The sequence below is a fragment of the Pseudomonas sp. TMP9 genome (assembly GCF_037943105.1).
Taxonomy (GTDB): domain Bacteria; phylum Pseudomonadota; class Gammaproteobacteria; order Pseudomonadales; family Pseudomonadaceae; genus Aquipseudomonas.
In genome coordinates this window covers 2070471-2128141 of sequence record NZ_CP149803.1, presented here as the reverse complement: position 1 = coordinate 2128141, position 57671 = coordinate 2070471, and the positions used below count along the sequence as shown (strand labels likewise).

The window sequence follows — 57671 nt, the reverse complement described above, 5'->3', positions numbered from 1 at the left end:
GCTGGCGACGAGCGTCGCCAGCCGGGCGCTGCTTTTTAATCAGTTACTGTGCGGCAGGGCTCTGCTGGTTTTGGCTCAGGCTCAACACATACGCAGCCAACAGGTGCACTTTGTCGTTGCCGAGGAAGGCTTCTTGGGCAGGCATCATCCCGTTGCGGCCATAACGGAGAGTTTGCTGCACTTGAGCAAAGCTGGAGCCGAAGAGCCACACTTTATCGGTCAAGTTGGGCGCGCCCATGGCCTGTTGGCCCTTACCTTCAGCGCCATGACAGACGGCACAGTTTGTCGCGTAGATGTTTTGACCTGCTTCTAGGTCCACCTTGGCAGTGTCCGGATTATTCAAACCGGAGAAGGTGCGAATGTAGCCAGCAACGTTGCGAATGCCTTCTTCACCAATGCTGTCTTTCCATGCCGGCATAACTGCTTGACGACCATAGAGGAGGGATGTCTTGATGGTTTGTGGGTCGCCACCATAGAGCCAGTCATTGTCTGTCAGGTTAGGGAAGCCATAGCCCCCCTTGGCATCAGAGCCGTGGCAGACCGAACAGTTGGAGGCAAAGATACGGCCGCCCATCTTAAGTGCTTGCTCATCCTGAGCCACTTGCTCAATTGGCATCGCGGCATATTTGGCGAAGATGGGCCCGTACAGCTCATCGGCCTTATCGACTTCGTGTTGCCATTGCTTAACTTGGGTCCAGCCACCTTCATAGCCAGGCAGTATGCCTTTCCAGTTGCCTAGGCCTGGATACAGCACAAGGTAGGCAACCGAAAAGACAATGGTGCCGATGAACAACATAAACCACCATTTTGGCAGTGGATTGTCATATTCCTCGATGCCATCGAAGGCATGCCCCATGGTCTGATCGGTTTCGCTCTTGTGTACTTCGCTTTTGCGTGTAGCGAAAATCAGCCAGAACAGGGCGAGCAGGGTGCCGACAGTCAGCAGCGTGATGTACCAGCTCCAGAACGTGCTCATGGGGTCTTGCTCCTTGGTGCAGCGAGGTTGATTTCATCGGCAAAGGGCAGGTTGGCTGCCTGGTCAAAGGCCACGCGGCGTTTGCCGCTGTAGGCCCACAGGGTGACGCAGACGAAGGACAGCAAAACCATGGCTGTACCGACGCCGCGTAGCGTTCCTGTATCAATAAGTTCAAATGACATGGGCCTACCTCTTGTTCTTCACGGCAGTGCCGAGCACTTGCAGGTAGGCAACCATGGCGTCCATCTCGCTCTTACCCTTGACGGCAGTTGAGGCGCCCGCGATGTCTTCCTCGCTATATGGCACGCCGAGAAAGCGCAAGGCCTTCATCTTGGCAGCGGTGTCCTGACCATCAAGCGTGGTTTCCACCAGCCATGGGTAAGCGGGCATTTTCGACTCAGGCACTACGTTGCGCGGGTTATACAGGTGCGCACGGTGCCATTCGTCCGAGTAACGGCCGCCAACGCGGGCTAAGTCCGGACCGGTGCGCTTTGAGCCCCAAAGGAAGGGGTGGTCGTAAACGCTTTCCCCGGCCACTGAATAGTGGCCATAACGTTCAGTTTCGGCACGGAACGGACGAATCATCTGCGAGTGACAGCCCACGCAGCCTTCGCGGATATAAATGTCGCGACCTTCCAGTTGCAGCGCGGTGTAAGGCTTAAGGCCTGCCACAGGCTCATTAGTAACGTCTTGGAAGAACAGCGGAACGATCTGCGTTAGGCCGCCGATGCTGACGGCTAGGACCATCATCAGCGCCATTAGGCCAATGTTCTTTTCGAGTATTTCGTGTCTCATCAGTGGGCTCCCTGAACCGAAAACTGGGCGGCGGCTTCCATCTCTTCAGTTTTGGTATGACGCACGGTTTGCCAGACGTTCCAGACCATCACCAACATGCCGGCGAAGAAGATCCCGCCGCCAATTACCCGAACAACAAAGCCGGGGTGGCTGGCTTCCAGCGCCTCGACAAAGGAGTACGTGAGGGTGCCGTCTTCATTGACTGCACGCCACATGAGGCCCTGGGCAATGCCGTTAACCCACATCGACGCGATGTACAGCACGGTGCCGATGGTGGCGAACCAGAAGTGCACGTTAATCAGGCCAATAATGTGCATTTCTTCGCGGCCGAAGACCTTAGGCAGCATGTGGTAGAGCGAACCAATGGACACCATTGCAACCCAGCCGAGCGCGCCAGCGTGAACGTGGCCGATGGTCCAGTCGGTGTAGTGGGACAAGGCGTTGACGGTCTTAATGGCCATCATCGGACCTTCAAAGGTCGACATGCCGTAGAACGCCAAGGACACCACGAGGAAGCGCAGGATTGGGTCGGTACGCAACTTATGCCACGCGCCTGAGAGGGTCATCATGCCGTTGATCATGCCGCCCCAGCTAGGCGCGAGCAGGATCAGTGACATCACCATGCCGAGCGACTGCGCCCAATCGGGCAGCGCGGTGTAGTGCAGGTGGTGCGGGCCAGCCCAGATGTAGACGGTGATCAGTGCCCAGAAGTGCACAATCGACAGCCGATAGGAGTAAACCGGCCGTCCGGCCTGTTTAGGCACGAAGTAATACATCATGCCGAGAAAGCCCGCAGTGAGGAAAAAGCCCACGGCGTTGTGGCCATACCACCACTGAATCATCGCGTCTGTCGCGCCGGCATAAGCCGAATAGGACTTGGTCAGGGTGACCGGTACTTCTAGGTTATTCACCAGGTGCAAAATAGCCACGGTGAGAATAAAGCCGCCAAAGAACCAGTTGCCGACATAAATATGGCTGACGTTGCGCTTCATAATCGTGCCGAAGAACACAACCGCATAGCTGACCCAAACAATGGTAATCAGAATATCGATCGGCCATTCCAGCTCGGCGTATTCCTTAGAGCTGGTCCAGCCCATTGGCAGGCTGATGGCCGCCAAGAGGATCACCAGTTGCCAGCCCCAAAAGGTAAAGGCGGCGAGTTTGGGCGCGAACAGTGTGGCTTGCGAGGTTCGCTGTACCGCGTAATAACTGGTGGCGAACAAGGCGCAACCGCCAAAGGCGAAAATTACCGCGTTGGTGTGCAGCGGGCGCAGGCGCCCGAAGCTGGTCCATGGCAGGTTGAAGTTAAGCTCGGGCCAAGCCAGTTGCGCAGCGATAAACACGCCTAGACCCATGCCGACAATGCCCCACACCACCGTCATGATGGTGAATTGGCGCACCACCTTGTAGTTGTAGGCGCTGGTGCTGGTTGTGTTCCTGGTTGTGTTCATTTTATGGGGGCTTCCGTCCACGGTTATTGGCAGATCATCGAAAATCAGCCGCTGCAGCCTTTTACGGTCAACGCTGCAGTCCAACTGATTCTTTAAGCGAGGCAAGCATGAACAAAGCACACGAGGCGGGTATTGACGGGGATCAATACGTGCAGGAACAGAGCCTTGAGGGCTGGTTATGCAATCGGCCAACAGGCGAGTCGCGCGCGACGTTGATCCTGGCGCATGGCGCAGGTGCGCCAATGGACAGCGAATTTATGCAATACATGGCGCAACACCTCGCGGCCCGTGGCATTACCGTGGTGCGCTTTGAGTTTGCTTATATGGCGACGCGTCGGTTGGACGGCAAAAAGCGCCCGCCCAACCCGCAGGCGCAGCTGCTGGAGCAATGGCGTGAACTTTATCGTCAGGTGCGCCAACAGGTTTCAGGCCCGCTGGCGATTGGCGGTAAATCGATGGGCGGCCGGATGGCCAGCTTGTTGGCTGATGAATTAAATGCGGCTGCATTGGTTTGTTTGGGTTATCCGTTTTATCCCGCTGGTAAACCGGAAAAGCCGCGTGTCGCGCACTTGGCGCAGTTGCGCACGCCGGCCTTGATCATTCAGGGCGAGCGTGATGCCTTGGGTAATCGTCAGGCGGTGGCGGGCTATACGCTGTCTGACTCGATCAAATTGCGCTGGCTCACGGCGGGTGATCATGACCTCAAGCCCCTAAAAAGCTCAGGCTTGAGCCACCAACAGCATTTACTCAGCGCCGCCGATGCGATTGCAGCGTTTCTCTGCGGATAACCCGCGCCGTAGAGGATCAATGCTGCTGGATGTTATTCCTACTAAAACACTAGGACTTTCCCGGCGCAGGTGAGTGGCGTACAATGCCGCCATGTTTGCGAGGAGTTGCCATGAGCACCATTATCATTACCGACGCTGCCCACGATTACCTGGCTGACTTGCTGGGCAAGCAGAACACCCCCGGCATCGGCATCCGGGTGTTTATTACCCAGCCGGGCACCCAATACGCAGAAACCTGTATTGCTTATTGCAAGCCGGGCGAGCAAAAGGCCGAAGACACCGCCCTAGGGTTGGCCACCTTTACTGCGTGGATCGATGCGGTCAGCGAGCCATTCCTTGACGACGCCGTGGTCGACTATGCCACTGATCGAATGGGCGGCCAGCTGACCATCAAAGCGCCCAACGCCAAAGTGCCGATGGTCAATGCGGACAGCCCGGTCAACGAGCGCATCAGCTACTACCTGCAAACTGAGATCAACCCCGGTTTAGCCAGCCATGGCGGCGAAGTAAGCCTGATTGATGTGGTCGAAGATGGCATTGCGGTGCTGAAGTTTGGCGGGGGTTGCCAAGGCTGCGGTCAAGTCGATTTGACCCTGAAAGAAGGTATTGAGAAGACTTTGCTGGAGCGTATTCCTGAGCTAAAAGGGGTGCGTGATGTAACGGACCACAGCATTAAGGAAAATGCTTACTACTAAGCATCCTGCACCTTAAGCAGTGGATATAAAAATACCCGTATCGCCAGATGCGGGTATTTTTGTTTCTACACAAGGGTAAATCCATACGCTCGCCCGTATGAGCTGCGCGGCGGTTGCGCATCTAAACCAGATCGATATCAGTTGCGCAGGTGGCCTGCCTATAATCGGCGCAGGCCAACAAGGAGTTCCCATGCCATTTAGTGACTTATACCTGCCGCACTTGCTTGCCGTTATATGGTTTGTAGTCTGCTGGGGCGGCTACACCCGGTTTGCCCAAGCGAAGGGCCGCACCACGCCATGCTTAGCCAGCGTGCTGCACCTGTACCGTGAAGACTGGATGCGGCGCATGCTGCTTCGCGATAACCGTATCGCCGACGCCAGTGTGATCGGTAACTTGGAGCGCAATGCCTCCTTTTTTGCCTCCAGTACGCTGATTATTCTCGCCGGTATTCTCACGGTGCTGGGCGCATCGGATCGCGCGGTTTCGCTGTTGGCGGATCTGCCGTTTGTTCAGGCCGCCAGTCGCGAGCTGTCCGAGGTTAAGCTGTTGTGCTTAGGCATCGTCTTTGTCTATGCCTTTTTCACCTTCAGCTGGTGCATGCGCCAGTACAATTTTGCTGCTGTGCTGTTGGGCTCTGCACCCATGGTGGGTGAGCGCCATGTGACCGAGCAGGAGCGTAAAGCCTTTGCTGAGCGCACTGCGCGAGTGATCTCGATGGCGGCCAACCAGTTTAACCAAGGTCTGCGCGCTTATTATTTCGGCATGGCGACGCTGTCCTGGTTTATCAATCCATGGTTTTTTATGCTGGTCAGTGCAGGTGTGGTGTTGGTGCTGTACCGCCGCGAATTTCATTCCGATGTACTGGAAGTGATGGTCTACACCCAGACCCCGGCGTTTGAGTCGTCTAAGGAGAAAAGCGAATGAGCATCCCGTTTTGGTGCATTTTTATCAGCGCAATATTGATTTTCATCGCCAAGGCCCCAGTGGCCAGGGCCATGGCAAAGGAGGCCGACGGTCATTACGATAACCATCACCCACGCGCTCAGCAGGGGCGTTTAAGTGGTTTTGGCGCACGTGCGCTGGCTGCACACATGAACAGCTTTGAGGCGTTTCCATTATTTGCGGTAGGTGTGCTGATGGCCCATGTCACCAACAACCACGGCGTTTTAGTGGATGTGCTGGCCATCACTTTTGTGGTGGCGCGGATGCTGTATCTGTTCTTCTACTGGGCCGATCTGCACTGGCAACGCAGCATGGTCTGGGTGATCGGGCTGTTCTGTAGCCTACTGCTGATGCTTACCCCCGTGCTTTGATTACGCCATAAATAAACAGGCCCGCAATGTGCGGGCCTGTTTGCATCAGCTGAAAGGCTTATTGGCCTTCAACAGCATCCTTCATTTCATCGCCTGCATCTTCCATTGCGTCAGCAGCGTCGTCGGCAGCATCTTCAACTTTCTCGCCAGTGGTTGGCTCGGTGCCCATCACTTCATCGGCTTTCTGCTCGATGGCGTCGCCAGTCTCTTCAACAGCGTCACCCATGGATTCCATGGCTTCAGAGGCAGATTCCTTGGCTGACTCCATTTTGTCTTCTGGGGTTTTATCGCAAGCGGCCAGGCCGAGCATGGCGGCGAGAAGCAGGGCATAGGTGAATGGCTTTTGCACGGTTAGAGCTCCTTGTTATGTAGTAACCAATACTTGGTTGCCCAAGTCTTGCCATTAAACAGTATTTATTTGCCGAAGTTCCTTATTACACGCCCCATTGCATTTGTCTGACCGTTCTCAGCAACAGGTTGGCGTCATGATGCCGCGGTTTCTGTCAGCGGTTATCATGCGGGCCCTTTGTGTGCGTGGTCTGGGTCTAGACGTTATGAGTGGTTTTCCTATTGCTGAGCGGGCGCAGCGTTTTTTATCGGTATTGCGCCACTGTCAGGTGCTTGGCATGAGCGTGTACAGCGCTGAGCCACATGGCTTGATCCTGCGCTTACCCTACAGTGAGCAAATCGTCGGCAACCCCGAAACCGGGGTGATCCACGGCGGTGCCATCACCACCTTGATGGACACCACCTGTGGTATTTCCACCGTATGCGTGCTCCCCGAGTTTGAGATTTGCCCGACGTTGGATCTGCGCATTGATTACATGCGGCCCGCTGAGCCGAACAAGGATGTCTTTGGTTTTGCCGAGTGCTACAGGGTGACTGAGAACATCATCTTTACCCGTGGTTATGCTTATCAGGACAACCCCGAAGAGCCGATTGCACATGTGGTGGGTGCCTTTATGCGCATGGGCAAACCAACTGACCTGCAAGCTGCTGCGAAAGGGGCTGGCCAATGAGTACGTTCGACCTCAATCAACTGGTGCGTGACGCTCATGAGCAGAACAACTACGACCCGCTGATCAGCCTGATTCCCTATGCCAAATTGCTTGGCATCGAGTGCCTGCGTTTGGGCGATGACATGGTGTTCCGCCTGCCCGCCAATAAAGACTGTATCGGCAACCCGATGTTGCCCGCTTTGCATGGCGGAGTGATCGCTGGCTTTATGGAACACTCGGCCATGTTGCACTTGCTCATGTTCATGGGTATTCCACATTTGCCGAAAATCATCGACTTCTCGATAGATTACCTACGCGCCGGTCATTATCGTGACACCTTCGTGCAGTGCCAGGTGTGGCGTCAGGGGAGGCGAGTGGCCAACGTGGCGATTACCGCCTGGCAGACCACTCAGACGGAGCCGATTGCCACCGCGCGTGCGCACTTCAAGGTCGATGAGCCTTGAGCATCTTGTGCTGACAGCCCCTCGTATAACCATCGCTAAGGACGTTTGAATGGATGCGCTGCTGATTTTAGGTGGTTTGCTGCTGATACTCGCCGGGTTGGTGTGGCTGGTAATGCGGGCCTTCACCACCAGCCTGCTCTGGGGCTGGGCCAGTTTTGTGCCGCCACTCACCTTGCTGTATCTGCTACGCCACTGGCGTTCGGCGCGCCCGGCCGTGGCATTGTCGGCGTTAGGCATCATTCCATTGGTGGTTGGGTTGACGTTGCTGGCCAGCAATGATGCACAACGTTTGGAGGCCATTCTCAGCCTTAAATGGCTCAAGCCCGGTGTGGAGACGCCCGCTGAGCTGGCCATCGACTTGCGAGGTGAGCTCAATGGCAAACCTTTTACGCCACAACAGGCTGAGCTGATGGACGGCGTATTGAGCCTGCGCGAGGGCCAGGATTTCTTTGCCCAGAGCGAACTGGTGATTCGTTTACCCAAAGTCGACACAGGCCCCGTGCGAGTCGATGTGTTGCCTGCGGACCTGGGCATATTGCCGGAGGTGGAAATCAGCTGGTTGTTGCCCGAGCAAGAGTTGCCTGAAGCCCGGCGTTTGAGCCGTGGCTATACCCTGCACCTAGACCTGCAGCCGGTTGCGCCGAACAAGTTGGTGGGCGATTTCCACCTGGTTTTACCGCCGCAATTCAAAACCACCCTGAGCGGAAAACTTGAGCTATTTCGCAACGGTCTGCGTTATCAGGGCGACAAAGTGGATCGTCAGTTCGATTCAATCGATACGGTCAGCTATGTCATTCAAAACTATTTAGAGCGCCGTTTTGCGACCCGTCAGGTGCAGTTACAGCCAATTGGCAACCTGAACTTTCCACTGCAAAGCATTGATCTCAACGTACAGGCGCGCATTAACGGTGAGGTGCAGCAGTTGCCGATTATCCTGCAGAAGCTGGACGGCCGTGGTTGGCAGGTTGCCGCTGATAACTTTGCACCCCTGCCGCGCGTAACTGCTGTGCCCAGTGTGCAAAAGCCCGCAACGATTACGGCTGAGGTGGTGGAGCGCGTTAGCCGTCCAATTGACCGCCGTGTACGGTTCAGCTTGGACAGCTTGCTGCGCAGCCCTGACCGGTTTCAAAACCTCAGCATGCGAGCGGCCACTGAACGCGGCAACAGTGCTGAAGGCCGATTCCAGGGTGTCGACCAAGATGGTCGGATCGTTTTGCGCCAGCGTATGAACGGCCAAGGCGAGGTCAGCTTCAAGCTGCTCCCGGAGGAGATTACTCGCATCGAACTTCTCGAACCCTAAAGCTAGCTGCAGCCAAGCACTTGAAATCTCACAACATGGCCCCACTTTGTATGACATCGCCGCATTGCGGCTTCGTCAATAATGTGGAGTAAGAGACCATGAGTGTGGAAACTCAAAAAGAAACCCTGGGCTTCCAGACCGAGGTGAAGCAACTGCTTCACCTGATGATCCATTCGCTGTATTCGAATAAAGAAATCTTCCTACGTGAACTGATTTCCAACGCCTCGGATGCCACCGACAAACTGCGCTTCGAAGCGTTGGCCAAGCCGGAACTGCTCGAAGGCGGCGCTGAGCTGAAAATCCGCGTTAGCTTCGACAAAGACGCCAAGACTGTCACCCTCGAAGACAACGGCATCGGCATGAGCCGTGAAGATGCCATTACTCATCTGGGCACCATCGCCAAGTCCGGCACCGCTGACTTTATGCAGCACCTGACCGGCGACCAGAAGAAAGATTCGCACCTGATTGGCCAATTCGGCGTGGGCTTTTACTCGGCGTTTATCGTCGCTGATAAAGTTGACGTGTTTAGCCGCCGCGCCGGCAGCCCGGTCAGCGAAGGCGTGCACTGGTCGAGCCAAGGCGAGGGTGATTTTGAAGTTGCCACCGTTGAGAAAGCCGAGCGTGGCACGCGCATCGTTCTGCACCTGAAAAGTACTGAAGACGAATTCGCCGATGGCTGGCGCTTGCGCAACATCATCAAGAAATACTCCGACCATATCGCCTTGCCTATCGAGCTGCCGAAAGAGCAACCCGCTGTCGAAGGTGAAGCTGCGCCAGCTGAGCTTGAGTGGGAAACCGTCAACCGCGCCAGCGCCCTATGGACCCGCCCGCGTACCGAGGTTAAGGACGAGGAATATCAGGAGTTCTACAAACACATCGGCCATGATTTCGAAAACCCGCTGAGCTGGAGCCACAACAAGGTTGAAGGCAAGCTGGAATACACCTCGCTGCTGTACACCCCGGCGCGTGCGCCGTTCGACCTGTACCAGCGTGAAGCGCCGCGCGGCCTGAAGCTTTACGTGCAGCGCGTGTTTGTCATGGATCAGGCTGAGTCGTTCCTGCCGCTGTACCTGCGCTTTATTAAGGGTGTGGTTGATTCCAATGACTTGTCGCTGAACGTTTCCCGCGAAATTTTGCAGAAAGATCCGATCATCGATTCGATGAAGTCAGCGCTGACCAAGCGCGTGCTGGACATGCTGGAAAAGCTGGCCAAGAACGAGCCTGAGCACTACAAAAGCTTCTGGAAGAACTTCGGCCAAGTCCTCAAGGAAGGTCCCGCAGAAGACTTTGCCAACAAAGAAAAGATCGCCGGTTTGCTGCGTTTTGCCTCAACCCGTAGCGAAAACGGCGAGCAAAGTGTCGGCCTAGGTGAGTACATCGCACGTATGACCGAAGGACAGGACAAGGTCTACTACTTAACCGGCGAATCCTACGCGCAGGTGAAGAACAGCCCGCATTTGGAAGTTTTCCGCAAGAAAGGCCTCGAGGTCCTGCTGCTCACCGACCGTATTGATGAATGGCTGATGAGCTACCTCACCGAGTTTGACGGTAAGCATTTTGTCGACGTTGCTCGCGGTGACCTGGACCTTGGCAAGCTGGACTCAGAAGAAGACAAGAAAGCTCAAGAAGAAGTCGCTAAAACTAAAGAAGGACTGGTTGAGCGGTTGAAAGCAGCGCTGGGCGAGCAAGTTGCTGAGGTACGAGTCTCCCACCGCCTGACTGATTCGCCGGCAATTTTGGCGATTGGTGAGCAAGACCTCGGAATGCAAATGCGCCAGATTCTAGAAGCCAGCGGGCAGAAGGTGCCGGAGTCTAAGCCGATTTTTGAGTTCAACCCGGCTCACCCGCTGATCGAGAAGCTTGATAACGAGGTGGACGAGGAGCGCTTTGCTGATCTGAGCCACATTCTGTTCGACCAAGCCGCACTGGCTGCTGGCGATAACCTTAAAGATCCAGCAGCTTACGTGCAGCGCTTAAATAAGCTGTTGGTTGAGTTATCCGCCTAATTGGTGTGAGCATTTGAAGCCCATGCGCTCACGTGACAATTAAGTCGCTGCAGCGTCACCCTGAAAATCCGCGACCAGCCTTTCTGGTCGCGGATTTTTTATGGTGCGTTTCCCCCTAATAAATACTGCACAGTTTGGGCTGTTAATGGCTGAACTTCAGCCCAAGCAGGCCGCAGACGATTAAGGCCACGCTTGCTAAGCGCAGCAGCGTCATGGCTTCACCGAAAAGAACAATACCGGCGATTACCGTGCCCACAGCGCCCACGCCGGTCCAGATCGCATAGGCGGTGCCCAATGGCAATTCCTTCATGGCCAAGCCCAGCAGCGTCAGGCTGATGATCATGGCCGTAACGGTTAGCAGGGTAGGGATAGGGCGAGAAAAGCCGTCGGTGTATTTCAGGCCGACAGCCCAGCCGACTTCAAACAGGCCGGCTAGCAAGAGGATGATCCAGGACATACGCACCTCCGTAACATAAAGAAGGGTCGTCCCATGCTGGTCACTCGCAGAGTGGTGAGGTCGTCCTCACGCATGCAGTGTGATGCACGCAAGCTGCAGAGGGTTCGTGCTTTAACCCTCTGCGCGTGTGCTGTTGCTATTAAATGCCCTGAGGCATTTCTTCACCGCCTAGCGCTTCGAATAGCGCCGGCAGGAACTCAACCAAGGTCAGCATCATTAAGGTGAAACTGGCATCCTGCTGGCCGAGAGCATCATCACCACCGTCTTGTTCGGCCTGATCTTGCAGCAGGTCTTCAAAGCGCAGTCGTTTCACCACCAGTTTGTCATCGAGCATGAAAGATAGTTTGTCTTGCCAGGCCAATGACAGTTGGGTGACCTGCTTGCCGGCGGTCATGTGCAGCTGTATCTCGTCGCTGGTCAGGTCTTGGCGCTTGCAGCGCACCACGCCGCCATCTTCATGGGTGTCACGCAGCTCGCATTCATCCAATACAAAGAAGTCATCAGCGGCTTTCTGGGTCTTGACCCAATCAGTAAGCGTGGCACCCGGTGCAATTTTTACCGCGAGGGGGCGTATCGGCAGCGAGCCGATGGCTTCTCGAAGGGTGGACAGCAGATCTTCGGCGCGCTTAGCGCTGGCCGAATCAACCAGAATCAGGCCCTGTTTGGGTGCGATAGCAGCGAACGTGGCGGATTTTCGAATGAACGCGCGCGGCAGAAAGGCCTGTACGATTTCATCTTTGAGCTGTTCGCGCTCTTTCTTGTAGACCTTGCGCATCTGTTCAGCTTCGATTTCGTCGACCTTATCCTTCAATGCATCGCGTACCACGCTGCCCGGCAGGATGCGCTCTTCTTTGCGCGCTGCGATCAGCAGGAAATCACCGCTGACGTGAACCAGCGGCGCATCACCGCCCTTGCCGAAGGGGGCAATAAAACCGTAGGTACTCAGTTCTTGGCTGGCGCAGGAGCGCGCCGGTTTGGCGGCTAAAGCCGTTTCCAGAGCCTCGGCATCAAAAGGGATATCTTGGGTGAGGCGATAAATCAGTAAGTTACGAAACCACATAAGAGGGTGAATCTCCATTAACTGAGCTGCCGACAGTGGCAGGTGTCACACGATGTCAGGTGCGGGCGCGGATCTGTTTCAGGCCATATGACGGGTCAGGGAACCGATGCGTTGCATTCGAGGCGCATTATTCCCCCGAGTGGTGCCGCAGGCCAAGTCCGCGCTAAGCCTTTGCTGCATCAATAAAAATTTTCAAAACAGTGCTTGCCAAGGGTTAAGCGGCTGACTAGAATGCGCCCCACTTCGAGAGTGAAGGGTGATTAGCTCAGCTGGGAGAGCAGCTGCCTTACAAGCAGCGGGTCGGCGGTTCGATCCCGTCATCACCCACCAACTCGTTTTTGAAGTTACGCGCAGCGGTAGTTCAGTCGGTTAGAATACCGGCCTGTCACGCCGGGGGTCGCGGGTTCGAGTCCCGTCCGCTGCGCCATTTTTATCCTCGCTCCATCCCCTCTGTGGCACATGCTAAATCTCCGCAACAGCCTTCTCCGCTAATTCGCTAAACATCTGAACTTATACACATTTTCTGCCTCCTAACACGGTAGCCAGTGATTGCAGCGGCCTGCTAAGCTCGCGTCTTCACACCAAAGCCCTAGGGCTAACCGGACAAGGAACAAGCATGAAACAGCATCGTTTAGCAGCGGCGGTTGCCCTGGTAGGTTTGGTTCTCGCAGGTTGCGATTCGCAAACCAGCGACATCACCTTAGAAACTCCAGCACAGAAAGCCTCTTACGGCATTGGCCTGAATATGGGCAAAAGCCTGGCTCAAGAAGGCATGGATGACTTGGACTCCGGCGCCGTTGCTCAGGGTATCGAAGACGCTATTGGTAAGAAAGATCAGCGCCTCAAAGATGAAGAGCTTGTTGAAGCCTTTGCCTTCCTGCAGAAGCGCGCTGAAGAGCGCATGGTAACGCTGAACGAAGAGTCGGCCAAAGCTGGCAAGAAGTTCCTTGAAGACAACGCTAAACGCGACGGCGTAACCACTACCGCTTCCGGCTTACAGTATGAAGTGGTGAAAAAAGCTGACGGCGTGCAGCCGAAAGCAACTGACGTGGTGACTGTTCATTACGAAGGCAAGCTAACCGATGGCAGCGTGTTCGACAGCTCGGTTGAGCGTGGTAGCCCGATTGATCTGCCAGTTAATGGCGTTATCCCAGGCTGGGTTGAAGGCTTGCAACTGATGCACGTTGGCGAGAAGTACAAGCTCTACATCCCGAGCGAGTTGGCCTACGGCGATCAGAGCCCGACTCCGGCCATCCCAGCCAATTCCGTGCTGGTGTTTGACTTGGAGCTGATTGCCATTAAAGACGCTGCCGCTCAAGAGTAATTTTCATTGTTTTACCCGGCGCCCCGTCTCGACGGGGCGTTGTTGTTTTTGTGAGTCATATCCTGCACCTTTTGCTTGACTAGGGGGTCTTAAAGGATGCTTGCAGTGGCTGAGGTGTTACGGTTATGCACATTTCCCATAGTGGCTGTGACAGGTTAATGTAACGCTCTTGAAAAAAACTCTTTGTAATTTATAACTTGTTGATTTTTAAGTCTTTTTACTCTGTGAGCAAAAAATGTCCGATCTGTGATGAGGCCCCGTGGGCTGGGCGTTTGCTAGGCTTATAGAGAAACTATTCACAAGGTTATCCACAGCTTCGGTGGATAACCACAGCCGGCCCAGCAGATATGCGGGCTTGCCCGGAGAAGGCGATGAAAGCACCGAAAAATTTCGCGCGTTACCAGTTTTTAGCCAAGCGTTTCCTCAAGGCTGGACGGCTACCGGCGTTGCTGTCGTCGGCCGCCCGTAAGCGTGAAAAGTTGGGCAGTGGCTTTGCCGAATTGGCCGACCAACTAAAGCTTATGCAAGCGCTTTGCTTGGCGTGGTGGCGCGGGGAATACCGCAAAATAGACTCTCGGGCATTACTCGCGGTAGTAGCGGCCTTGTTGTATTTCGTCACGCCGCTGGATGCACTGCCTGATTGGTTGTTTGGATTTGGCTTTATCGACGATTTAGCGGTTCTGGCTTGGGTGATGCGCACTTGGCAGGTAGAGCTGGGGGCGTTTCAACAATGGCGAACGGCTCAAACGCCAGAGGTGCTGCGGGTCGTCGAGCGGTTGCCAGAAGTAGACGAGTCGATCACGGTGACAAATGGGTCACTGCAGTAAGGGCTGTATCTGGCTCAACTGTCGTTGAGCAGCTTCTTAATCAAGCCCTGATCACGCAGCTGCAGCAATGTATTGTCGAGGCGCTCAGCGCTAACCGGCAGCAGTGGTCTGTAGGTACAGTGCATGTCATAACGGTTAATCACCCAAGTATTTATCCGCAGCGGCGCTTCTTTGTGTAGGTTCATCTGAAAGCGCAGGGTTCGGTGCATGTTGATGATTGCATCTAGGCGCTGTTTGCGCAGCAGGTTGAGCCCGGCGTCTTGGTCGCGCAGGTTCTGGCGATTGATTTTCTTTGTGGCGAAAGCGTCCATTAAGGCACTGTCATAGACGTAACCCAACTGGGTGCCAAGACTCTTGCCATACAAGTCCTGCAGGCTATTGATTGGAGCGTGCTGACTGTGCGTGAGCACTACATCCTCTTCACTGTATAGAGGGGCTGACCAGCGATAGCGCTCTGGGTTGCCCATCCACTGCGGGTTGCTATTACAGATTACGTGGATGCGGCCGCGTTGCATAAATTCATCGATGCGCTTGTTCGGCGTTTCAACAAACGCTGCCTGATAGCCCAGCTGTTGGCTGACCTGTCGGCCTAATTCATAGATGAAGCCACCGCGTAGTTGCTGCGCGTGCACATCTACATATGGCATACCGTCCGCGCTGGCAAAGCCCCAGCGCAACTCATCCGCGCATGCCCAGCCACCGCAGCCAATCAACAGCAATACTATGAATGAACGCAACGCTTGCCCCTGAGTGGTGCTTGATGTTGTACGGCAGTATAGATCACGCTCTTTGCTCTGGCGGACTGTTAACATGAACGCCGGTTTTGGAGTTGCTGAGAGCGGTGCGCATGCTCTGCATGGAGAGTAAAAGATGAATGTACAAGTGATTGAGCGTGATGGCGCACCAGAGTATGCGGTGCTGCCGTGGGCGCAGTATCAAGCATTGTTGCAGGCGGCTGGGCGTGCGCCTGAGGCCCCAGCTGTGGTGGCTGCAGCCGTGAAGTCCCAGCCCAAGTCCAGCCTAAATCAGCTGACGGCGTTACGAGAAGTTAAAGGCATGAGTGCCGAGCAATTGGCCCGTAATGTCGGTATCAGCCCGCATTATCTAAGCATGATCGAAAGCGGCGAGCGCCAGCCTGATGCGGCCATCCAGCGCGCGCTGGCTTGGCATCTGGGCGTTGACGGATGGGAGCTGCAGCCGTGAGTGTCAGCATCAGTCGGCAACATTGGCAAGCGCTGCTGGGTGAGCTCGAAAGTGCCCAGCGCCAGCGTCATGTCGTGACCTACCGGGCCCTGATCGAACGTTTGGCTCTGCCCACACCAGCCATGCAGACCTTAGCGGCCGCGTTAGAGCACTTAGCTGCTCTGGATGCACGTGCTGAGCGTCCACTGCGCAGTGCATTGGTCATCAGCCAAGGTGCAAGCCGTTTACCGCGTACGGGTTTCTTTGAATGCGTCAGCCGCCTGGGGCGTTTTACGGGCGCATCCGACGGTATCGCTGCCGCTTCTTGGCACGCTGCTGAAGTCGCCCGCGTATTTGAGTTCAGCTATCCAGGAGAGGTCTGATGTTCGGTCCACTGCGTGCACGCATCGGCTATTTAGTGGCGCGTCGCCTGTTTCATTGGGCGTGGTTAGTCAAACAGCCGCGCGGCTGGCGTTGGTTAGAAGGGCAGTTTTCCCGCATGGCCGCGCTTGGCGATACCCAAGCGCAAAGTTTCTACGGGCATATCCTGCTGTTTCGCGGTCAAGGCCTTGGCGCACGCAGTGAAGGCCGGCGTTTACTCGGGTTGGCCGCCAACGCGGGCGATGCCAAGGCGGCTTATCAGCTTGGCGCACTGAGTTTGGCGGGAGACCCCCAGCACAGCGCTGACGCACCGCAGGCTATCGGCTGGTGGACAATAGCTGCACAGGCAAAACACCCAGCCGCCGCTTACCGATTAGCAGAGTTGTACCGCACTGGCGCGGCGGGTGTTACCGCCGATGCGGAAAAAGCTGAACATTTCAGCCAATTGTCGAGGCAACTAAGCGGGCTCTGATTGCGCGAGTAAGTGTGCTCGCTTAAGCCGCCGTGTCAGCTTGGGTATCAATGATGTGCAGGCTGTAGCCCGGTACAGCCTTGGCATGGCGTTTGGCCTCAGAGGCGAGAGCGGCCAGTTGGTTAGCGTCAAGCTTTGCGCATTGCTCGGGATGCACGTGTACCACCCCCAATGACAAAGACAGCAAGGCGTATTCCTGACGTTTGCCGTTGCGGTCGTGGGCCACAAAGCAGCCCGCATGCAGGTCTTCTTCACGATAAAAACGGCGGCATTGGCTCTGGAAATCTTCCAGCAGGCGATTCAATCGTGCGCGCCAGTCCTGAGAGCTGAGTACCAGCAGAAAGTCATCTCCGCCAATGTGGCCGACAAAGTCCCGCGTTGGGTCAACGCGGTCATTTAGGCACTGCGCCAAACTTAGCAGCACCTCATCGCCTTTGGCGTAGCCATAGATGTCGTTGAACGGCTTGAAATTATCGATATCGACATAACACACCACGGCTTCACGGCCCTGCAGCAGCAAGCGCGTTAAGCATTGCTGGATTGGCACATTGCCCGGCAGCAGAGTCAGTGGGTTAGCGTAGCGGGCCTGCTGGATCTTTAGTTCGGTGATCAGCTTGAGCACATCGATCACCCGGCCGAGCCCGATATAGCAGCTGTCCTCCATGATAATGAAGTCTTCTTCGATACGCTGTCGTGCGCGGCTGGTGAGCAGGCGGCTCACCTGCTGCAGTGACTGGCTGCATTCAACAGCTAGGTAGTCATCACTCATCAGGCGGCTGATCGGCTTTCTGGCGAATAGTTCGTTGGCAAATGGCTTCAGTAAGGCCTCGGCCAGTGAATGACGATGCACGATGCCGACAGGCTGCTGGGCCTCATTAAGTACAGCCAAGGAGTTCAGATTGGCCTGAGCACGGAACATTTCCAGTACCGCGCTGATAGGCGTGCCCAAGGCCACTGCTTGTTGAAATTTGAGCAGGCCACGCAGGTCACTGACATCCTCGCTCAGCGGGTTAGCGCCTATTGGGCTGGGCAGCAAGTTGGCGGTGTCACACGGTGGCACTTCCTGCGGGCGGCAAAGTAGATAGCCTTGCAGCAGGTCGACACCCATTTCGGCCAGTACGCTCAACTCTTCAGGCAGTTCGATACCCTCGGCAATCACTTGGGCGCGGGAGGCTTTAGCCATTTTCAGGATTGAACCGACGAATTCACGTTTAACCGCGTCCTGATGGATGCCATCAATAAAGTGACGGTCAATTTTCACATAATCAGGGCGCAACTCAGACCATAGCCGCAGGCTTGAATAGCCCGCACCAAGGTCATCCAACGCAATGGAAAACCCCATAGCGCGATAGTGGTGCAGGGCCTTGTCGAGCAGAGCGAAGTCATCAGTGGGCGATTGCTCTGTTAACTCGATGACCACCCTGCTGGGTGGAATGCCTAGGCTTTGTAAAAGTTGCAGCGTGCGGCCGGGTTGATGCTTGGGCTCCATCAGCGAGTCCGGTGAGACGTTGAGGAACAATTTGCCTTCAAGTTTCAGTTGGCTGAAACGCTGACAGGCATTTTTCCGGCAAAGCAACTCCAATTCACTCAGGCGCCCAGCACTTCGCGCCACGGCGAACAAGTTGATGGGGGAGTGCAGAACGCTGTTGGACGGGCCGCGGCTAAGGGCTTCGTAGCCAAGAATGCGCCGTTCTGAGAGCGAGAAAATGGGTTGAAACAGGCTGTGCAGGTCGCCATTGGCGAGGATGTTGTCCAGCGCGCTGAACTGCTCGGTGACGATCATGACGGCTCTCTGTGCATAAAAAACGGGGATTGGCATTACTACCAATCCCCGCATTTCACGACAGGTTGATGAACCTTTGATGACGCTCGTTGTTTACTGTTTCGCCAAGCGGGTATTTAAACCCAAATAATCGAGCAGGATGCGCCCGCTTTCGGCGAGGTAGGCATCATCTTCAGGTTGAATTTTTTTATCTTCAACCGGCAGAGCATCTTCGTCTTCTTCTTTGAGTTTGCTCAGCAGCGTTTCGCCTTTTGCCTGACGACGGCTGTTTTCGATGGCCAGTTGTTGACCTTCAATATCAGTCTGCTGGGTTCGACGCTTGGTTTCATTGAGGCTGACCGTCGTTTCAAGCATCAGTTTTTGCGCCAATTGCAGACGTTCACGGGCGAAAGTGAAGTCTGGGTTCTGTGCGGTACGACTCTCAAAGCGGCGTTGCAGTTCGGCCAAGAATGGCTTGATCGGGTCTAGCTCTGGTTTCATCGCCGGTTTGATGCTGTCCCATGGCAGTGCCTCAGGCAGCGCGCTCTCGCCAATTTCCTTGGTGTCCATTACGTCCGGGTATTGAATATCAGGAATCACCCCTTGGTGCTGAGTGCTTTGCCCGGAGACGCGGTAAAACTTAGCCAGGGTCAGTTTAAGTTCACCGTGGTTAAGCGGCTGGATGGTCTGCACGGTGCCTTTGCCGAAAGTCTGGCCACCGAGAATCAGCGCGCGGTGATAATCCTGCATGGCACCGGCGAAAATTTCTGAAGCGGAGGCTGACAGGCGGTTGACCAGCACGGCCATTGGCCCTTTGTAGTAGATGCCGGGGTTTTCGTCGGCCAGTACATCAACGCGACCATCGCTGTTGCGCACCAGCACGGTCGGCCCTTGATCAATAAACAGACCTGTCAACTCGGTGGCTTCCTGCAGCGAGCCGCCTCCATTATTGCGCAGGTCGATGACCACGCCGTCGACCTTTTCCTTCTCCAGTTCAGTCAGCAGGCGCTTGACGTCACGGGTGGTGCTTTTGTAATTCGGGTCACCCGCGCGGAAGGCCTTGAAGTCTAGGTAGAAGGCCGGTATCTCGATCACCCCCAGTTTGTAGTCACGGTTGTCATGCTTGAGATTAAGGATGGATTTTTTCGCAGCTTGCTCTTCCAGCTTGACCGCTTCACGGGTGATGGAGACTACTTTGCTGGTCTGATCATTCGGCGCGTTACTCGCCGGGATCACTTCCAGGCGCACTTGCGAGCCTTTCGGGCCACGAATCAGCTTGACCACTTCATCCAGCCGCCAGCCGATCACATCGACTATTTCCTTGCTGCCCTGAGCCACGCCGATAATTTTATCAGCAGGCGCAATCTGCTTGCTCTTTTCCGCTGGACCGGCCGGTACCAAGCGCACCACTTTGACGTGTTCGTTATCGCTTTGCAGAACCGCACCGATGCCTTCAAGTGACAGGCTCATGTTGATGTCAAAGTTTTCTGCATTGTCTGGCGACAGGTAAGTGGTGTGCGGGTCATAGGACATGGCAAAGGCGTTGATATACGCCTGAAACACATCTTCGCCGCGAGTCTGCTGCAGCCGGGCAAGCTGGTTTTTGTAGCGCTTGGTCAACAGCTCTTCAATAGCTTTGGGTTCTTTGCCGGCGATTTTCAAACGCAGCACTTCGTCTTTCACCCGCTTGCGCCAAAGGTTGTCCAGTTCAGCTACATCTTTAACCCATGGAGCATTTTCGCGATCGATCAGCAGACTTTCATCGCTGTCCATATCAATCTTACCGACGCCTTGTTCAAGCATATTAAGGGTGAACTGCAAGCGACCCTCCAAGCGCTCCAAGTGGCGCTTGTAGATAGCAAAGCCTGGCTGCAGATCGCCATTTCTCAGCAGGTCATCAAAGCGTGTCCGCCATTGATCAAACTCGGCAATATCTGAGGCGATAAAGTAGCTGCGCGAGGGATCAAGCATCTTCAGGTAGCCCTGGTAGATTTTTTCCGAGCGCTCATCATTCAGCGGCGGTTTGTTGTAGTGATGGCGTTTCAACAGCTCAACGACGTTAAGGCTGGCGATGACTTGCTCGCGATCAGGCTGCAGGTATTCCCAAGGGTCGCCACTGTTGGTTTTCGCGGCGAGCGGCAAGGCGCTTAGGGCAAACGAAAAGGCGAGGGTGATGCTGAGTAAGGATCGCTTCATGTTAATTCGACGTGTGGGCAATTGATAACGCATATTAGGCCGTCTTTAAGGCGCCAGGTTCCATCGGCGCAATACAAAAGCCCGGCGGTTAGCGTCGGGCTGGGTTCAATGCACTATGGAGGCAGCATGAAGGCATTGCAAGGCGTTGAAGGCCGTGTGGAATGGGGGCAATACCCAACTCCGACCTGCGATGTGGGGGAAATTCGTATCCGTGTCGCAGCCGCAGGACTCAACCGCGCCGACTTGTTACAGCGCGCCGGTCTCTATTCGCCGCCGCCAGGTGCTAGTGAGGTGCTCGGGCTGGAATGCGCGGGTGTCATCAGTGAAGTTGGCGCCGGTTGTGACTGGAAAGTGGGCGACCGCGTTTGTGCACTGTTGAGCGGCGGCGGTATGGCTGAGGAGGTGGTGGTTGATGCGCGTCACGCACTGCCGGTTCCTGACGGGCTAACGTTGCATGAAGCAGCGGTATTGCCGGAGGTGTATGCGACCGCTTGGCTCAATCTGTTTCAGCTGGCGGGCCTGAAACCTGGGCAGAAGGTGTTGCTCCACGCCGGTGCCAGTGGTGTCGGTTCGGCGGCTATCCAGTTGTGCAAGGCGTTTGGCAGTCCAAGCTGGGTCAGTGTTGGTTCGGCGGAGCGCTTGACCTACTGTGAGAGTTTAGGTGCCCAAGGCGGCGTACTGCGCGGGGAAGAACAATTGCAAGCGTTGCGCGATTTTGCGCCCTTCGATGTGATTCTTGATCCTGTGGGCGGTAGTTATGCCGCACTTAACCAAGAGTTGCTGGCGGTAGACGGCCGCTGGGTGAACATTGGTTTACTTGGTGGTCGCCAGGCTGAGCTGGATTTGGCTGTGATATTGGGCAAACGCATTCAGCTGATCGGCTCAACCCTGCGTAACCGCGATGAGCAGTTCAAGGCAGATTTGCTGCGCGACCTGCAGCAATTTGTTTGGCCACTCTTTAGCGAAGGGCGGCTTAAGCCGCAACTTCAACAGGCTTTTGAGCTGCAGCATGCCGAAGCTGCATTTGCTGCCTTGGCAAGTAATCAGGTCAACGGTAAGTTGGTGCTGGTAATAGACCCAGCCTTGGTCTGAACCCTAGTTTCGATTGACTCTCTCAATCGAAACCATGGCGGCAATCAATAAGCTTTTTTTGCAGAAGGCGCTAACATGGGCCCCGTGAATTCTTAACCCCCTCAGAAGGAAGCAGAGATGAACCTTATCAACACCCAAGTTCAACCGTTCAAGGTCAACGCTTTTCACAATGGCAAGTTCATTGAAGTGACCGAGCAGTCCTTGAAGGGCAAGTGGTCGGTACTGATCTTTATGCCAGCGGCTTTTACCTTTAACTGTCCAACTGAGATTGAAGACGCCGCCAACAACTACGCTGAGTTCCAGAAGGCCGGTACCGAGGTTTACATCGTTACCACCGATACTCACTTCTCGCACAAGGTTTGGCACGAGACGTCGCCTGCAGTAGGCAAGGCTAAGTTCCCGCTGATCGGTGACCCGACCCACGCCCTGACCAACGCGTTTGGTGTGCATATCCAAGAAGAAGGTTTGGCGCTGCGCGGTACTTTCCTGATCAACCCAGACGGAATGATCAAAACCGTTGAAATCCACTCCAACGAAATCGCCCGTGACGTGTCGGAAACCCTGCGCAAGCTAAAAGCTGCTCAGTACACTGCCGCTCACCCAGGTGAAGTGTGCCCTGCTAAGTGGAAAGAAGGCGAGAAGACCCTGGCTCCGTCGCTGGACCTGGTTGGCAAGATTTAAATACATTCGGGAAACTCCTGCGGTTATGCATCACGTTTCCCGCTGTGTTTTATCTGCTGGTCTTTGCGCTTAAGGGCTGTAACCCAGCCTCTAGAGTGCCCGAACGCCCGGGCGCAATCCGTCCGGGCGTTTTTGTTTCTGAATTTTGTCAAAGGGATACTTAAATCATGTTGGACGCCACGCTTAAAGCCCAATTGAAGGCCTACCTAGAAAAGGTCATTCAACCGTTCGAGATCGTCGCGTCCCTTGATGACAGCGACAAATCTGAAGAAATGAGTGCAATGCTGCACGACATCGTCAGCCTGACTGACAAGATCACCCTGCGTGAAGACGGTAGCGATGACCGCAAGCCTTCTTTCTCGCTGCATCGCCCGGGTGCAGACATCGGATTACGCTTCGCCGGTATCCCCATGGGCCATGAATTTACCTCCTTGGTGCTGGCGCTGCTGCAAGTTGGCGGTCACCCCTCCAAGCTTGAAGCGGATGTGATTGAACAGATCAAGGCTATTGAAGGCCACTTCAGCTTCGAAACCTACTTCTCGCTGTCCTGCCAGAACTGCCCAGATGTGGTGCAGGCGCTGAACCTGATGGCGGTCCTTAACCCGAATATTCGCCATGTAGCGATTGACGGTGCGCTGTTTCAGGCGGAAGTCGAAGAACGTCAGATCATGTCGGTGCCGAGCATTTACTTGAACGGCGAACTGTTCAGCCAAGGCCGCATGGGTGTGGAAGAAATCCTCGCCAAGATTGATACAAGTGCCTCAACGCGTGATGCCGAGAAGCTTAATGCCAGAGAAGCTTTTGATGTTCTGGTAGTAGGCGGCGGCCCAGCAGGCGCTGCAGCGGCTGTTTATGCGGCGCGCAAAGGTATTCGTACCGGTGTTGCAGCTGAACGCTTTGGCGGCCAAGTGCTCGATACTATGTCGATCGAGAACTTTATTTCGGTGCAGGAAACCGAAGGTCCAAAGCTGGTCCGTGCGTTGGAAGAGCACGTTAAACAGTACGAAGTGGACATCATGAATCTGCAGCGTGCCAGCGCCATTATCCCAGGTAAGCATGCCGGTGAGCTGCATGAAGTACAGTTCGAGAACGGCGCTTCACTGAAAGCTAAAACGCTCATTCTCGCCACCGGCGCACGCTGGAGAGAAATGAACGTGCCTGGTGAATTGGAATACCGAGGCAAGGGCGTTGCTTACTGCCCGCATTGCGATGGCCCGTTGTTTAAGGGCAAGCGTGTGGCCGTAATCGGTGGCGGTAACTCCGGAGTGGAAGCGGCGATCGATCTGGCCGGTATTGTTGCCCACGTCACGCTGATCGAGTTTGACAGCCAATTGCGCGCTGATGCGGTGTTGCAGAACAAGCTCAACAGCATGGGCAACGTCACCATTATCAAAAGTGCACTGACCACCGAAGTTAAAGGCGACGGCCAGAAGGTTAGCGCCTTGGTCTACAAAGATCGCGGCACTGAAGAACTGCACACCATCGAGCTGGAAGGTATTTTCGTACAGATCGGTCTGTTGCCTAATAGTGATTGGCTCAAGGGTACGATCGAGTTGTCGCCACGAGGTGAGATCATCGTCGACGCCAAAGGCAGCACTAATGTGCCGGGTATCTTCGCCGCCGGTGACGTGACAACGGTGCCATACAAGCAGATCGTGATTGCTATCGGCGAGGGCGCCAAAGCGTCGCTGAGTGCATTCGATTATCTGATCCGCACCAGCTGATAGGTAAAGTTGGCCGTGTGAGCAGTTAACCTACCGGTACAACTGAATCGGACAGCCTGAAAGGGTTGTCCGCTTTTTTGTGCCCATAACAGGTTGGTAAAAATGCCCGTGCAGCCTGGCGGCGTCGTGTTTATTCATGGCCGCAGGGCGTTGTGGCTGCGCCATAAAAAGCGCGGTTATCGGCTAAGTGCGACTTTTACGTTGGCTGAGTAACTCAGTAGCCCGAGCCCTTAGTTGGCCACACCCGCCGTCTATATCCTGGCCGGCCGAGTTACGCACTTTGGTCTGCACGCCGCGGCTGTGCAGGTAGCGCACGATTTGCACGATACGATCACCCTCCGGACGTTGGAACTCGTCATCTTGAAGGCTGTTGTAGGGGATCAGATTCATGATCGCGTACTTACCCTTTAGCAGACGCAGGATGCCGTCCATTTCTGCCTGGCTGTCGTTGATGCCCTTGAGCAGCGTCCACTGGTACTGGATCGGATAATCAACCTGTCGCGAATAAATTTCGCCCAGCTCGACCAGCTCTTCTGGGTTGGTGCGCGGGGCGCGCGGCAGCAGTTGCTGGCGCAGTTCAGCGTCTGTGCTGTGAAGTGATAAGGCCAAAGCTGGTTTGACCTGCTGCTGCGGCAAACGCTCGAATACCCGCGGGTCGCCGACGGTGGAGAACACCAAGTTGCGCTGGCCGATACCCCCTTCGGTGCCGAGCAGGTTAATCGCCTCCAGCACATTGTCGAGGTTGTGCGCCGGCTCACCCATGCCCATGAAGACCACTTTTTTCACGGGTCGAAAGCGCCGTGCTAACACCACTTGAGCCAGTATTTCGCTGGTTGTCAGCTGGCGCAGCAGCCCGCTTTTACCCGTCATGCAAAACACGCAGCCCACCGCACACCCCACTTGGCTGGATACGCAGAGACCATCACGGGGCAGCAGCACGCTTTCTACCATTTGTTTGTCACTCAGCTCCACCAGCAGGCGTGCCGAACCATCGCTGCCGGGGTGTTCGGCGCTCAGTCGCGCCAACTGATCAAGTTCACGGCTCAGCTCTGGCAGGGCATTACGCACCGCCAGCGGCAGGAAGTTCTCAGTTTTTTGATTGCGTGTGCCGGTGTCCAACGGCATGCCGCGCAGCCAGGCACGGGTGATGCGCCCAATGTGCATGGGCTTGGCACCGAGGTCAGTCAGGCGTTGGTGAAGATCGTGGATATGCATGGGGTGCGCATGCTACCACCAGCTTAGTTGTGGTGGTACGCGTTGCGGCGGCACGTGCTGGGCGATTGCATAAGGCTTAGCCTTTGCTCAAGCCGCGCCCGACACTCATAATAGTGGCCTGATTGGACTGACCTAGCTGTGCGGAGCGGTAGATGAAATTTATACACCAGCGCGAACACCTTAACGAAGACGACCTTGTCGTGATTGAGTGCTCGCAGACCTGCAACATTCGCCTGATGAGCGATGCTAACTTTCGCAGTTTCAAGAATGGCGGCCGCCATACCTATCACGGTGGCGCTTTTGACACCTTCCCGGCGAAAATCGCCGTGCCCAGCAGCGGCTTCTGGAATATCACCATCGACACGGTGAGTCGTAAGGCTGTCAGCGTCACCCAAAAACCGACCCTCAAGCATTCGATCAAAATCGTGCGTAGGTCGACGTCACGCCTGAGCTGAGGATTGGTGCGTGCGCGTGGAACAATGCCCGCTTTAGAGCAGGCAAAGGTTTAGTCTTAAGGTAAATGCTGATAATGCTGCCGCGAAAGTGCGCCCTTGTTCGGGCGCCTTTGCATTCTCAACGCCAATTCAACTGTTAAGTGCATCGCTCAGTGCTTTTGCAGGCACGTATTTGACGACTTTTTTCGCTGCAATTTGAATCGCCTGCCCGGTCTGCGGATTGCGGCCGGTTCGAGCAGGGCGTTCACTCACTTTAAATTTGCCAATCCCAGGCAGGGTGATTTCATCACCGTTCTCCAGTGCGTCGCTGATAATCTCACTCAGTTGTTCAAGTGCTGCGCGCACAGTGCTTTTCGGCGTGTCGATCGCCTCTGCGATATCACTTATCAGCTGGTCTTTGGTGATTGCCACGTTAGTCTTCCTCAGAAATGGATGGGCCATATGGGCAAGAATACTCCAGTGGCGAAGGGCTGTGGCAGGGAGCTTTAGTAGGGTGGGTTAGGGGTGCAACGCTGGACAAACAAAGCCGAACGCTTTTTACATCGTTCAATCATCACTGGTCTACGCTGATTTTACTTATCCATTATTTGAGAGATGCCAGCATGTTACGAGCATTCGCTAATTTAGGGTTTCGTTGGAAAATTGCCCTACCGATTTTGCTCTTGGCTGTATTGCTCGTTGCCATGGGTACTCTGGGTATACGAGGGATAAATCAAGTCGCTGATTCCAGCACCAAGCTGACGAATCGTTTTTTGCCGGGCATCAGCCTGCTGCTCAATGCGGACCGTGATCTTTATCAAGCATTCGTTGCCGAGCGCAGCTTACTCAGCCAGGGAGCAGCTGCTTATGGGCAGGCGCTAACTGCCTCGCACAGCGAAAACCTGCAGCAAGCGTATGACCGTGTGCACACATTTGCGGATATGCAGCCTGGCAGCGAAGCGATGCAATTGGTTGCGCAATTTGATGCGGGGTTTGAGCGCTGGAAGGCGACCTCGCAGAAAGTCTTGCAACTGGCGGTGAGTGATCCACAAGCAGCCAGCGCATTGAGCTTCAGTAGCAGCGAAGAGCAGTTTGAAATGATGCGTGACGCGATCGACAAACTAGGCGAGATGGATGATGCCGCCGCTAATGCTGAAGGGCTTGCGGCCATTGAGCTCGGAGAAACCTTGAGTTGGCAACAAAGCGTGATCATCGCAATCGGTTTAGGTGTTTGCCTCGTGCTGGTAGTGGGTTTTCCGATTCTGGTTACTAAGCCGTTGCACAATTTACTCAACCGTATTGAACAGATCGCCGATGGTGATGGCGATCTGCGGGTGCGTATCGAGGTGTTATCTAACGATGAGTTGGGCAAGCTCAGTCATGCTTTCAATCGGTTTTTGGATAAATTGCAGCCACTAATTAAGGAGGTAAGTCGAGTTACTGGGGAGGTCGAAAGCGCTGCGCAAAATTTGGCCGCGATGGCCGCCGCTAATGATCGTTTGATTAGCAGTGAGCATGCGGCAGTTGATCAAGTCAGTACTGCCGCAACCGAGATGAGTTCTGCGGTGAATGAGGTGGCGCGCAATGCGCAAAATGCAGCAGATGCCGCACGCAGCGCCGAGGCTCAGTCTCGTGACGGTGCGCAAGTGGTAAGCGCTACGATCAACTCCATCCGTCAGCTCGCACAGGAAGTCGAAAGCGCTTCAATCACCATTCAGACCCTTGAGCAAGAAGCGACCAGTATCGGCACAGTGCTGGCCGTTATCCGTGGTATCGCTGAGCAAACTAATTTGCTGGCCCTAAATGCTGCAATTGAAGCGGCACGTGCGGGTGAGCAGGGCCGTGGTTTTGCCGTGGTGGCAGATGAGGTGCGCGCACTGGCGGCACGTACGCAAGAGTCGACCAAGGACATTCAGGAGATGATCGAGCGTCTGCAGATCGGTGTGCAGAATGCCGTTAAGGCCACTCATTCAGGCAGCAGCAAAGCACGGCAAAGTGTCGAGCAGGCGGCCGGTGTGGATCAGGCGCTCACCGACACCAGTGACTCGGTTATGCGTATCAATGACATGACGGCCCAGATCGCGACGGCCTGTGAGGAGCAAAGCAGTGTGACCGAAGAGATTGCTCGCAATATCAATGATATTCGAGACTTGTCCAATCAAGCCGCGCAAACTTCTGAGCAAAGTGCTCAAGCCAGCCAGCGGCTTTCTGAGTTGTCGCATGGCTTGAGTAAGCTGGTGGGGCGGTTTCGTGTGTAGTAATCGATTCAATGGGTTAGGCGTTTACAGCGGTTGTAACTTCGTTTTAAGCCGGTACAATGACGCGGCTCGCTTCTGGTGAGCTGCGTTATGGTGGTCCTGCCGGTCCCCTCGCAACGATCAACCGTTAACCCGGTCAGGCCTGGAAGGGAGCAGCCGAAGCGGTTACATCGTGTGCCGAGGTGTGGCTGGTGGGGCTGCCTCCATCATCTCTTTGGCATCGCTCAATACTTGAGCAGCGGCCAATCTAGTTTCCGCCCTAATAAATCGCCTTATCTGCCAGCCAAGCTCATTGCTGTGCAATAGCCAGCGGCGTGCATATTTTCCAGTGTTACTCAACGGGCCATCCAATAGCTTGACTACAGCTAAAGGTTGTCATCGGCTAGGTAAGTGCACTTGCAAAAACGTCGTGCCTATTGGCTTGCGCACAAATTCAGGCCGGCCAAGAGCCGCGCCGGTGAGCGAGGCTCTTACTGCGGCTAGTCGGTGTGGTAGCTGAGCACGCTGTCTTGTTCTTTAAGCGCTTTACGCATATCGGCGGGGATGCTGCCGGAGCGCATGGCCAGCTCAAGACGGATGTCTTCAAGGCTTTGCGCAAAAGCTTGAGGGTCAGTGCGTTGGGCTGGGCTGAGCACACGGCTATACGCTGTGGCGTCGCTTGCATCCAGTAACGAGAGGACCACGCCACCATCTGGGCGGGGTAGGCTGAATGTGGCGCGCAAGGGAGAGAAGAGCTGCTCAACGAGTTCGCGGTTAATGTTATCCATGAGGGTGCTCCATCCTGAGGGTGATTGTTTCAGACCTCTAGGATGGTCAATGGTTCGCCTATCTGAGCAATTAAGCGGTCAGGGACTGGCGTGCGCGCTCAATGACTTGTTGCAGGTGTGCACCGCTGTACTGACCAGGATAAAGGCGCTGGCTGTGCTGGGCGATACCGGCATGATTGACGATGGTGAAGCTGAAGCTGCCTTTGCGGGCGGCAAGGATGCGGCAGTCAAACGGTGCAAATGCACTGGATAGGGTGCGAATGGCATCCTGAATTTGGTTTTGAGTATTCATTTTTGGGTATTTCCTAAAACAGCGGGCGCGTCATTGCGCTAAATAGAGCTCCAGGCGGTCGATATAAGTGATCGGCTACATGTTCAGATAGGAGCTGGACTACACGCACAAGTTCCAATTGAGGTGGCTGTGTGCGGGTCGGTACGTCGGAGGCGGGCTTGAGTCAGCGCTTGCGCGGGACGGCCAGATCAGTCAGCAGGTTGGGTCGTGAGCTAGAGCTGCGCGGCATGCCCGGTTAGGTCATGCGCTCTTACTTGAAATCCATCGAGGGGGCTTAAAGGCCTAATTGACTTACAGCGTGGTACTAACGATGTGGACTATACCCAGCTGGTTGATTTTAAGCCAGCTCATTTATGTTTAATCATGCACAGAGGGTGTTGCTGGGCTGCGCATCAGATGCAATTTGGCCCATGCTCCGTTAGGATTGCCACACTTTTGCTTTCCTCTTGTGACGGGTTTCGATGAGTTATCAGGTTCTTGCACGCAAGTGGCGTCCACGCTCATTCAATGAAATGGTGGGTCAGACTCATGTGCTTCGGGCGCTGATCAATGCGCTGGACAGTCAGCGTCTGCACCATGCCTATCTGTTCACGGGCACTCGCGGTGTCGGCAAAACCACTATCGCGCGGATTATTGCTAAGTGCCTGAATTGTGAAACTGGAATCAGTTCAACGCCTTGTGGCGTTTGTTCGATCTGCAAAGAGATTGATGAAGGCCGCTTTATTGATTTGATTGAAGTCGATGCTGCCAGCCGTACCAAAGTAGAAGACACCCGCGAGTTGCTCGACAACGTGCAGTACTCACCCAGCCGCGGGCGTTTTAAGGTTTACCTGATTGACGAAGTGCATATGCTCTCAACCAGTTCCTTCAACGCACTGTTGAAAACGCTGGAAGAGCCGCCGCCCCACGTCAAATTCCTTCTGGCCACCACTGATCCACAGAAATTACCGGTCACGGTGTTGTCGCGCTGCTTGCAGTTTTCGCTAAAGAACATGCCGCCTGAGCGAGTGGTTGATCACCTCAGTCATGTTCTGGCTGCCGAGCAGATTCCATTTGAAAGCGATGCGCTCTGGTTACTTGGGCGCGCGGCAGATGGCTCCATGCGCGACGCCATGAGCTTGACCGATCAGGCGATTGCCTTCGGTGAAGGCAAGGTGTTGGCGGCTGATGTTCGGGCCATGCTAGGTACTCTCGACCACGGGCAGGTTTACGGCGTATTGCACGCCTTGCTGGAAGGTGATGCCCGAGGGCTGATTGAAGCAGTGCGTCATTTGGCGGAGCAGGGCCCGGACTGGAATGGCGTGTTGTCCGAAATGCTCAACGTACTGCACCGTGTGGCGATAGCTCAAGCTCTGCCTGAGGCGGTAGACAATGGCCAAGGGGACCGCGAACGAGTGCTTGAGCTGGCGCAGGTTCTGCCCAGCGAGGACGTACAGTTCTATTACCAAATGGGTCTTATCGGCCGCCGAGATTTGCCGTTGTCACCTGATCCACGTAGCGGTTTCGAAATGGTGCTGTTACGCATGTTGGCATTCCGCCCAGCGGATACCCATGATGTGCCGAGGGTAGCGCTAAAGCCGCTGGGGATTAGTCAGGCCACCGCTGATCCCACGAGCAACCCAGTGGCCGATGCTGCTGTCGCCGCCCAGGTCCATGTTGTTGAGGCCACGGCACCTGCGCCCCAGGCGCTCTCTGCCGTAACACCTGTCGCATCCTCTGAAGCAGCTGAAATCGTTATGCCGGTTATGGATGCGACGCCGGTGGAGTTAGAAGAACCGGCGCCACAGGCTGCGCCCATAAATGAAGCACCTACAGTGGCAGCTGTCGTCAATCTGCCTTGGGAAGAGCAGGCGCAAGCAGCGAATATTCAAGTTGAAGCGCCTGCCGCACCGACAGCGCCCGATATAAGAGCTGAAGCGTCGCCCCCAGCAATGCTTGAGCCCGTAGCAGTCAAGCCGTTGCTGTCGGCTGATACGGATGCAGATGACGACGAGCCACCGCTGGGCGACTACGACTATGTCGAGATGGACGCCGAGTCGTTTGATTATGATTTTGACGCAGTGGAAAGCGCCGCATCTGCCGAGCCTGAGGTATTACCCGCAGCGCAACCGGCGACGGGGCTTGCTGCTGATTGGCTGGAGTTATTCCCCAAACTCGGTTTATCTGGGATGACTGGCAGTATCGGCGCCAACTGCACATTGATTTCTGTTGAGGGCGATAACTGGCTGTTGCACCTTGATCCTGCTCAGGCAGCGCTGTTTAACCTTACTCAGCAGCGGCGCCTTAATGAAGCGCTTAACCAATTTCATGACCGCGAACTCACGGTATTGATCGAGTTGTGTAAGCCTGAACAGGAGACGCCAGGGCAGGCGGCAGCGCACAAACGGGCTAATCGCCAGCGTGATGCTGAGGCTGCGATCCATCAAGACCCTGTGATTCAACAAATGATTCAGCAGTTCGCTGCGGTGATTCGCGCGGACAGCATTGAACCCCTAGACACTTCCGTTAACCCCTAATTACCGAGGACTTACACCATGATGAAAGGTGGCGGCATGGCCGGCCTGATGAAGCAGGCCCAGCAAATGCAAGAAAAAATGCAGAAGATGCAAGAAGAGCTGGCGAACGCCGAAGTGACCGGTCAGTCCGGTGCTGGGCTGGTCAGTGTGGTCATGACGGGGCGTCACGATGTTAAGCGCGTCAGCCTGGATGACAGCTTGATGCAGGAAGACAAAGAAATTCTCGAAGACCTGATCGCCGCTGCGGTGAACGATGCGGTGCGCAAGATTGAACACAACAGCCAAGAAAAAATGTCGGGTATGACTTCAGGCATGCAACTACCACCAGGCTTTAAGATGCCGTTTTAAACAACACCCGGGCATCGCACATGTATGTGCCTCAGGCAGGTATGGGTGTCCTCAACCTGTACCTGCCTTTGCCTTGCGCCACTAATAGCTGAACAGCTTGGTAGGCGCAGTAAACGCTTGAGTCTTCGTCGTTGCCGAGTATTTCTCCATGAGTTTCAGCCCGCTGATCCGCCACCTGATTGATTCTCTGCGCATTCTTCCCGGCGTTGGGCAAAAAACCGCTCAACGTATGGCCTTGCAGATGCTTGAGCGTGATCGCTCTGGGGCGCTGCGCTTGGCCCAGGCGCTGACGCAGGCCATGGAAGGGGTTGGCCACTGTAAGCAGTGTCGCAGCCTCAGTGAAGATGATGAGTGTCAGCTCTGTGCTGATCCGCGCCGGGATGACAGTGTGCTGTGCGTGGTTGAGGGGCCAATGGATGTGTATGCGGTCGAACATACGGGCTTTCGTGGCCGCTACTTTGTCCTCAAGGGGCATTTATCACCGCTCGATGGGCTCGGCCCAGAAGCGATTGGTATTCCTGAGTTGCTGGCACGGATCGCTGCGGGTGGTTTTGCCGAGGTGATTCTGGCGACCAACCCAACGGTCGAGGGCGAAGCCACCGCCCATTACATTGCTCAGCTGTTGGCGGGTAAAGGCTTAATCGCGTCGCGCATTGCCCATGGCATGCCGCTCGGCGGTGAGCTGGAATTGGTTGATGGCGGCACCTTAGCGCACTCGATTGCGGGGCGCCGACCTATTGTCATCTAGGCTCGCTACTCGCCAACGGCTTGATTGCCGTTGTGAACGGCTTTAGCACAACCGTAACGGTCATTTGCGCAATAAAAAAGCCGACCCAGAAACTGGGTCGGCTTTTCATAGCCTTGTGAGCTATTTACTTGCGGCTGGCTTTTTCCAGCATACGCAGAGCACGCTCATTGGCTTCGTCAGCAGTTTGCTGAGCCTTCTGAGCAGCTGCCATAGCCTCGTCAGCCTTGCTGTAGGCTTCGTCGGCACGGGCTTGAGCGCGAGCGGCTGCATCTTCAGTTGCAGTCAAACGGGACTCAGTTTCTTTGGACATGCTGCTGCAACCGGTAGCCAGAACTGCGGCCAATGCCAGAGCAGAGAATTTCAGAACGTTGTTCATCGTGTTCCCCTTGAGGTGGAATTTTTCCATAAAAGCAAACTCCCGATAGTGGGAAATTAGCCGGCGTACATACTACCTGTAACCGGCAGTAAGTAAATGTGACGAAGGCAAGGCGCATGGGTTTTTTTCTGATTACTGCCATGCCTGTCATATGCAGCCTGTTTTTTGAGTAAAAAATAAGCAACGTTGACGTGAGTAACCGTTCTTTATGCTGTTGCGAAAGTATCTGCCACAGCGTTAATCATTAAAAATGCCTGCAAGCGCTAAGCTCGATACTTTTCGCTGCACGCTCGCATAAACGCAGATCATGGTTGAGTGCCGCGTAATAGTCTTGGTGGCGGCCGCGTCATGGAAGCGGCTCAATGCCTTGCTGTGTGATCTAAGTCCTTGATTCACGTGACCTCGTAGGTTTTGGCCTGATAAGCTGGTCATAACTGGCTACAACCTAATGGGTAAAGATGCGATAAGCCGTTTGCCATACAGGTGGAAAGGGTTTACCGAGTTAACAGAGGAGTTGCTATGAGCGAGGCATTGACGGTTCACCATGACCTTGCAGGCCATCAATTCGAGACCACCGTGGACGGTGATCGGGCCTATTTGGCTTATATGGACCTTGGCAAGCAAACCTTGGATATCTACCGTACTTTTGTGCCCAACTCCCTGCGTGGGCGAGGCGTCGCTGCCGCGTTGACTGAACATGCCCTGCAATATGCGGAGCGCATGGGCTACAGCGTGATTGCATCGTGCTCCTATGTGGAGCGCTACATGGCACGCCGTCAGCGGCAAGCAGATCAAAGCTGATTGAGATGAGCAATAAGCAAGGCCAGTCAGTGACTGGCCTTTTTTTATGGGAATGTTTGCGCTTTTACCCTCAACCCTTGGCAATCAGATTGCCGGCATGCAGGCCGCATTCTTTTTGTGTGGCTTCTTCCCACCACCAGCGGCCTTCGCGCTCATGCTGATTAGGCAGCACCGGCCGCGTGCAGGGCTCACAGCCGATGCTGACAAAGCCGCGTTCATGCAGGCTGTTGTAAGGCAGTTCAAGCATGCGGATATAAGCCCATATAGCTTCGCTACTCATCTGCGCCAATGGGTTGAACTTAAACAGGGTGTTTTGCGCTGTAGAAAAGGCGGCATCGAGTTCGACCACGGCCACTTGGCTACGAGTGCTTGGGCTCTGGTCGTGGCGCTGGCCGGTGGCCCAAGCCTTAACGGTGGCGAGTTTGCGCCGAAGCGGAGCGGTTTTGCGGATGCCGCAGCATTCGCCATGGCCATCCTTATAGAAGCTGAACAAACCCTTTGCCTTGACTAAGGGTTCTAGTGCAGTTGCATCAGGCGAGAGCAGGTCGATGCTAATGCCGTAATGCTCGCGTACTTGATCGATAAAGCGGTAGGTCTCTGGGTGCAGGCGACCGGTGTCGAGGCTGAATACCTTGACGTTCTTGTTGAGCTTCCAGGCCATGTCGACCAGCACTACATCTTCGGCGCCGCTGAAGGACAACCACAATTCATCACCGAAGTGTTCAAAAGCGAGTTTGAGAATGTCCTGTGGCGACTTGTCGGCGAAGTCCGCCGCCAGTTCGGTAGCATCAAAGGGGAGGCTCATCGGGCTGAATTCCTAGTTAATCTGACGCTGCGCGCCGTGTGCGGCGATGGTAGCAAAAGCCGCTTATACGGCTAAATAACCTTGTGTCGTAGTAGTGCTCTGATTTGGATATAAGTGCTGCATTGCACCGCGTGGAGCGAGTCGCTAGAGTGCCGCCTTCTGTCATAAATCCAAGCTAGGAGTGTCCTGTGGAAATCGCGTGTCTCGACCTGGAAGGCGTACTGGTCCCGGAAATTTGGATCGCCTTCGCGGAAAAAACTGGCATCGAATCGCTAAAAGCGACCACCCGGGATATTCCCGATTACGACGTGCTGATGAAGCAGCGCCTGCGCATTCTGGATGAACATGGCTTAAAGCTGTCTGATATTCAGGAGGTGATCGCCACACTCAAGCCGCTGGAGGGCGCAGTGGAGTTCGTCGATTGGCTGCGCGAACGCTTTCAAGTGGTGATTTTGTCAGACACCTTCTATGAGTTCTCCCAGCCGCTGATGCGTCAGTTAGGTTTCCCCACCTTGCTGTGTCACAAGCTGGTTACCGATGAGACTGACCGCGTGGTTGATTACCAGCTGCGCCAGAAAGACCCCAAGCGTCAGTCGGTGCTTGCCTTCAAGAGCCTGTACTACCGAGTGATTGCGGCGGGTGACTCGTACAACGACACCACCATGCTCAGTGAAGCCCATGCAGGCATCCTGTTTCATGCGCCAGAGAATGTGATCCGCGAGTTCCCACAATTCCCAGCGGTTCACACGTTTGAAGCGCTCAAGCGTGAGTTCCTCAAAGCGTCCAATCGTCCGTTGAGCTTGTAATAGCCTCCACTGAAGGCGCGCATTCGCGAGCCAATTGAACGGTCACCCGACACCCTGCGAGGGTTTTATTCTCGCAGGGTGTTTTGTTTTCGGTGGCCATTAGCAACACCTTCCTGCAGTGCACTGCACTCAAGCGTTAGCGTGTGCAGTGGGTCGCACCACCAGCCACAGGGCAATCGCGATTAGCACGCCGCCATACAGGTAAGCCCAGGATAAAGGCTCATCCAATAACAGTGCGCCCCACAGCACACCAAAGGGCGGAATCAGGAAGGTCGTGGTGCTGGCTTTGATCGGTCCGATATCGCTTAGCAAACGGAAGTACAGGACGTAAGCAAACGCTGTACAGACAAAACCTAGCCCAGCCAACGACAGCCAAACCTCAAGACCACCCCAGCTGGCAGGCGGTTGTATAAATAGAGAACCACCAAACAGCGGCAACAGGAAAAGACTGGCGCCGCACAAGCTGGCAAAGGCGGTTAAGCGGTTATCCAAGCCGCCCTGCATGCCGATCCAGCGCCGGGTGAGAAAGCCGGCAAACCCATAGCAAGCGGTCGCCACCAAGCAGGCGGCGGCGCCGAGTAGCAGGGTTGAGTCAAACTCAACCGGCCCGGTACGGGTCAGCACGCCCACACCAAACAGGCCAACAGCCACGCCAGCCGCTTTGCTCAAGGTCAGCGCCTCCGCAAAAAACAGCATGCCGATCAAGACGCCCATCATGGGCGTCGTTGCGTTGAGGATGGCTGAGTAACCCGCTGGTAGCACCAGCGCGGCCAAGCAGTACATGGCAGAAGGCAATCCGGCATTGATGACGCCAAGAATCAGACAATGCTTGAGCTTGCCGTTGAAGTTCCAACGCACCCGCATCAGCAACAGAATTGCCAGCAGCCCAAGCATGCCCAAGCTGGCACGAAAAAAAGCAGTCGGCATGCTGCCGAGCACCGGCGCGACGATGCGCATAAACAAAAAGCTGGCGCCCCAAATAGCAGCAAGCAGCAATAGGCGCATCAGGTCAGCAAGGCGCACAGCGGCCTCCACAGGCTTTAAAAGGTTGAGCAGTGTTGCCGGGCTGGCGCGCCAAGGCAATTCGCAATACAGGTTATGGCACATGCGGGGTAACGATTTGAGCTTAGATAAATGCCTATCCATGCATTGCTGGCTTTTACTTGCGGCGGTCACTGGATAAGCTCAACCGATTAACTGCAGTTATCCGAAGGGGTTTGTTTATGCCACAGCAATGGCCAGCCAGCGCGATTGCCGCGCTTATCCTCGAAGGCTTCGATGATTACCGTGAGCAGTTTCGGCAGATTACCAACGGCGCGCGCGTGCGATTCGAACAGGCGCAGTGGCAGGAAATTCAGGACGCATCAGCGGCGCGTATTGCACTGTATGAAGCGAGCGTGAATGCGGTCAGCGAACGCTTACGCAAAGCCTATGAGGCTCAGCTACTACTGGATGTGCAGCAGTGGCCGCTGGTTAAGTCGGCCTATATTGCTTTGATTAACCTACGCGACGACGATGAACTGGCAGAAACGTGGTTTAACTCGATTTTTTGCGGGTTGTTCAGCCATGACCAAATCAATGATGGCTGCATGTTTATCCACACCACCCGCCCGGCGCTGCGGGTTAATGCGCGTACACCGCAAATCCGTTTGTACGAGCCCAAAGGCGATGTTGAAAAAGCCCTGCGGCAGATTTTTGAGGATTTTAGCTTCGAAGTGGGCTATGAAAACCTGCAGCGTGATCTGGATCGTTTGCTCAAACAGTTGCGCGAAAGCCTGCCCGATTGGGTGTGCAAAGACCCGGCCCTGCGCATTGAGTTGTTTGCCTCACGTTTGTATCGCAACAAAGGCGCGTATTTGGTGGGGCGCATTTACACCCTTGATGAGCAATGGCCGTTGGTGATTCCGCTGTTACACCGCGAAGGGCAGGGCATCCAGATTGATGCGCTGATTACCGATGAAGCGGAAGTGTCGATCATCTTCTCCTTTACCCGTTCCTACTTCATGGTGCGAGTCGGTTACCCGGCGGAATTTGTTGGCTTCCTCAGGCGCATTCTGCCGGGCAAACACATCGCCGAGCTGTACACCTCAATCGGATTCTACAAGCACGGTAAATCAGAGTTCTACCGCTCGTTGATCAACCACCTAGCCACCACCAATGACCAGTTTGTAATGGCACCTGGTGTGCGCGGTATGGTCATGAGCGTGTTCACCCTGCCGGGATTCAATACTGTTTTCAAAATCATCAAAGACCGCTTCTCGCCGTCTAAAAACGTTGACCGCAATACGGTGATTGAGAAGTACCGCTTGGTGAAAACAGTCGACCGGGTCGGACGCATGGCGGATACCCAGGAATTTGCTGACTTCCGCTTCCCGTTAAGCAAATTTGATCCGCAATGTTTGGCCGAGTTGCTGGAGGTCGCGCCGTCCACTGTTGAAGTTAATGGCGACACCGTGCTGGTCCGTCACTGCTGGACTGAGCGGCGCATGACGCCGCTGAACCTGTATGTGGAGAGCGCCAGTGAAGCTCAGGTGCGTGACGCGCTCGACGACTATGGCTTGGCCATTAAGCAATTGGCAGCAGCGAATATCTTCCCAGGTGACATGCTGCTGAAGAATTTCGGCGTGACCCGACACGGTCGTGTGGTGTTCTACGACTATGACGAAATTTGCTTCCTCACCGAAGCCAACTTCCGCCGCATTCCTCAGGCGCGCTATCCCGAGGATGAAATGTCTTCCGAGCCTTGGTATTCGGTGGCGCCGCTGGATGTATTCCCTGAGGAATTTCCGCCGTTTCTGTTTGCGGATAAGCAGCAGCGCTCATTATTCAATGAGCTGCATGGCGAGCTGTATGACGCCGACTACTGGAAAAGCCTGCAAGACGCTATTCGCGCCGGCAAGGTAATCGATGTGTTCCCCTATCGGCGTAAAGACCAAGCCGACAGGGAGTATTAAGCCGCATGCGCCTATCCTTCGCTGTCGCGTCCGCCTGCCTATGGTTACTCGCAGATAACCGCACATTACTGGCGGCCGAGGCTGAAGAAACTGCTGTTGAGCTGGCTCCGCTCTTGATCACTAGCCCACGCAGTAACGTGCGCTGGTTGAGCACACCGGCTGCGGTGACAGTGGTTGAAGCGGGCAGTGCGCCGGGTGAACAAAATCTCGCCCTTGATGCTTTGCTAGCTCGCGTGCCAGGGGTGTTCAGCCTCAACCGTTACAACGTGGCTCAAGGCTTGCGGCCCTCGATTCGTGGGTTCGGCGCGCGGGGTAATTTCGGTGTGCGGGGCATTCGCGTGCTGGTTGATGGTGTGCCTTTAACCATGCCTGATGGGCAAACTGAACTCGACGGGCTTGATCTTGGTTTGGTCGAGCGCATGGAGGTCTTACGTGGGCCGGCCTCGGTGCTGTATGGCAATGCTGCCGGCGGTGTGCTGGCGATCGAAACCCGCGAGCCACCGGCTTTGCCCTCAATGCAACTGGATGTCAGCACAGCAAGCCTGGGTTACCAGCGCACACGCGTTGAGATGGGCGGCAGTGAGGGTGATTTCGGCGGGCTACTGGCCTTTAACAGCACCACCCTCGACGGCTATCGCGAGCACAGCCGAGCGCAGACCAACAGCGTGACGGGCAAGCTGGGTTGGTATGCGCCGACAGGCCGTTTACGTTTGAGTTTTAATGCCATCGATAACCGCGCGGAAGATCCTGGCGGTTTGACAGCGGCCCAAGTTGACGACGATCGTCGCCAGGCTGCTGCGCCGAATTTATCTTTCGACGCCGATGAGTATATTCGTCAGCAACGTTTGGCGTTGGTCTGGGATGGTTACGCCACAGGGGCCGATCAGTACCAGTTGCGCAGCTATGTTGGTCATCGCAAGTTCGGTAATCGATTGGGCTTTGAAACGAGTGGACAGACAACCTTTGATCGTTATTTTGTCGGCATTGGCGGGCAATACAGCCACCACCGTGAGTTAGCCGGCTTACTCCATAAAATCACCAGCGGTTTTGACTTGGAGGCGCAGCGCGATGATCGGCGTCGGTATGACAACCTAACCGGTGAGCGTGGCCCGTCACGTCAGCAGCAGGATGAGTCAGCGCTCAGCCAGGGGTTGTTTGTCGAAGACCAAATCGACCTCAGTGAGCGATGGCAGGCCACCCTGGGTCTGCGCTATGACCACGTACGACTGGCCGTGAATGACCTTTATCTGGCTGACAGTCGCGATGATTCAGGCTCGCGTAACCTGGAAAATTGGAACTACAGCGCTGGCCTAAGTTATCGCCTGACGCCACAGCAGTCGGTCTATACGCGTGTGGCGACTTCATTCGAGACGCCAACCATCAGTGAGCTGGCTGACCCTCAAGGGGGCGGATTTAATGCAGCGTTGCAACCTGCCGAAGCCTTCAGTCGTGAGCTGGGTATCAAAGGTGAATGGCCCGCACTGCGGTATGCCGCAGCGCTTTACCAGATTGATTTGGAGGAAGAACTGGTAGCATTCAGTTTGGATGCGCAACCCGGACGAAGCTTCTATCGCAATGCTGGGCAGTCGCGCCGCGATGGTCTGGAGTTGAGCCTGGGCTGGCAGGTGACCGACGCCTGGCGTTGGTCCATGGCGTATGCCGCTAACCGCTACCGGTATACGCAGTATCAAACCCAAAGTGACGATTTTTCAGGCAGGCAAACCCCAGGTATCCCGCGGCATAGCCTATTCAGCGAATTGGCCTATGAGCACCAAGGCGGTTACGTGCGCGTGGGGGTTACGGCTCAGGCGCGGGTGTACGCCAATGATGCCAATACCCAGTCAGCCCCAGGCTATGCGTTGCTCAACTTGCGTATGGGCAAGCGCGTGCAGTTCGGCGAGCAAAGCTTGGAACCCTATTTGGGTATCGATAACCTGCTGGGCCGTGAATATTTCGACAACTTGCGGATCAACGCCGTTAGAGATCGTTATTTTGAGCCAGGGCCGGGGCGCACGCTGTATGCCGGGCTTCGTGTACTGTTTTAGTCTGTAACGATGAAGCGGGCGCTAGTTCGACCCGCCTAGGCTAAGATAAAGCCAGATGGTTAAGCATCTGTTCAATGATATGGGTTGGAGGCTACTTTTTATGAATGCCAAATTACAGAATGCTCTGCATGACCTACTGGTTGCACTCGGCCTGCGTGAGCCGCCAACACTGCAACCCATCCCTATCCGCAACGACAAGCCAGCACCCCAGCCAGCAGGTCGCCGGCGTCGTTGATTGGACGCAGACGCTTAGCTGAACAGGCTGCGTGCCCCGCGCAGCCGGTTTAGCCATGCGCTGATAAGCACTTGCACGCACCTTTAGTCCCTGTTTTTTGTTCTGGCCGACTTTGCGTAATGCACGGCCGGTTGCGGCATTTGCTGCAGCAATGCAAGTAACCAAGCCCTGTCCCCGTCCACTGCTATGCTTGATAGCACACATACGGTCACACAAAACCAGGCAGGGATAACCCACATGCGCAACAACCTCCCAGTTACTCAGCGGGAAAAAACCTTCCCGGAGAAAGATCGTCTGATCTCCACCACTGATATCAATAGCGTTATTACCTACTGCAATGATGCTTTTGTCGAAATCAGTGGTTTTTCGCGTGAGGAACTGATCGGCCAGCCACATAATTTGGTTCGCCACCCGGATATGCCGCCTGCCGTTTTTAGCCACATGTGGGAAACCATCAAGCAGGGCAAGCCTTGGATGGGGATCATCAAAAACCGCTCAAAAAACGGCGATTACTACTGGGTAAACGCCTATGTAACGCCGATTTATGAGAATGAGCGCGTGTGCGGTTATGAGTTATGAGTCGGTACGCTCTTTACCTAATGAAGCGCAGAAAAGCCGGGCGGAAAAGCTCTATGCGCGTTTACGCGAAGGTAAGCCACCAGTCGCCAGGCTAGAAAGCTGGACGCTGGATATTGTCCAGTCATGGCCGCTGATTTTGGCCGGTTTAGTTGTGCTGGCCGCCGAGTTATTGCTCAGCGACCCTTGGCAATGGGTCTTGACGCTGATCACGTTATTTGTGCTCGGCTCCTATCAGCTTGCTGCAAGACGCAGCCTGATTCGCAACACCCTTGCCGAGCATCCCAAGGCGTTTACCAGTGCCTTAGTCGCCCTGACCTATACCGACAATCGCGGCGCCCAGGCGTTGCTGGACATGGCGATGATCAGCGAAGAGGCGCGCTTACAGACCGCGCTGACGCGCATTGAGGATGCGGGCAGTAACGTTAAGAAGCATGCGGCGCGTTCTGCCGATCTGTCACGCTCCAGTGCGCAAATGCTCGATCAGCAACGCAGTGAAACGGATCAGTCAGCGACGGCTATCAACGAAATGGCTGCGACTATTCAGGAAGTTACACATAACGTGCAGGACACCTCGCATGCCGCGGAGGAGGCTGATCGCTTAGCCAAGCAGGGTTTGCAGCTGGCCAGCGGTAGTCTGGATTCCATGCACCACATGGCCAAAGCGGTGGTGGACATTGGCCAAGCTGTAAATGACCTGGCCAATTCCACCCAATCAATCGGTAGCGTAGCGGATGTGATTACCTCGATTGCCGAGCAGACCAACTTGCTGGCACTCAACGCCGCCATCGAAGCCGCCCGCGCCGGTGAGCAAGGCCGAGGCTTTGCCGTGGTAGCCGATGAGGTGCGCTCACTGGCTTCGCGTACGCGGGAATCGACTGAGCAGATCCATCAGATTATTTCCTCACTGCGTGCAGGCGCTGAGCGTGCGGTGGTAACGGCGGGCAAGGGGGAAGCAATTTCTAAAGAGAGTGTCGAGAGTGTGGAGTCGGTGCGTACCGCGTTGCAGGGCATCAGCGAAGCAGTCAGCCGGATTACCGGGATGAGCCAGCAAATGGCCTCGGCATCCGAAGAGCAGAGCCATGTAGCGGAGGACATCAGCCGGCAGATCACCCAAATTGCCCAGCTGTCTGACCGCAGTGCTGAGCAGGCCCACCAAGGCGCGCAGATCGGTCAAGAGCTGGAAGACATGGCAGATTATCTGCACAGCCTAGCGGAGCGTTTCAACCGCTGAGTGCAGGCTTAACTGCGCAGTGATCGGCTCAGCTCACTTGTGAGGTCAGCCGTTTTTTTATGGGTTATGGCACACTGCGCGGCCAAGGAGACACCCATGCCACGCCCGCATTGCTCACGTTGTGCTCGTCCTGCTGCGCGTTGCCTGTGCGCCCTTATCCCAAGCTTGCCAAGCCGCACGCGGGTGTTGATTTTGCAGCATCCGAGTGAAGTCAAACATGCACTGAATACCGCGCGCTTAGCAGCACTTGGCTTGAGTAACGCCCAGTTGCTGGTGGGTGAGGTGTTTGACTCACTGCCGGCGTTATTACAGCCGCCTGGGTATCACGCCTGCCTGCTTTTTCCTGGCGAGCAGGCGCAAGCCTTGGTGCCATTCGTTGAGCAGTGCAGCGACGCACCCTTGCTGTTAGTTGTGCCAGACGGCACTTGGCGAAAAGCGCGCAAGCTTTTGCACCTGAACCCGTTACTGGCGAACTTACCGCGCGTGACGCTCGCGATGGGGCTCCAGTCGCGCTATCGCTTACGCAAAGCCCCCATGCCGGGTGCGCTCTCAACGCTGGAAGCGATTGTTACAGCGCTCAATGAGCTGGAAACTCCCAAGCGCTTCGATGCCTTGCTGGCGCCGTTCGAGGCGCTTATTGATGGGCAAATTGAGGCAATGGGCGAACACACTTACCAGCGTAATCATGGCCAGTCAGATGTTTTAAGCTGAAGATGCTGATGCCTAACAACGTGTTTCAGCGTTCGCGCATGGCTTCTGAGCGTGCCTTGAGGACTGGTTTGAGTAGGTAGTCGAGAACGCTTTTCTCGCCGGTAATAATATCCACCGTGGCAACCATGCCGGGCATAAGTAGCAGCGGATGTTCCACGCTACCCAGATGGCTTTTATCCGTGCGCACCTGGATCAGGTAGAAACTGTTGCCTTCTTTGTCGGTAATGGTATCCGCGCTTATCAGTTCAAGGTTGGCCTTGAGGCCACCGTAGATGGTGAAGTCATACGCGGTGAATTTGACCATGGCCTTCTGCCCCGGATGAAGAAAGGCGACATCTTGTGGCCGCACCTTTGCTTCGATCAGCAGGCTGTCATCCAGCGGGACAATTTCCAGCATGTCGCTGCCCGGTTGGACCACGCCGCCAATGGTATTGACCTTGAGTTGATTGATAATCCCGCGTACGGGTGACACCACGGTCGTGCGGCTAACGCGATCCTCAATAGCCACGCTGCTGGCGGTGATTTTCTTCAGTTCGGTACGGATCTCATTGAGCTCTTTAAAGGCATCTGAGCGAAAGCTCAATTCTGACTCTTCCACCTTGCTCTTGATTTCATCTACCGCGGACTCGGCTCTGGGGATTGCCAGGTTGGTGGCGTTCAGCGAGCCACGTATCTCCACCAGACTGCGGCGTAGGCGAAGAATTTCTACTTGGGAGATTGCACCCGCGGCAACCAGCGGTTGTGACATATTCAGCTCCTGCTGCAGCAGGCCCATGCTTGCGCGATATTGCTGGGACTTAGCGCTAAATTCGGCCAGCTCTTGGGTCTTTTGCCGCAGTTGCTCGCCCAAGGTGCGCTGCTCACTTTCTAGGCGATTCTGCCGAGACTGATAAAGCGCCATCTCATCTTCAGCTAACTGCGGAGCCAGGCGCAGGATATCCGTTGGCATGCTTAACGGACGACCCTCAGCTTCGGCGCTCAGGCGTTCCACTCGCGCAACCAGCGCCAAGCGATCGGCCTCAGCTTCACCGCGATTGGAGAGAAAGCGTGTGTCATCTAAGCGGAGGAGCACTGCGCCTACCTCGACAATCTGGCCCTCGCGGACAAATATCTCGCTGACGATGCCACCTTCCAAGTTTTGGATAACCTGAATTTTGCTCGAAGGAATAGCTTTGCCTTCACCCGTCGTGACTTCCTCTAATACGGCAAAATTAGCCCAAACCAGTGCTGTGATTAAGCATGCGCTGGCCACCCAAACAGTGATGCGGGTGAACCACGGCGAGTCTTCGAGAATGGCACCGTCGACCTCCGGCATAAACTCGGTGTCTTGCTTGCGCTGGCGCATGCTGGCGAAATAGTTGCGAATTGATTGGCTAATAGGCATGAGCATTCCTATACCGCTGCGGGGCCAACTCGACCTTTGCGCAGCGCTTCAATCACCGCATCTTTAGGGCCGTCAGCAACAATGTGGCCGTTGTCCAATACCACCAGGCGATCAACCAGGCTGAGCATGGAGGCGCGGTGCGTGATGAGAAGCAGGGTTTTGTTTTGCGTCCAAGTTTGCAGACGGTTGCGCAGGATTTCCTCGCTGGTGTTATCCATTGCGCTAGTGGGCTCATCCAGCAGTAGAATCGGAGGATCAAGCAACAGTGCGCGCGCCATCAACACTGCTTGGCGTTGGCCGCCGGAAAGTAGTTGGCCGCGCTCACCTACGGGACGGTCGAAACCTTGCGGATGTTGCCGCGCCAAATCGACCACTCCGGTCAGTTCAGCCACCTCAAGCATGCGAGCATCGCTGACATAGCGTGCGCCCAGGGTCAGGTTGTCGCGCAGGCTGCCGGCGAGCAATGGCAGGTCATGGGCGACATAGCCGATTTGATGGCGCAAATCCGCTACATCAAGCTGACGCAGGTCGAGATTGTCGAGCAGGATCTGCCCCTTGTCAGGGCTGTAAAACGCCATGACCAAGCGCGCCAAGGTGCTTTTACCTGAGCCACTGCGGCCGATGATACCGACGCGCTCACCTGCTGATAGGCGCAGGTTTACTCCAGCTAATGCTGGGTTACTTTGCCCCGGATAACTGAAGGTCACGTCGCGTACATCCAGCGCGCCATGCAGTTGCGTGCGGTCAAGTGGACGTTGCTTGGCCTGACGTTCCTGCGGCAGCGCCATCAATGCGTCGGTACTGGTCATGGTCAAGCGTGCTTGTTGATAGCGAGTGATCAACGCCGCAATCTGGCCAAGTGGCGCAAGTATGCGGCTGCCCAACATGTAGCACGCCACCAAGGCGCCAACGCTGAGTTGACCGGCGATGATGATGTAGACGCCCGCGATGATGGTGGCCATGCCAGCAAACTGCTGCAAAAACAACGTGCCATTGGTGGCGATTGCCGCCAATGAGCGAGCATGGATATCCAAGCGGGTGAGGGCGCCATGGGTTTTTTCCCACTGATGCTGGCGCTCGCTCTCCGCGCCACAGGCCTTTAAAGTTTCTAGCCCGCCGAGGGTTTCAATTAACAGCGCTTGGCGTTGTGAAGCCAGTTGCAGGCTCTTTTCAACGGTATCGCGAAGCCGAGCCTGAATAATAAAAGCAAAGAGTGCGGTGATCGGGAACGCGAGCAAAGGGATGACAACCAGCCAACCGCCGATCAACCAGATAACCGTGATCATCAAAAATGAGAAGGGTAGGTCAATCAAGCTAGTAAGGGTGACGGCTGTGAGGAATTCACGCAGCCCCTGAAAATCATGAATGCTCTGGGCGAAGCCACCGATAGTGGCCGGGCGGGCTTTCATCGACATGCCAGTGATGCGCTCAAACAGCGTGGCTGAAAGAACGACGTCGGTTTTCTTGCCCGCAGTGTCGAGCAGGTGCGCACGCAAGATCTTCAACAGCAACTCAAAGCCCATGCCGATAAATAAACCAATGGCCAGTACCCAGAGTGTCGAAGTAGCTTGGTTGGGGACTACGCGGTCATAGGTTTGCATCACAAACAGCGGCACCATCAAACCGAGTAGGTTGATCAGCAGGCTGGCCAGGATGGCGTCCGTGTACAGCCAGCGCGACAGCTTCAAGGTATCGCGAAACCAGGCCTCTATGCGCGGCACCAGTGGCGAGCGGGCTTCTTCTAACTCGTGCCGTGGGCGGGCAAAAAAGGCTTGGCCGCTGTACTCGTCGGCCAATTGTTCACGACTCACCCATTGTTCACCGCCGTTGGCTTCGCAAGGCAGTATTTGCGCCTGGTTGTCTGGCCCCCATTGGCGCAAAACAGCGCTGCGACCGTTTTTCAACAGCAGCAGCACAGGCAAGTTAAGGGTTGAAATACTGGCCAAATCACGTTCAAGCAAACGCCCCTGCAACCCTGCCCGCGCTGCGGCGCGGGGCAGCAACTCGGCGGTCAGGCGCTGCTCGGGTAGCGGCAGGCCAGCGCTTAAGCTGCCACGGCTGGCTGAACAGTCGTGGAGTTTGCACAGTATCAACAAGCCATCTAGCAGCGGATCATCGTGATTAAGACGCGGATCGCTGGATGGTCCCGGCCGCTCCATGCTGGTCAAGATGGACTACTCCTTATGCCGGTTCTACTTCATTTCGGGCAAGCGCGCCTCGCTCTTTACATCGCTAAGAGCCACTGCTTCTGCAGGCACCACCACCTGCTGCTGGCGTAATAAATCGCCCATTGCAGCGGTCACTCGGTACATGGAGAACTCTTCACTAAAGCGCACTTCGCTGTAGCGCCGGTTAGCGGTGAATAATTCATTTTCACTGTCCAGCAGGTCGAGCAATGTGCGCTGGCCTAAGCCGAATTGTTGTTGGTACGCTTCGCGAACTCGCATGGTGTAATCCGCATAATCACGTGCTTTGGGCGTTTGCAGTCGAGCGTTCTCCATGGCGTTCCAAGCCAGCGAAAGGTTTTCGTTAAGTACGCGCAGGGCGTTGTTGCGGATGTCCATCGATTCATTAATTTGATGGGCACTCGATTGCAGACGCGCCTTATCGCGCATGCCGTTGAACAGGTTGTAATTCATCACAACCGCGGCCCGCCAGCCATTGTTGTGGCCCTGATCGCCTTGGGTGTTGTTGTCGGCATTGGTCGCCAGTTCAAAGTCCACGCGCGGATAAAACGTCGATTTAGCCACCTCGTATTGTTTTTCGGCCGCGTGCACATCCGACTGTGCGGATTTGAGGAAGGGGTTGTTGTCCATCACCGCTTGCCGTGCCTCGATGAGGTTGGCCGGTAATGTGCCTTTCAGTGAGGCAGGTGACACCAGCTGGTCGGGTATGCGGCCAACGGCACTGAAAAAATTCGCTTCGGCATCGGCGAGGTTGACCTGCTCGGTGTACAGGTTGTTCTCTGCTAGCGCTAAGCGCGCCTCAGATTGGTCAAGGTCAGCGGTACTACCGACTCCCTGCTGATTACGCATGCCAATCTGATCATTAATCCTTTGGTGAGCCTGCAGGTTGTTGCGCGCCAGCTCGACCATTTCACGGCGTAGCAACAAGTCGAGGTATATCTCAGTGGTACGCAGGGCCAGGCTTTCAGAGGTGCCCAGCAGGCGATAGGCCCTAGAATTGACCACTGCTTGTGTGCGTGCAACTTCATTGGGCGTGTTGAAACCATCAAAGAGCATCTGCCGTAAACGCAGCTCGGAGGTGCCGTAGTTCAGCGTTTCAGTGTTGTGGTTACCCAGCACTCGGGTGCTAGGGCTGTCGGTATTTTCGCGGCCGTAACCCATCAGTAAGTCGACGGTTGGCAAGTAGCCGCCTTTGGCAATTTTCACTTCTTCATCCGATGAAAGACGGCTGTTGGCCCCTGCATGCACTTCTGGGTGGCTATCCAATGTGCTCTGGATTGCCTCCGATAAGGTGATCGCTTGTGCCTGGGTACATACCGCCGCCAGCACGATACTGCTCCATAGCGGGTTGATTGCGCGCATCTGATGCATCTCCTTTAAGCTTCAAGATTATATCGCCAAAAAAATGGCTTTTATTTTTATGGTGCCGCTCTCCTCATGCAAGTTAAGAGTTAAGAACACTTTTCGGCCTGGCTAAGACGAAAGCGCTACATGGTTTATAAGGAAAAAATATTATGCAGTCTGAGTAGGTCGGACCATTGTCTAGGAGCAGAAATCATGTTTTTACTGCCTTTTAGGGGCGTAGATGGCTTAAACAAAGGATCAAGCGCAATTTTGGGCAGAGATTTATTCTGGTTCGATAAGCGACGCTTTTAGGATGACATTTTATTGTCGTTTTATTTTTTAAGATGATGTCGCTGTATCCAGTCAGTGCTTTTGTTCTCTCCTCAAGGGGTGTTTAGACCTTTTCAGGCATACGTGTCGGCAGTGGCCGGCAGATGTAGTGAGGATGGAGTCATGGCTACTTTGATTGGTGTCGTCAGCCAAGTTATCGGCGAAGTCTATGCAGTAGCTGGCGACGGAACGCGTCGGCCGCTTAGTGAAGGCGATCGGGTTTTTGCAGGGGAGCAAATGATTACCGGGCTTGCTGGTGCCCTTTCAGTTGCCATGATTAATGGCCAGCAACTTACCTTAGGGCGCGAAAGTACCCTGAGCCTCAACGAGCAAATGCTCGCAGGTACTTCCAGCCCGTCAGCATCTGCTGCACAAGTGCCAGCAGACGTGCCCAGTGACAGCGAACTGACTGATGTTGAACGGCTGCAAGCCGCGATTGAAGCAGGCGTTGACCCGACTCTTGCTGGTGAGGCAACTGCAGCCGGTCCTGGCGCTGGCGGAGCACCAGGTGCTGCAGGAGGCGGGCACTCCTTTGTCTTGTTGGGTGAAACGGCGGGTGCGCTCGATCCTGTCATTGGCTTTCCTACCAAAGGATTGAGCATTGGGCCGGAATTTCCTAATCCTGAGCCGGTGCAAGCTGATCAGGCGCCGGACGCCCCGGACTTCACTCCAGAAATCGACATTGAATATCAAGACGAAAGTGCTGAGCTGATTGCTGGTCCTGCGCTAGTGGATGAGGAAGGGCTGGCCAACGGAACCAATTCTGTCAGTAATTCTGAGCAAGCCAGTGGCAGCATCATCATTAACTCGCCAGACGGCGTGTCTGCGCTCGAAGTTCAGGATGTTAACGGCAACTGGATTGATGTAACCGGTGGAGGAGTCGTGCAGGGGCAATACGGAACACTCAGCGTAGATGCCGCCGGTAACTGGACCTACACCCTCACCAGTAACACGCTTAATCACACTGACTTGAATGCGACTGGGGCTGATGATCAGGTCGGTGAAACGTTCCCTGTGCGGGTGTTCGATCTTGATGGTGACGTCTCGCCTACTGTTTTTATTGATGTTCTTGTGAACGATGACGGCCCGCTGGCACAGCTCAGCGAACAGTCAGAAGGGCTGGGTATCGCAACTGTGGATGAAAGCCTGCCGAGCTTGGGCGGTGCAGCTACCGACGGGAATGGTTCTGCGGTGCTGAGCGCGGCAGTGGTGCAAGCGCAGTTCGGCAGCGTATTTGGTGCTGACGGTGCAGCGGCCGGTGATGCCGGCACTGTGTTTAGTCTCGCCCTAAATGGAGTTGATATACCGAGTGGTTTGTATGCGGTAAACCCTGATGCGCCACTGGGTAAAGGCGAGCAGATTGTGCTCAATCAGCTGGATAACATCGTTACCGGCAGCGCTGGTGGTGTTGCGTATTTCACCCTGACCATCGACCCGGTCAGCGGTGCAGTGACGCTGGACCTGCTGGACAACCTCTGGCATGCCGACCCGTCCGATGCGGATGACAGCGAAGTGCTGACGCTTGCCGACGGTGCGCTGCTGCTGACTCAGACTGTGACTGACGGTGATGGCGACAGCGACAGCGTCTCGATTGACTTGGGCGCGGCGGGTGCATTTAGTTTTGAGGATGATGGTCCCATTGCACAGCTCAGCGAACAGTCAGAAGGGCTGGGTATCGCAACTGTGGATGAAAGCCTGCCGAGCTTGGGCGGTGCAGCTACCGACGGGAATGGTTCTGCGGTGCTGAGCGCGGCAGTGGTGCAAGCGCAGTTCGGCAGCGTATTTGGTGCTGACGGTGCAGCGGCCGGTGATGCCGGCACTGTGTTTAGTCTCGCCCTAAATGGAGTTGATATACCGAGTGGTTTGTATGCGGTAAACCCTGATGCGCCACTGGGTAAAGGCGAGCAGATTGTGCTCAATCAGCTGGATAACATCGTTACCGGCAGCGCTGGTGGTGTTGCGTATTTCACCCTGACCATCGACCCGGTCAGCGGTGCAGTGACGCTGGACCTGCTGGACAACCTCTGGCATGCCGACCCGTCCGATGCGGATGACAGCGAAGTGCTGACGCTTGCCGACGGTGCGCTGCTGCTGACTCAGACTGTGACTGACGGTGATGGCGACAGCGACAGCGTCTCGATTGACTTGGGCGCGGCGGGTGCATTTAGTTTTGAGGATGATGGTCCCATTGCAGGTCAGGTTAGCGCAGCAGTTGTTCTCGACGACGAAGGCCTTGCCGGCGGTATCAATGGTGGAATAGGTGATGTCCTCGGTGCAGCTACTAGTACCAGTGGTAACTTGGCATTTGATGCCGGGGCAGACGGTCTCAAATCTGTTGCGCTTAGTGGGCCTGCGGCATTGGGCAGTGAGGATGTTTCTTCCAGTTGGGATTCGGCCAGCAATACGTTGACTATCAGCAGTGTTCGAGGAGCGTTGGTCACGGTTCAACTCACTGACCCTGCCAGCGGCGCCTACACCATCAATTTGCTGCAACCACTGATGCACCCGCTAAGTGGTACTGAAGACGATATCACCCTGAACATCGGCTACACGGTGACTGACGGTGATGGCGATTCGGCCACGGGGTCATTGGTCGTAACGATTGATGATGACACTCCGACCATCCAGGTCGGAAATATTGGCGTGACTTCCTTCGTGACTTTCCAGGGAACCGATGCCGGTTTTAGCAACGCTTATGGCTATTACAACAAGGCGCCAGATGGTTCACCAGTAGACGGTAAAGTGATCTGGGCTGATGTGCATGCCCAGTCCGTTGGTGATGTGGCTGATCTCAGTGGCCTAGACCCAGCCAATACCGGCTTCTTTATCATCCCTAATGGCGGAGCCAATGCAGGCCTGGCTAATGGTTCGGTTGTGACCTTTGAGTTTGTCGCCGGCCAGTGGCAGGCGCAGTTGGGTGGTGTGCCGCTAGTGGGCGCTGACGGTGCCAATGTGCTGTTCAGTAATTCCATCCTAAATCCTGGTGGCTCGCATTTGCAGGACACCGGCAATGCGGGTAATCAGAACTGGGAAGACAAAACATCCACCTCGGATTACGACTACAACGATGTCAGCACCAATATCACCTGGGGTTCAGCACTGCAGGTCGATGAATCGACTTTCCATATTGATGCCATGGCTAACTTCAGCGGTGTGTTCAATGTGCAGCCAGGTGCTGATGGTCTGGCAGTTACGCAGGGTGTGACCTACGACCTGAATGTGCAAAACGCCAACTCAGGCTTGGTGGATACAGAAACTAACCAGGCGGTGATCCTCAGCTTCAATGCGGGGGTTATTGAAGGCCGCACCTCTAGCACAAACCAATTGGTATTTACCCTGAGCGTCGATGCAGCAGGCACTGTTACTCTCGATCAGATTCGCTCCATCGTTCACCCAACTGGCGATCCAGACGAAGCCAAGTTTCTTGGCGCGGGGCATATCAGCCTGAATGCCTTGGTGACCGATGGGGATGGTGATCAGGCCAGCGCCAGCCTTGATATCGGTACAGTCATCAGTTTCAAAGATGACGGCCCAAGTGTGCTGCCGAATGCCTTGGTGCAACTGGACGACGATGCCCTGGCTGGTGGGATAGCCGGAGGTCCTGGCGGCACTGATGATGTCGACTCTGCGAATGCCAGTGGCACCTTGGGCTACAACTTTGGGGCTGATGGTGCGGGTAGCCTGCAATGGCTGAACACCGGGGCTCCGGCCGGTTTCAGCTACCAAACTTCGGGAAGCTCACTGCTGGTCAAGCAGGGAGCTACCACTGTCCTGACTGTGACGTTGAATCAGTCAAGCGGTGCTTACACCGTTGCCCAAAACGCGCCTATCCAACATGCCACGGCTGATCAGGAGAACAACCAAGCCTTTACCCTGAGCTATCAGGTGATCGATAAAGATGGAGACAGCGCCACTGGCACCTTATCGATCAATGTTGACGATGACACTCCGCAAGCTCAGGACGACGTTGCCACAGTACAAGCCTCGCAAGGCAATGACTTCAATGTGGCCTTTGTGTTGGACTTCAGTGGCAGTATCGACAATACCGAACTGAATACCATGCTGCAGGCCGTTCGTGCTGCGGGGCAGGCATTGTTCAATGGCACCACGGGCGATGTGAGTATCAAGCTGGTTGCCTTCTCTGGTACGGCGACCTCCTATGTTGCGGTTAGCGACTATGCCGCCTTCTCGACTCTGATCGGCAGTCTTAACCCAACCGAAGGTGGCAGCCGTCCGTTCAATGGGCAAACTGACTTTACGGCAGCGATTCAGGAAACGATGGGGGTATACACCCCGGTAGTTGGGGCAAGCAACCAAGTGTTCTTTATCAGTGACGGTAACCCCAACGAGCAGACAAGCTCGGGCGGCAACTCGCTGAATAATGCAACGGCTACAGCTTGGAATGCCTTCGTTAATGGCTCTGTGGGTGTGAGCGTCACCGCCATCGGTGTAGGCAATGGCATTAATACTGCTCGCTTGCAGGATGTGGATCTGGATGGCGTCGGTGCGCCTATTCTGGTCTCTACTTTCAATGGGCTGATCGACACCCTGTTGGGCCAGATTGGCGCTCTGGTCAGCGGTAATGTGCTGCTTGGCAGTGATGGCGCTGCTGGCAGCGCTGATGACGATGGCTTTGGCGCCGATGGCCCGGGCTATATCCAGTCCATCGCTATCAATGGCATCACCTATGTGTGGGATGGCGCGGGCACTATCGATCCCAGTTCCGGACCGAATATTAACGGCAGCCAGTTGAGCAATATCACCACCACGGAAGGCGGCAAACTGAGCTTCAACTTCAGCACTGGGGCGTGGACCTATCAGGCGCCCTCAAATGTCGTCGGTGATAAAACCGAGACCTTCACCTACACCATCGTCGACAAGGATGGCGATCCATCCAGCGCCAATTTGACGGTGTATGTGGAAGACACCAGCCCTGTCATCGCCATGGTCGACGAGGATGAGTTACCTGGCGGCATTACCGATAACGATGGAATTACTACGGTTGCGACCGGCAATGTTGGCGAACTGGTTGTGGGTTCGTCAGCGGGTGTTCAGTTTAGTCTCACGAATATTACTGCTGGCCTGCCAACGGCTAGCTCTGCTGGCGTTGGTCTGGTCTACAGCGTGGTTGGTAATACACTTATCGCCAAAGCAGGCGCCTCAGGCCCGACCATCTTCACCCTGCAGGTGCAAACTGACGGCGACTACACCTTTACCCTCAGTGGTCCACTGGATCATCCCGCGACAGGTAGCGATGACAACGAACTGCTGGTGATGAACTTTGCCAGCATTCTGCTGGCCAGCAACGGCGTCGACCCGGTTGCTCTGCTGGGCGATTTTTTGGTGTATATCGAGAATGATGTGCCGACTATCACTGCCGGCTCGCCCGTTGCCGATTCGTTGCAGGTAGACGAAACCAATCTGTCGATTAATACCAGCGTTAGCTTTGCTGCGTCCTTCAGTGGTCACTACGGTGCTGATGGGCCCGGTACCACTACCTACAGCCTGCAAGTCAGCGCCAATGGCGTTGACAGCGGTTTGGACGATGTAGCGACCGGCAGCAATATCGTGCTGTATCTGGAAAGTGGCAATGTGGTTGGTCGTGTTGGCAGTACCGGCGGTGCGGTGTCCTTCACTGTGTCCGTGAATGCCAGTGGCGTGGTGACGTTGGATCAACAGCGGGCCATCGCTCATACACCTAATACCACGGCGGATCAGGAGTCCAGCTTGGCCAGTGCCAATCTGGTGCAGCTGAGCGCTACCATCGTCGATAACGACGGTGACTCCAGCAGTACCACCTTGAACCTGGGGGATGTCATCAGTTTCAGGGACGATGGCCCTAGTATCAGTGCTGGCGTGGTGGTTGCAGACTCGCTTCAAGTGGATGAAACCAACTTAGCCACCAATGCCAGCGTCAGCTTCGCTGCAGCGTTCACTTCCAGCTACGGTGCAGACGGTGCAGGCACCACTACATATGGTCTAAATGTCAGCGCTGCAGGTGTAGACAGTGGTTTGGATGACTCTGCCACTGGTAGCAATATTCTGTTGTTCCTTGAAGGCAGCAACGTGGTCGGGCGCGTGGGTAGCGCGGCCGGTGCCGTGTCATTTACCGTCTCGGTTAATGCCAGTGGCGTGGTCACCCTGGATCAGCAGCGCGCAATCATGCATACGCCTAACAGCGGGCCAAATCAGGAAACCAGCCTGGCGTCTGCCAACGTTGTGCAACTGACGGCGACCATCACGGACCGAGATGGTGATAGCAACAGTGCGACCATTAACCTGGGCGACGCCATCAGCTTCCGGGATGACGCGCCCAGCATCAGCGCTACTGCAGCGGCCGGTAACGACAGCCTGCAAGTTGACGAGACTGTCCTGATTACCAATGCCACCACCAGCTTTGCGAGTTTATTCAGCGGCAACTACGGTACCGATGGCGCTGGCGCCACCACCTACAGCTTGAATGTCAGCGCTGTAGGTGTGGACAGTGGCCTGGATGACTCCGCCACTGGTAGTAATATCCTGCTGTTTAACGAGGCTGGGGTGGTGGTTGGACGCTTAGGCAATGCGGCCGGCGCGGTGTCCTTTACTGTTTCCGTGAATACAAGCGGCCAGGTCACCCTCGACCAACAGCGGGCGATTATCCATGCCCCGAACAGTGGTGCAGATCAGGAGTCCAGTTTGGCCGCTGCCAACCTGGTGCAACTGAGCGCCACTATTACCGACAAGGATGGCGATACGGCCACAGCTTCGGTCAATCTCGGTAGCGCTATCAGCTTCAGAGATGATGGTCCCAGCATTAGCTCCAATGCAGTGGCGGCTGATAGCCTGCAGGTTGATGAAAGCAATCTGTCCGGCAACGCCAGCATCAATTTTGCTGGGGCATTTACATCCAGCTTCGGCGCCGATGACGCTGGCAACATCGTCTACAGCCTTAATGTTAGTGCGGCAGGTGCGGACAGCGGCCTGGATGATTCGCTCACCGGTAGCAACATTCTGCTGTTTATAGAGGCAGGTAATGTGGTCGGTCGGGTGGGGAGTGCGGCAGGGGATATTGCCTTCACCGTTGGCGTGAATGCTGGCAATGGCACCGTTACTTTGGATCAACAACGCTCGATCATTCATGCGCCTAATAGTGGGCCGAATCAGGAGGCTAGCCTGGCGGCAGGCAACTTGATCAAACTCAACACCACAATCACTGACAAGGATGGCGATCAGGCTACAAGCTCGATTGACCTCGGGCATGCCATCAGCTTCTTGGACGATGCACCAAGCGCTGTTAGCCAAGTGCAGAACGGGCAAGCAGAAACCAATCTCAACACCAACCTGATCATCGTATTAGATGTGTCCGGGAGCATGGGTAGCTCATCTGGCGTGGGCGGCATGGACCGCATGCAGGTCGCCAAAAATGCCTTGCTGGAGCTTCTGGAACAATACGATGCGCTGGGTGATGTGAAGGTAAGTTTCACGACCTTTTCTTCAGGCGCTTCGAGCGCCAGCAGCTGGCTGACATTGTCTGCGGCTAAAACTGCAATTCTGGCGGCCTCCGCCAGTGGCACAACCAACTACGATGCTGCGTTGATCGATACGATCAATTCGTTTGCTGAAAGCGGAAAAATCACCACCGGCAATGTGCAGAATGTCGCCTACTTCCTCTCGGATGGTTACCCCAATGCACCCAGTGGTGATGGTGGGATTTCCAGTGCGGCAGGTTCGGCAGCGGGTTGGCCGGCGCCTTATTCGAATGGTGGGGTATCCGAAGAGCAGGCGTGGATTAACTTCCTTACCGCGAACAATATTCGGGCCTACGCCCTGGGTATGGGCTCTGGAGTGGATGCCAGCGCACTTAACCCGATTGCCTACAATGGCACCAACGGCGGCAGCAACACCAACGCAATAGTGGTTAATGATTTCAATGACCTCACTGCAACCTTGGTGGCTACAGCCCAGGCTTCTCCGATCAATGGCAACCTGACGACGGGAGGTGATTTTGGGAGTGATGGTGGCTTTGTCCATACATTGCTGGTCAATGGCACGACTTACACCTACTCCAAATCCTCCAATACGTTCGTTGCTTCGGGAGGCGCCAATAACGGCAGCCTGACCGCAACTTCGCTGAAGGTGCTTATGGGCTCTGGCTCTGATATCACCGTGAACATGCTTACAGGCGGCTACACCTACACCCCGCCAAGCACTATTACTACGGCGATTGCTCTGAGCATTGGCTTTACCCTAATTGATAACGATGCCGATGCCACTGCCTTGGCGAGCCTTAACATTAATATCAACCCAGGGTCTGCCCCAATGGTCATTCGTGATGATCTGGTGTTGACCAATGTGATTGCCCAGGATGGTATTAATGATGTCATCAATATCCCGACCTGGGCCTTGCTTGCCAACGATAGCGGATCAAGCAGTGGATTGTTGTTGGTGCTGAGTGTGACGGGGGCTGTGGATGGCGGTGCGGCTTTATCAGGCACCACGGTTACATTTACCGAGGAAAGTGGTGGCGCCGCCGACGGTGGAAGTTTCACCTACGGTGCATCAATAAATGGCAGTACTGTTTCCGATACTGGGGTTGTTGATGTTGTGCGCAGTGCCAATTCCAGCACACTGACAGGCACCTTCCGCAATGAAATCTTGCTTGGCCGTGATGGCAGCAATGACACCCTCAATGGCGGTGATGGCGACGATATTCTGATCGGTCTGGGTGGTGCCGATACCCTGAGTGGCGGCAATGGCAACGATATTTTGGTGGGTGGGGCTGGCAACGACACTTTAAGTGGCGGGGCTGGCATCGATACGGCCAGTTATATTGATGCGACCTCTGCTGTAACCGTCAACTTGGGCCTCACCACTGGGCAGAATACTGGCGGTGCCGGCACTGACACGCTCAGCAGCATCGAGAATTTGATCGGCTCAGGGTTTAACGACACGCTGATCGGTAATAACAGTGCCAACCTATTGTTTGGCGGTGCAGGCGGCGACACGCTGATTGGCAACGGCGGTGATGATTTTCTGATCGGCGGTTTGGGCGATGACACGCTGACTGGCGGTGCTGGCAATGACACGTATATTTGGCGCTCTGGTGATACGGGGCATGATCAGGTCATTGGCTTCGGCCAAACCTCCGGCAACGTGGACGTGCTGGATCTTTCCGAGCTGCTCGATTTTAGTGGCACAGCGAATTCAACTAATCTCTTGGGGGCTTATATCGAGATGAGTTTTGCCGGTGGCGATACATTGATTGAGGTGTCGAGCACTGGCGATTTGGTGAGTTCGGGGGCAGATCAGTCGATCACTTTGCAGGGCGTCGATCTATCAGGAGGAGGCATGTTGTCGACTGCAGACATCATCGACAACA

The 57671-nt window shown here is 55.3% G+C and carries 48 protein-coding genes, 2 tRNA genes, 1 other RNA gene and 1 pseudogene (1 of these 52 only partly in view); 32 read left to right on the top strand and 20 right to left on the bottom strand.

Annotated features, from left to right (window positions below):
• Window positions 1-43: 43 nt before the first annotated feature.
• Genes ccoP through ccoN form a run of 4 tightly spaced genes read right to left on the bottom strand, consistent with a single transcriptional unit; the run spans window position 44 to window position 3222 of the window.
• Window positions 44-976, bottom strand: a complete 933-nt coding sequence (ccoP, locus tag WF513_RS10180; protein WP_339079266.1) for a cytochrome-c oxidase, cbb3-type subunit III — start codon at window positions 974-976, stop codon at window positions 44-46.
• Window positions 973-1158 (bottom strand): cbb3-type cytochrome c oxidase subunit 3, encoded by a 186-nt coding sequence (locus tag WF513_RS10175; protein ID WP_339079265.1) that lies wholly within the window; start codon window positions 1156-1158, stop codon window positions 973-975. The genes ccoP and WF513_RS10175 overlap by 4 nt, the downstream gene beginning before the upstream one ends.
• A 4-nt stretch (window positions 1159-1162) precedes the next feature.
• Complete coding sequence (gene ccoO, locus WF513_RS10170; protein ID WP_339079264.1) at window positions 1163-1771, bottom strand: cytochrome-c oxidase, cbb3-type subunit II; 609 nt, start codon at window positions 1769-1771, stop codon at window positions 1163-1165.
• Complete coding sequence (gene ccoN / locus WF513_RS10165; RefSeq protein ID WP_339079263.1) at window positions 1771-3222, bottom strand: cytochrome-c oxidase, cbb3-type subunit I; 1452 nt, start codon at window positions 3220-3222, stop codon at window positions 1771-1773. The genes ccoO and ccoN overlap by 1 nt, the downstream gene beginning before the upstream one ends.
• Window positions 3223-3329: 107 nt before the next feature.
• Here ccoN and WF513_RS10160 point away from each other — a divergent pair, with 107 nt between their 5' ends.
• From WF513_RS10160 to WF513_RS10145, 4 genes are all read left to right on the top strand, one after another.
• The gene (locus WF513_RS10160) at window positions 3330-4010 is read left to right on the top strand and encodes an alpha/beta family hydrolase (RefSeq protein ID WP_339079262.1); all 681 of its coding nucleotides are present in this window, start codon (window positions 3330-3332) and stop codon (window positions 4008-4010) included.
• A 110-nt stretch (window positions 4011-4120) separates the two neighbouring features.
• Window positions 4121-4705 carry a Fe-S biogenesis protein NfuA gene (gene nfuA / locus WF513_RS10155; RefSeq protein WP_339079261.1) on the top strand — a complete coding sequence of 195 codons (585 nt, stop codon included), beginning with the start codon at window positions 4121-4123 and terminating at the stop codon, window positions 4703-4705.
• Between the two features lie 190 nt (window positions 4706-4895).
• Entirely contained in the window at window positions 4896-5630 is a 735-nt protein-coding gene (locus tag WF513_RS10150) for a DUF599 family protein (RefSeq protein ID WP_339079260.1), read from the top strand.
• Window positions 5627-6019 (top strand): MAPEG family protein, encoded by a 393-nt coding sequence (locus tag WF513_RS10145; protein WP_339079259.1) that lies wholly within the window; start codon window positions 5627-5629, stop codon window positions 6017-6019. Before WF513_RS10150 ends, WF513_RS10145 begins: the two co-directional genes overlap by 4 nt.
• 58 nt (window positions 6020-6077) lie before the next feature.
• Here WF513_RS10145 and WF513_RS10140 read toward each other — a convergent pair whose 3' ends face one another.
• Window positions 6078-6368 carry a hypothetical protein gene (locus WF513_RS10140; RefSeq protein ID WP_339079258.1) on the bottom strand — a complete coding sequence of 97 codons (291 nt, stop codon included), beginning with the start codon at window positions 6366-6368 and terminating at the stop codon, window positions 6078-6080.
• A 205-nt stretch (window positions 6369-6573) separates the two neighbouring features.
• On the opposite strand from WF513_RS10140, the gene WF513_RS10135 reads away from it, so the two are divergent.
• From WF513_RS10135 to htpG, 4 genes are all read left to right on the top strand, one after another.
• Window positions 6574-7038 (top strand): PaaI family thioesterase, encoded by a 465-nt coding sequence (locus WF513_RS10135; RefSeq protein ID WP_339079257.1) that lies wholly within the window; start codon window positions 6574-6576, stop codon window positions 7036-7038.
• A complete protein-coding gene (locus WF513_RS10130) occupies window positions 7035-7481 on the top strand; it encodes a PaaI family thioesterase (RefSeq protein ID WP_296126045.1) in 447 nt (148 codons plus the stop codon). Before WF513_RS10135 ends, WF513_RS10130 begins: the two co-directional genes overlap by 4 nt.
• A gap of 49 nt (window positions 7482-7530) precedes the next feature.
• Window positions 7531-8781, top strand: coding sequence for an MFS transporter (locus WF513_RS10125; protein ID WP_339079256.1), 1251 nt, complete (start codon window positions 7531-7533; stop codon window positions 8779-8781).
• A gap of 98 nt (window positions 8782-8879) precedes the next feature.
• Window positions 8880-10787: a molecular chaperone HtpG gene (gene htpG / locus WF513_RS10120; RefSeq protein WP_339079255.1), complete on the top strand. Its 1908-nt coding sequence runs from the start codon at window positions 8880-8882 to the stop codon at window positions 10785-10787.
• Window positions 10788-10929: 142 nt separating this feature from the next.
• Here the strand turns inward: htpG and sugE are convergent, their stop codons facing one another.
• On the bottom strand, window positions 10930-11244 hold the full coding sequence (gene sugE / locus WF513_RS10115) for a quaternary ammonium compound efflux SMR transporter SugE (protein ID WP_339079254.1): 315 nt from the start codon (window positions 11242-11244) through the stop codon (window positions 10930-10932).
• Window positions 11245-11383: 139 nt separating this feature from the next.
• Complete coding sequence (gene rdgC, locus WF513_RS10110) at window positions 11384-12304, bottom strand: recombination-associated protein RdgC (protein WP_339079253.1); 921 nt, start codon at window positions 12302-12304, stop codon at window positions 11384-11386.
• A 254-nt stretch (window positions 12305-12558) separates the two neighbouring features.
• On the opposite strand from rdgC, the gene WF513_RS10105 reads away from it, so the two are divergent.
• The 4 genes from WF513_RS10105 (at window position 12559) to WF513_RS10090 (ending at window position 14455) form a co-directional block, all read left to right on the top strand.
• Window positions 12559-12634, top strand: a tRNA-Val gene (locus WF513_RS10105).
• 20 nt (window positions 12635-12654) lie between these two features.
• Window positions 12655-12731 (top strand) — tRNA-Asp (locus WF513_RS10100).
• Between the two features lie 189 nt (window positions 12732-12920).
• Entirely contained in the window at window positions 12921-13628 is a 708-nt protein-coding gene (locus WF513_RS10095) for an FKBP-type peptidyl-prolyl cis-trans isomerase (protein ID WP_339079252.1), read from the top strand.
• A 371-nt stretch (window positions 13629-13999) separates the two neighbouring features.
• Window positions 14000-14455, top strand: coding sequence for a YkvA family protein (locus tag WF513_RS10090; RefSeq protein ID WP_339079251.1), 456 nt, complete (start codon window positions 14000-14002; stop codon window positions 14453-14455).
• A 14-nt stretch (window positions 14456-14469) separates the two neighbouring features.
• On the opposite strand, the gene WF513_RS10085 is transcribed toward WF513_RS10090, so the two are convergent.
• Window positions 14470-15192: a transporter substrate-binding domain-containing protein gene (locus WF513_RS10085; RefSeq protein WP_339079250.1), complete on the bottom strand. Its 723-nt coding sequence runs from the start codon at window positions 15190-15192 to the stop codon at window positions 14470-14472.
• 133 nt (window positions 15193-15325) lie between these two features.
• Here WF513_RS10085 and WF513_RS10080 point away from each other — a divergent pair, with 133 nt between their 5' ends.
• Genes WF513_RS10080 through WF513_RS10070 form a run of 3 tightly spaced genes read left to right on the top strand, consistent with a single transcriptional unit; the run spans window position 15326 to window position 16490 of the window.
• A complete protein-coding gene (locus WF513_RS10080; RefSeq protein WP_339079249.1) occupies window positions 15326-15658 on the top strand; it encodes a helix-turn-helix transcriptional regulator in 333 nt (110 codons plus the stop codon).
• Window positions 15655-16020 (top strand): hypothetical protein, encoded by a 366-nt coding sequence (locus WF513_RS10075; RefSeq protein ID WP_339079248.1) that lies wholly within the window; start codon window positions 15655-15657, stop codon window positions 16018-16020. The genes WF513_RS10080 and WF513_RS10075 overlap by 4 nt, the downstream gene beginning before the upstream one ends.
• Window positions 16020-16490 (top strand): sel1 repeat family protein, encoded by a 471-nt coding sequence (locus WF513_RS10070; protein ID WP_339079247.1) that lies wholly within the window; start codon window positions 16020-16022, stop codon window positions 16488-16490. The genes WF513_RS10075 and WF513_RS10070 overlap by 1 nt, the downstream gene beginning before the upstream one ends.
• A gap of 22 nt (window positions 16491-16512) precedes the next feature.
• Here the strand turns inward: WF513_RS10070 and WF513_RS10065 are convergent, their stop codons facing one another.
• Together WF513_RS10065 and WF513_RS10060 are read right to left on the bottom strand one after the other, a co-directional pair.
• Window positions 16513-18273 carry a bifunctional diguanylate cyclase/phosphodiesterase gene (locus tag WF513_RS10065; RefSeq protein ID WP_339079246.1) on the bottom strand — a complete coding sequence of 587 codons (1761 nt, stop codon included), beginning with the start codon at window positions 18271-18273 and terminating at the stop codon, window positions 16513-16515.
• Window positions 18274-18366: 93 nt separating this feature from the next.
• Window positions 18367-20448, bottom strand: coding sequence for a carboxy terminal-processing peptidase (locus tag WF513_RS10060; protein ID WP_339079245.1), 2082 nt, complete (start codon window positions 20446-20448; stop codon window positions 18367-18369).
• A gap of 126 nt (window positions 20449-20574) precedes the next feature.
• Between WF513_RS10060 and WF513_RS10055 the strand changes: the two genes are divergently transcribed.
• The 3 genes from WF513_RS10055 (at window position 20575) to ahpF (ending at window position 23945) form a co-directional block, all read left to right on the top strand.
• Entirely contained in the window at window positions 20575-21540 is a 966-nt protein-coding gene (locus tag WF513_RS10055; protein WP_339079244.1) for an NAD(P)H-quinone oxidoreductase, read from the top strand.
• 117 nt (window positions 21541-21657) lie between these two features.
• A complete protein-coding gene (gene ahpC / locus WF513_RS10050; protein WP_339079243.1) occupies window positions 21658-22221 on the top strand; it encodes an alkyl hydroperoxide reductase subunit C in 564 nt (187 codons plus the stop codon).
• A 167-nt stretch (window positions 22222-22388) separates the two neighbouring features.
• A complete protein-coding gene (gene ahpF / locus WF513_RS10045) occupies window positions 22389-23945 on the top strand; it encodes an alkyl hydroperoxide reductase subunit F (protein WP_339079242.1) in 1557 nt (518 codons plus the stop codon).
• A gap of 183 nt (window positions 23946-24128) precedes the next feature.
• Here ahpF and WF513_RS10040 read toward each other — a convergent pair whose 3' ends face one another.
• Window positions 24129-25160, bottom strand: a complete 1032-nt coding sequence (locus WF513_RS10040; RefSeq protein WP_339079240.1) for an RNA methyltransferase — start codon at window positions 25158-25160, stop codon at window positions 24129-24131.
• A gap of 152 nt (window positions 25161-25312) precedes the next feature.
• Between WF513_RS10040 and WF513_RS10035 the strand changes: the two genes are divergently transcribed.
• A complete protein-coding gene (locus tag WF513_RS10035) occupies window positions 25313-25615 on the top strand; it encodes a DUF1883 domain-containing protein (RefSeq protein ID WP_339079239.1) in 303 nt (100 codons plus the stop codon).
• Window positions 25616-25744: 129 nt separating this feature from the next.
• Here the strand turns inward: WF513_RS10035 and WF513_RS10030 are convergent, their stop codons facing one another.
• Window positions 25745-26026: an HU family DNA-binding protein gene (locus tag WF513_RS10030; RefSeq protein WP_339079238.1), complete on the bottom strand. Its 282-nt coding sequence runs from the start codon at window positions 26024-26026 to the stop codon at window positions 25745-25747.
• Between the two features lie 191 nt (window positions 26027-26217).
• On the opposite strand from WF513_RS10030, the gene WF513_RS10025 reads away from it, so the two are divergent.
• Window positions 26218-27852: a methyl-accepting chemotaxis protein gene (locus WF513_RS10025; RefSeq protein WP_339079237.1), complete on the top strand. Its 1635-nt coding sequence runs from the start codon at window positions 26218-26220 to the stop codon at window positions 27850-27852.
• 100 nt (window positions 27853-27952) lie between these two features.
• An RNA gene (gene ffs, locus WF513_RS10020) (signal recognition particle sRNA small type) lies at window positions 27953-28049 on the top strand.
• A 282-nt stretch (window positions 28050-28331) separates the two neighbouring features.
• On the opposite strand, the gene WF513_RS10015 is transcribed toward ffs, so the two are convergent.
• Window positions 28332-28619, bottom strand: coding sequence for a DUF3509 domain-containing protein (locus WF513_RS10015; protein WP_339079236.1), 288 nt, complete (start codon window positions 28617-28619; stop codon window positions 28332-28334).
• Window positions 28620-28689: 70 nt separating this feature from the next.
• Complete coding sequence (locus WF513_RS10010; RefSeq protein WP_339079235.1) at window positions 28690-28911, bottom strand: hypothetical protein; 222 nt, start codon at window positions 28909-28911, stop codon at window positions 28690-28692.
• Between the two features lie 461 nt (window positions 28912-29372).
• Between WF513_RS10010 and dnaX the strand changes: the two genes are divergently transcribed.
• The 3 genes from dnaX to recR all read left to right on the top strand — a co-directional run bounded on the left by dnaX (window position 29373) and on the right by recR (window position 32523).
• Window positions 29373-31427 carry a DNA polymerase III subunit gamma/tau gene (dnaX, locus tag WF513_RS10005; RefSeq protein ID WP_339079234.1) on the top strand — a complete coding sequence of 685 codons (2055 nt, stop codon included), beginning with the start codon at window positions 29373-29375 and terminating at the stop codon, window positions 31425-31427.
• 18 nt (window positions 31428-31445) lie between these two features.
• The gene (locus WF513_RS10000) at window positions 31446-31775 is read left to right on the top strand and encodes a YbaB/EbfC family nucleoid-associated protein (RefSeq protein ID WP_339079233.1); all 330 of its coding nucleotides are present in this window, start codon (window positions 31446-31448) and stop codon (window positions 31773-31775) included.
• A gap of 148 nt (window positions 31776-31923) precedes the next feature.
• Complete coding sequence (recR, locus tag WF513_RS09995) at window positions 31924-32523, top strand: recombination mediator RecR (protein ID WP_339079232.1); 600 nt, start codon at window positions 31924-31926, stop codon at window positions 32521-32523.
• A gap of 124 nt (window positions 32524-32647) precedes the next feature.
• Here recR and WF513_RS09990 read toward each other — a convergent pair whose 3' ends face one another.
• The gene (locus tag WF513_RS09990) at window positions 32648-32899 is read right to left on the bottom strand and encodes an Lpp/OprI family alanine-zipper lipoprotein (RefSeq protein ID WP_339079231.1); all 252 of its coding nucleotides are present in this window, start codon (window positions 32897-32899) and stop codon (window positions 32648-32650) included.
• Between the two features lie 519 nt (window positions 32900-33418).
• Between WF513_RS09990 and WF513_RS09985 the strand changes: the two genes are divergently transcribed.
• A complete protein-coding gene (locus WF513_RS09985; protein ID WP_339079230.1) occupies window positions 33419-33700 on the top strand; it encodes a GNAT family N-acetyltransferase in 282 nt (93 codons plus the stop codon).
• Window positions 33701-33770: 70 nt separating this feature from the next.
• On the opposite strand, the gene WF513_RS09980 is transcribed toward WF513_RS09985, so the two are convergent.
• Window positions 33771-34505, bottom strand: a complete 735-nt coding sequence (locus tag WF513_RS09980) for a phosphoadenylyl-sulfate reductase (RefSeq protein WP_339079229.1) — start codon at window positions 34503-34505, stop codon at window positions 33771-33773.
• Window positions 34506-34693: 188 nt separating this feature from the next.
• On the opposite strand from WF513_RS09980, the gene thrH reads away from it, so the two are divergent.
• The gene (gene thrH, locus WF513_RS09975) at window positions 34694-35311 is read left to right on the top strand and encodes a bifunctional phosphoserine phosphatase/homoserine phosphotransferase ThrH (protein WP_339079228.1); all 618 of its coding nucleotides are present in this window, start codon (window positions 34694-34696) and stop codon (window positions 35309-35311) included.
• A gap of 129 nt (window positions 35312-35440) precedes the next feature.
• Here thrH and WF513_RS09970 read toward each other — a convergent pair whose 3' ends face one another.
• Window positions 35441-36334: a DMT family transporter gene (locus tag WF513_RS09970; RefSeq protein ID WP_339079227.1), complete on the bottom strand. Its 894-nt coding sequence runs from the start codon at window positions 36332-36334 to the stop codon at window positions 35441-35443.
• 200 nt (window positions 36335-36534) lie between these two features.
• On the opposite strand from WF513_RS09970, the gene aceK reads away from it, so the two are divergent.
• The 5 genes and pseudogenes from aceK (at window position 36535) to WF513_RS09945 (ending at window position 43066) form a co-directional block, all read left to right on the top strand.
• Window positions 36535-38265, top strand: coding sequence for a bifunctional isocitrate dehydrogenase kinase/phosphatase (gene aceK / locus WF513_RS09965; protein WP_339079226.1), 1731 nt, complete (start codon window positions 36535-36537; stop codon window positions 38263-38265).
• Between the two features lie 5 nt (window positions 38266-38270).
• Window positions 38271-40310: a TonB-dependent receptor gene (locus WF513_RS09960; protein ID WP_339079225.1), complete on the top strand. Its 2040-nt coding sequence runs from the start codon at window positions 38271-38273 to the stop codon at window positions 40308-40310.
• A 100-nt stretch (window positions 40311-40410) separates the two neighbouring features.
• The gene (locus tag WF513_RS09955) at window positions 40411-40545 is read left to right on the top strand and encodes a PA1414 family protein (RefSeq protein WP_339079224.1); all 135 of its coding nucleotides are present in this window, start codon (window positions 40411-40413) and stop codon (window positions 40543-40545) included.
• 237 nt (window positions 40546-40782) lie between these two features.
• Window positions 40783-42355: pseudogene (locus tag WF513_RS09950) on the top strand (PAS domain-containing methyl-accepting chemotaxis protein).
• Between the two features lie 96 nt (window positions 42356-42451).
• Window positions 42452-43066, top strand: coding sequence for a DTW domain-containing protein (locus WF513_RS09945; RefSeq protein WP_339079223.1), 615 nt, complete (start codon window positions 42452-42454; stop codon window positions 43064-43066).
• A gap of 25 nt (window positions 43067-43091) precedes the next feature.
• On the opposite strand, the gene WF513_RS09940 is transcribed toward WF513_RS09945, so the two are convergent.
• From WF513_RS09940 to WF513_RS09930, 3 genes are read right to left on the bottom strand one after another with little or no spacing between them, the layout of a single operon-like run.
• Window positions 43092-44450: an HlyD family type I secretion periplasmic adaptor subunit gene (locus tag WF513_RS09940; protein ID WP_339079222.1), complete on the bottom strand. Its 1359-nt coding sequence runs from the start codon at window positions 44448-44450 to the stop codon at window positions 43092-43094.
• A gap of 8 nt (window positions 44451-44458) precedes the next feature.
• Window positions 44459-46609, bottom strand: a complete 2151-nt coding sequence (locus tag WF513_RS09935) for a type I secretion system permease/ATPase (RefSeq protein WP_339083512.1) — start codon at window positions 46607-46609, stop codon at window positions 44459-44461.
• A 33-nt stretch (window positions 46610-46642) separates the two neighbouring features.
• On the bottom strand, window positions 46643-47998 hold the full coding sequence (locus WF513_RS09930) for a TolC family outer membrane protein (protein WP_339079221.1): 1356 nt from the start codon (window positions 47996-47998) through the stop codon (window positions 46643-46645).
• Between the two features lie 435 nt (window positions 47999-48433).
• Here WF513_RS09930 and WF513_RS09925 point away from each other — a divergent pair, with 435 nt between their 5' ends.
• A protein-coding gene (locus WF513_RS09925) for a retention module-containing protein (RefSeq protein WP_339079220.1) crosses the window boundary here: on the top strand, window positions 48434-57671 show its 5' portion. Its footprint extends 29 nt past the window's final position; 9238 of the gene's 9267 nt are visible here — the first part of the coding sequence; the start codon lies at window positions 48434-48436; its stop codon lies beyond the right edge, outside the window.

Bases quoted from the DNA above. Each gene is read 5' to 3' on its own strand.
- ccoP (WP_339079266.1), bottom strand. From the start codon at position 976: ATGAGCACGTTCTGGAGCTGGTACATCACGCTGCTGACTGTCGGCACC.
- WF513_RS10175 (WP_339079265.1), bottom strand. From the start codon at position 1,158: ATGTCATTTGAACTTATTGATACAGGAACGCTACGCGGCGTCGGTACA.
- ccoO (WP_339079264.1), bottom strand. From the start codon at position 1,771: ATGAGACACGAAATACTCGAAAAGAACATTGGCCTAATGGCGCTGATG.
- ccoN (WP_339079263.1), bottom strand. From the start codon at position 3,222: ATGAACACAACCAGGAACACAACCAGCACCAGCGCCTACAACTACAAG.
- WF513_RS10160 (WP_339079262.1), top strand. From the start codon at position 3,330: ATGAACAAAGCACACGAGGCGGGTATTGACGGGGATCAATACGTGCAG.
- nfuA (WP_339079261.1), top strand. From the start codon at position 4,121: ATGAGCACCATTATCATTACCGACGCTGCCCACGATTACCTGGCTGAC.
- WF513_RS10150 (WP_339079260.1), top strand. From the start codon at position 4,896: ATGCCATTTAGTGACTTATACCTGCCGCACTTGCTTGCCGTTATATGG.
- WF513_RS10145 (WP_339079259.1), top strand. From the start codon at position 5,627: ATGAGCATCCCGTTTTGGTGCATTTTTATCAGCGCAATATTGATTTTC.
- WF513_RS10135 (WP_339079257.1), top strand. From the start codon at position 6,574: ATGAGTGGTTTTCCTATTGCTGAGCGGGCGCAGCGTTTTTTATCGGTA.
- WF513_RS10130 (WP_296126045.1), top strand. From the start codon at position 7,035: ATGAGTACGTTCGACCTCAATCAACTGGTGCGTGACGCTCATGAGCAG.
- WF513_RS10125 (WP_339079256.1), top strand. From the start codon at position 7,531: ATGGATGCGCTGCTGATTTTAGGTGGTTTGCTGCTGATACTCGCCGGG.
- htpG (WP_339079255.1), top strand. From the start codon at position 8,880: ATGAGTGTGGAAACTCAAAAAGAAACCCTGGGCTTCCAGACCGAGGTG.
- sugE (WP_339079254.1), bottom strand. From the start codon at position 11,244: ATGTCCTGGATCATCCTCTTGCTAGCCGGCCTGTTTGAAGTCGGCTGG.
- rdgC (WP_339079253.1), bottom strand. From the start codon at position 12,304: ATGTGGTTTCGTAACTTACTGATTTATCGCCTCACCCAAGATATCCCT.
- WF513_RS10095 (WP_339079252.1), top strand. From the start codon at position 12,921: ATGAAACAGCATCGTTTAGCAGCGGCGGTTGCCCTGGTAGGTTTGGTT.
- WF513_RS10090 (WP_339079251.1), top strand. From the start codon at position 14,000: ATGAAAGCACCGAAAAATTTCGCGCGTTACCAGTTTTTAGCCAAGCGT.
- WF513_RS10080 (WP_339079249.1), top strand. From the start codon at position 15,326: ATGAATGTACAAGTGATTGAGCGTGATGGCGCACCAGAGTATGCGGTG.
- WF513_RS10070 (WP_339079247.1), top strand. From the start codon at position 16,020: ATGTTCGGTCCACTGCGTGCACGCATCGGCTATTTAGTGGCGCGTCGC.
- WF513_RS10065 (WP_339079246.1), bottom strand. From the start codon at position 18,273: ATGATCGTCACCGAGCAGTTCAGCGCGCTGGACAACATCCTCGCCAAT.
- WF513_RS10060 (WP_339079245.1), bottom strand. From the start codon at position 20,448: ATGAAGCGATCCTTACTCAGCATCACCCTCGCCTTTTCGTTTGCCCTA.
- WF513_RS10055 (WP_339079244.1), top strand. From the start codon at position 20,575: ATGAAGGCATTGCAAGGCGTTGAAGGCCGTGTGGAATGGGGGCAATAC.
- ahpC (WP_339079243.1), top strand. From the start codon at position 21,658: ATGAACCTTATCAACACCCAAGTTCAACCGTTCAAGGTCAACGCTTTT.
- ahpF (WP_339079242.1), top strand. From the start codon at position 22,389: ATGTTGGACGCCACGCTTAAAGCCCAATTGAAGGCCTACCTAGAAAAG.
- WF513_RS10040 (WP_339079240.1), bottom strand. From the start codon at position 25,160: ATGCATATCCACGATCTTCACCAACGCCTGACTGACCTCGGTGCCAAG.
- WF513_RS10035 (WP_339079239.1), top strand. From the start codon at position 25,313: ATGAAATTTATACACCAGCGCGAACACCTTAACGAAGACGACCTTGTC.
- WF513_RS10025 (WP_339079237.1), top strand. From the start codon at position 26,218: ATGTTACGAGCATTCGCTAATTTAGGGTTTCGTTGGAAAATTGCCCTA.
- WF513_RS10015 (WP_339079236.1), bottom strand. From the start codon at position 28,619: ATGGATAACATTAACCGCGAACTCGTTGAGCAGCTCTTCTCTCCCTTG.
- WF513_RS10010 (WP_339079235.1), bottom strand. From the start codon at position 28,911: ATGAATACTCAAAACCAAATTCAGGATGCCATTCGCACCCTATCCAGT.
- dnaX (WP_339079234.1), top strand. From the start codon at position 29,373: ATGAGTTATCAGGTTCTTGCACGCAAGTGGCGTCCACGCTCATTCAAT.
- WF513_RS10000 (WP_339079233.1), top strand. From the start codon at position 31,446: ATGATGAAAGGTGGCGGCATGGCCGGCCTGATGAAGCAGGCCCAGCAA.
- recR (WP_339079232.1), top strand. From the start codon at position 31,924: ATGAGTTTCAGCCCGCTGATCCGCCACCTGATTGATTCTCTGCGCATT.
- WF513_RS09990 (WP_339079231.1), bottom strand. From the start codon at position 32,899: ATGAACAACGTTCTGAAATTCTCTGCTCTGGCATTGGCCGCAGTTCTG.
- WF513_RS09985 (WP_339079230.1), top strand. From the start codon at position 33,419: ATGAGCGAGGCATTGACGGTTCACCATGACCTTGCAGGCCATCAATTC.
- WF513_RS09980 (WP_339079229.1), bottom strand. From the start codon at position 34,505: ATGAGCCTCCCCTTTGATGCTACCGAACTGGCGGCGGACTTCGCCGAC.
- aceK (WP_339079226.1), top strand. From the start codon at position 36,535: ATGCCACAGCAATGGCCAGCCAGCGCGATTGCCGCGCTTATCCTCGAA.
- WF513_RS09960 (WP_339079225.1), top strand. From the start codon at position 38,271: ATGCGCCTATCCTTCGCTGTCGCGTCCGCCTGCCTATGGTTACTCGCA.
- WF513_RS09955 (WP_339079224.1), top strand. From the start codon at position 40,411: ATGAATGCCAAATTACAGAATGCTCTGCATGACCTACTGGTTGCACTC.
- WF513_RS09945 (WP_339079223.1), top strand. From the start codon at position 42,452: ATGCCACGCCCGCATTGCTCACGTTGTGCTCGTCCTGCTGCGCGTTGC.
- WF513_RS09940 (WP_339079222.1), bottom strand. From the start codon at position 44,450: ATGCCTATTAGCCAATCAATTCGCAACTATTTCGCCAGCATGCGCCAG.
- WF513_RS09935 (WP_339083512.1), bottom strand. From the start codon at position 46,609: ATGGAGCGGCCGGGACCATCCAGCGATCCGCGTCTTAATCACGATGAT.
- WF513_RS09930 (WP_339079221.1), bottom strand. From the start codon at position 47,998: ATGCGCGCAATCAACCCGCTATGGAGCAGTATCGTGCTGGCGGCGGTA.